This window comes from Streptomyces sp. NPDC093586 (genome assembly GCF_044764905.1).
Taxonomy (GTDB): domain Bacteria; phylum Actinomycetota; class Actinomycetes; order Streptomycetales; family Streptomycetaceae; genus Streptomyces.
On record NZ_JBIWJA010000015.1, the window covers coordinates 113118 to 169090 of the forward strand.

Sequence of the window (55973 nt, forward strand, 5' to 3'; positions counted from 1 at the left end):
CCGCCCACGACGAGACCGAGCAGATCGACGTACAGGGGCTGCGCAGCGCGGCGTCCTGACCGGCGCCGGTCGGGCGGGGCCCGGCACCGTCACCAGGTGGCGGCACCGTTCCGCGCCACGGTCCGTGTCACGCCATCCACCGGTCCGGGCGCGCGTCCCGCCGGCCCGTGCGGGACCGTTCCGCCTGGCCGCGCAGCAGCTCCGCCGCCTCGTCCGCGTCCCGCAGCCGCGCGGTCACGGTCTTGTCCGCCCCCGTGTCCACCCGTACGTCGGCGACCCGCCGGGCCCGCTGCCACGGGCCCTGGGTGAGGCGGACGCTCTGGACCTTGGCGTGCGGCACCAGCGCCAGGCTCCGCCGCAGCAGCCCGTGGCGGGCGGCGAACACCGCGTCGGTGACGGCCAGCCCGTGGCCGTGCCACCACAGCGGCAGGCACCACCGGGACCGCCGCGGCGGGCGCGCCAGCGCGGTCGCCGCCGGCACGGTCACCCCGGGCAGCACGCGCGCCACCACCGACTCGGCGATCTCGCGCGGGGCGACCGGCAGCAGCACGGAGTTCGACGACCCGGCCACGTCCAGCTCCACCCGGACCCACTGACGCCGGCGCCACAGCAGCGGCTCCACGATCCGCACCGTCTGCACCCGGCCAGGCGGCACCGTCTCGTGGGACCGGTCCAGCAGCCCGCGGTCGATGCGCAGCCCGTCCGGCGACTCGGCCACCGTCCAGTCGTACTCCCCGACGAACCGCCCCACGCTCTTCGCACCGGCCGCGCCCACCAGCGGCAGGGCGGTCGCCAGCACCGTCCACAGGCTGTGGGTGACCAGCCACAGCAGCGTCGGTACGACCACGGCGGCGGCCAGCGTGCCCCACGTCGCGCCGGTCAGCAGCAGGGACACGGCGAGGACGCCGGGCGGCACGCGCAGCAGGTGCCGGGACGGTGCCTCACCGACCTCGTGCGCCGTCTCGGGCGCGAAGCCCGCCGCGCGCGCGAGCAGCTCGGCCCGCAGCGCACGCGCCTCGGCGGCGCCCAGGAAGGCCAGCTCGTCCTTCTTGTCGGTTCCGACGACGTCGAGCTTCAGCTTGGCGACCCCGGCGACGCGGGCGAGCAGCGGCTGGGTGACGTCGACGGCCTGGATGCGTTCGAGCCGGATGTGCGCCGTGCGCCGGAACAGCAGGCCGGTACGGATGCGCAGTTCGGCGTCCGTCACCGCGAAGTGGGTGAACCACCAGGTCAGAAAGCCGTACAGGGCGGCGGCGGGGATCAGCACGGCGAGGCCGATCAGCAGCGTGGTCGTGGTCAGCCTCGTCAGCTGGCGCTGCGCCTGGTCGGGGTCGTGCACGGCCCACCCGACGATCACGGCGACCGGTGCCCAGGCCCGTCGCAGCGGGGTGACCGGGTGCAGCCGGCGCTCGATCACCTCCTTCTCGGCGCCCGTGGTGCTCACAGCCCCGCCGATCGGGCCTCGCCCAGCTCGGTGAGCCGGTCGCGCAGTCGTTCCGCCTCGGCCGGGTCCAGGCCCGGGATGGTCGCGTCGGTCGCGGCGGCGGCCGTGTGCAGCTGCACGCTGGCCAGCCCGAAGTACCGTTCGACGGGCCCGGAGGTCACCTCGACCAGTTGCATCCGGCCGTACGGCACGACGGTCTCCTCCCGCCACAGCACGCCCCGGCTGATCAGCAGGTCGTCGGCGCGCTCGGCGTACCGCCAGGAGCGCCAGTTGCGCTCCAGCACCACCCAGCCCCAGGCCAGCACGGCCAGCGGCAGCAGTGCGGACAGCGCCCAGACGGGTCCCGCGAGCAGTCCGGGCAGGAGGCCGGCGGCGAGAGCGAGCAGCCCCAGCCACACCACCAGCAACAGCCGTCGCATCCGCAGCAGTCCCGGCGGCAGGCCGGTCCACACCGGCTCGTCCGCCACCGTGCCGGCCCCGGCCCCTGCCGCCCCTGCCGTCCCCGCCGTGCCCGTGTGGTCAGGGCTCCCCGTCTCCATGGATCCAGCGTACGTAGGGGAGACTGTGGCCATGACTCCTACGACGGAGACCATGGTCGGTATCGGCGGCGCCGCGGAGAGCACCGACATGGTGCTCAACATCGGCCCCCAGCACCCGTCCACGCACGGCGTGCTGCGGCTGCGGCTCGTCCTGGACGGCGAGCGCATCACGAGCGCGGAGCCCGTGATCGGCTACATGCACCGCGGCGCGGAGAAGCTGTTCGAGGCGCGTGACTACCGGCAGATCATCGTGCTGGCCAACCGGCACGACTGGCTGTCCGCGTTCTCCAACGAACTGGGCGTCGTCCTCGCGGTGGAGCGCATGCTCGGCATGGAGGTCCCCCCGCGCGCGGTGTGGACGCGGACGCTGCTCGCGGAGCTGAACCGGGTGCTGAACCACCTGATGTTCCTGGGGTCGTACCCCCTGGAGCTGGGCGGCATCACCCCCGTCTTCTACGCCTTCCGGGAGCGGGAGGTCCTCCAGAACGTCATGGAGGAGGTCTCCGGCGGGCGCATGCACTACATGTTCAACCGCGTCGGCGGCCTCAAGGAGGACCTGCCGTCCGGCTGGGCCGCACGCGCGCGCGGTGCCGTCGCCGCGGTGCGCTCGCGCATGGACGTCTTCGACGACCTGGTGCTCGGCAACGAGATCTTCCGGGGGCGGACGCGCGGGGTGGGCGTCCTGAGCGCCGGGGCCGTGCACGCGTACGGCGTCAGCGGGCCGATCGCGCGCGCCTCCGGCGTCGACTTCGACCTGCGCCGCGACGAGCCGTACCTCGCCTACGGCGAACTCCAGGACACCCTGAGGGTCGTCACCCGGACCGAGGGCGACTGCCTCGCCCGCTTCGAGTGCCTCCTGGAGCAGACCCACAACGCCCTCGACCTCGCCGACGCCTGCCTGGACCGCCTCGCCGAGCTGGAGCCCGGGCCGGTCAACCAGCGGCTCCCGAAGGTGCTGAAGGCGCCCGAGGGCCACACGTACGCGTGGACCGAGAACCCGCTCGGCATCAACGGCTACTACCTGGTCAGCAAGGGCGAGAAGACCCCGTACCGGCTGAAGCTGCGCTCGGCCTCGTACAACAACATCCAGGCGCTCACCGAGCTGCTGCCCGGGACGCTGGTCGCGGACATGGTGGCGATCCTGGGGTCACTGTTCTTCGTCGTCGGGGACATCGACAAGTAGCCGCCCGGCGTCGACGGGTCCGACCGGCTGGAGCAGCCACAGGAAGTCGCCGAGTCCGCCGGACGCGGTCAGTTCGGCGGCCTCGGAGGCGCTCGCGAGGGCGCGCACGTACGCCGCCGGGTCGGTGGAGGCGAGCGCGAGCGGGGGGCGCGCGCCCGTGACGCCGAGGGTGCGCAGGGCGTCGCGCTGGGGGAGCAACCGCGCCCCGGGGGGCGTGCGCGCCGGTGCGCACGCTGGCCGGCCGGGCCTCCGCAGCGCTTCGACGGCCTCGGCCGCCCCGCGCCCGGTGCCGCCCGGGTGGGACACGGGGGCGCTCGTATCGCGGCCCGTGCGCACCGCGCCGGACCCGCTGCCGCCCGTGCCGGACCCGCTGCCGCCCGTGCCGGACCCGCTGCCGCCCGTGCCGGGCCCCGTACCGCCCGTGCCGGGCCCCGTACCGCGCCCGGCGCCGTTCGCGGCGCCGGCCGTCGCGCACGCGTCCAGGGCGACGTGGGCCGTGATGTCGCACGTACCGTCCGGGACCGGTGCCGTTTCCCGGCCCTCCCGGAAGCCGGTGAGCGTTCCGAAGGGCGGGCGGGTGTCCCGCGTGTGGGCGTAGTCGGCGGCGACGGCCAAGCCCCGTTCGAGCGTGGAGACGGCGGACGCCCACGCGGTGTCCCGGGGGAGCCCGATCTCCGCCCGCAGCCCCTCCTCGCCGGGCAGCGGCCACCAGCGCGCCAGCCACTCGGCGTCCGCCCCGTCCACCGGCTCCCCGAGCCGCTCCGACCCGTCACCCCGCACGAGCACCCGCCGTGCCACGCCGTCGGCGTCCACCTCCGCCACGTCCACCGGCACGTTGTCCAGCCACTCGTTGGCGAACAGCAGCCCCGTCACCCCGCGCGGCGGCTCGGCCAGCCACGCGATCCGCCGGTCGAGCCCGTCGGGGCGGCCGGCGACCTCGACGGCGTACGCGCGCGTGCGGGCGGCCACGTCCGCGGGCAGCGCGGCCAGCACACCGGTGACCAGCTCGCCCCGCCCGGCGGCCATGTCCACGAAGGCGAGCGACGCGGGCCGGCCCAGCGCCTCGTCGACCCGGCACAGCAGCCGCGCTACGGCCCCGGCGAACAGCGGCGACGCGTGCACCGACGTACGGAAGTGCCCGGCGGGCCCCTCGGGACCGCGGTAGAACCCCGCCGGCCCGTACAGGGCGTCCGCCGAGGCCTCCCGCCAGCCACGCCAGCCACATCGGTCGTCGCCCGTCCCGCCGACCCCTGCCGTTCCCGCTGCCCTCGCCGTCACAGGCCCAGGCTATGCGCACAGGAGAACGGAGCCTCCACCTTGCGGAGTACGCGCGCCGGACGCGGATCGGCCCTCCGGTTGACCCATGCACCTATTCCGCTTCCCTACGCTGGGTTACGTGCAGCGCCTCTACGATTTCCTCCGCAGACACCCGACCGGGGTCGACTGTTTCTGGGCCCTCGTCCTGCTCGGCATCTCCCTGATGTCCGTGACCACGCAGCAGGAGGCCCACGGAAGGAACGTCACGGCGCTGGTCGTTCCGTTCGTGGTGCTGCTGTGTCTGGTGATCGCGCTGCGTCGGCGGATGCCGGAGAAGATGCTGCTGCTGGCCGTTGCCCTCGGGGTGGGCCAGCTGGCGCTGGACATCCCCACGATGTCCGCCGACTTCGCCCTGCTGGTGATCGTCTACACGGTGGCCACGACCGGTGCCCGCTGGGCCTCCCGGGCCGCGCTCACCATGGGCCTGTGCGCCGCGCCCCTCGCACAGCTGCGCTGGCCCAGCGAGCACACCGGCATCGCGGGCAACATCGCCGTCACGGTCTTCCAGGCGGTGCCGTTCGCCCTCGCCTGGGTGCTCGGCGACTCCATCCGCACCCGCCGCGCCTACTTCGCGCAGCTGGAGGAACGCAACGCCCGGCTGGAGAAGGAACGCGAGGCGCAGGCCAAGGTCGCGGTCGCCGCCGAGCGGGCCCGCATCGCCCGGGAGCTGCACGACGTCGTCGCGCACAACGTCTCCGTCATGGTGGTGCAGGCCGACGGCGCCGCCTACGTCCTGGACGCGGCCCCCGACCAGGCGAAGAAGGCCCTGGAGACCATCTCCTCCACCGGCCGGCAGGCCCTCGCCGAGATGCGCCGCCTGCTCGGCGTGCTGCGCACCGGCGAGCACCAGGAGGCCGGGGAGTACGTCCCGCAGCCCGACGTCCAGCAGATCGGGGAGCTGGTCGAGCAGTGCCGCACCTCCGGACTGCCCGTCGACTTCAAGGTCGAGGGCACCCCGCGCCAACTGCCCAGCGGCGTCGAGCTGACCGCGTACCGCATCGTGCAGGAGGCGTTGACCAACACCCGCAAGCACGGCGGGCCCAACGCGGGCGCGAGCGTGCGCCTCGTCTACTTCGACGACGGGCTCGGCCTGCTCATCGAGGACGACGGCAAGGGCGCCCCCCACGAGCTGTACGAGGAGGGCGGCTACGACGGCCAGGGCCACGGACTGATCGGCATGCGGGAACGGATCGGCATGGTCGGTGGCACCCTGGACGCGGGTCCGCGGCCCGGCGGCGGATTCCGCATCAGTGCGCTGCTGCCGCTGAAACCCGCACACTGACCTCCGCGCGCCTACGCACGTACGGCGTTGACACCTGTCACAACCCCCGGCCGGCACTCCGGCGGAGAACGGAAGAGACCCCGATGACGATCCGCGTGATGCTCGTCGACGACCAGGTGCTGCTGCGCACCGGGTTCCGGATGGTGCTCGCGGCCCAGCCGGACATGGAGGTCGTCGCGGAGGCGGGCGACGGCGTCGAGGCCCTCCAGGTGCTGCGCTCGATCGCCGTGGACGTCGTCCTGATGGACGTCCGCATGCCCAAGCTCGACGGGGTGGAGACCACCAGCCGGATCTGCGTGGACCCGGCCGCGCCGAAGGTGCTGATCCTGACCACCTTCGACCTGGACGAGTACGCCTTCTCGGCGCTGAAGGCGGGTGCCTCCGGCTTCATGCTCAAGGACGTGCCGCCCGGTGAGCTGCTCGCCGCGATCCGCTCCGTGCACAGCGGGGACGCCGTGGTGGCCCCCTCGACCACCCGCCGGCTCCTCGACCGGTTCGCCCCGATGCTGCCGGCCACCGGCCAGGAGCCCCGGCACGCGGAGCTCCAGCGGCTCACCGAGCGCGAGCGCGAGGTGATGGTGCTGGTCGCGCAGGGCCTGTCCAACCGGGAGATCGCGAACCGGCTCGTGCTGTCCGAGGCGACCGTGAAGACGCACGTCGGCCGCATCCTGACCAAGCTCGGCCTGCGCGACCGGGTGCAGGTGGTGGTCCTCGCCTACGAGACCGGGCTGGTGCGGGCCGGCGGCGGACGCGGCTGAGCGGGCCCCGGCGCGGGCGGCGCCGGGCTACCGGAGGATGCCCTCCAGGAAGTCGCTGCCCAGCCGGGCCACCACCGTCACGTCCAGCTGGTGCAGGACGTACCGCCCGCGGCGGCGCGTGGTGATCAGGCCCGCCTTCTTCAGCACCCCCAGGTGCCGGGATATCTCCGGGGCCGTCATCCCGTGCGCCTGCGCCAGCTCGCTCGTGGTGTACGCGCTGCGGGCCAGGTGGCGGCAGATCCGCATCCGCACCGGGTGGGACAGCGCGGACATCCGCAGCGCGAGCTGCTCGACCGACGGCGGGGAGACCGGCTCGGCGGCGCCGACGGGGTAGTGCAGGACGGGCTGCCAGCCGTACCGGTGCAGGACCGACAGGTGCGGCCAGCCGAAGCTGGTGGGCAGGAGCAGCAGGCCGCCGTCCCCCGTGGCCGTACGGCCGTCGCCCAGCTTGTCGATCGTGATCACGCCGGCCGTCTCGTCCAGCGCCACCGCCGGGGACACCGCGGCCAGCGCCTCGGCCAGTCCCCGGCGCCGCAGCAGCTCCGTCTTGTGGCGGGCGTCGGCCGCGAGCTGGTGGCGCAGCCGGGACCAGGCGTCCGCGAAGAACGCCTCGTCGCAGTCGTGCAGGAACTGGCGCAGCCAGCCCCGGATCCGGGGCGGATCGGCCAGCAGCCGCTCACTGAACCTCAGCTGCCGCGGCCCGCGCGCGGCGGCCAGGTCCAGGGCGCGCCGGCGCACCACGGCGTCCGAGAGCGCGGAGGAGCCCTCGGTGCCGTAGGGCATGGCGCAGGTGAACTCCAGCGCCGCGTCCACGAACTGCTCGTCCGACAGCTTGTCCAGCAGGTCCAGGTCCTCGGCGAGGGTGGCGCCGGGCAGCGTGCCGCGGCCGGGGAGGCCGGCGAACGGCAGGAACAGGTCCGAGAACGTCGTCCGCCACAGGAAGTCGGCCTCGCACATCCGGTCGGCCAGGTGCGGGTCGAGCCGGGCGGTGACACCGGTCACCCAGCCCTGGAGCCCCGGATGGTGTCCCGGCTCGGACAGCGCGTGCAGCGCCATGCACAGCTCGGCCAGGGGGGAGGGCACGACGGCGACCCTCTCCGGCCGCAGCCCCGTGATGTCGATGCGCACGCTCATGCCCCCATGGTGCACGCCGCCACCGACAACGCCGTCGTCGATTGACCGGCGCCGTCAATCGGCGCGACGGCGCCGGCCCCGCCGGAGCAGCCTGGGGCCACCGGGGCAGCCGCGGAGCCCGTGTACCGAACCGTCAGTCCTCGTGCCCTGAGAGGCGATCCGCCATGAGCATCACGCAGCAGTACCTCCTCGACACCTACCGCGCCCGGCGGCTCGGCGAGCCCGCGCCGCCCGCGCCCGGCACCCACGACCGGCAGGTCCTGCGCGCGTGGCGCGACCACCGCCGGTTCCGGGCGGTCCCGGCCGGCCGCCCGGTGCACGGCCGCGTACGGCGGGCCCTGCGCCGGTGGTGGTCCCCGCGACCGGGTTCTGTGGGCTGACCGCGGGGGCGGCCGACCGGGCGGACGCCGCCGCGGACCGGCAGGCCCGGACGTGCCGCCTCGCGCCGCAGGCTGCCGTGCCCGCCGGCTGCTGGCCTGCCGGTCGCCTGGTCAGCGGCGCGGCCGGTAGTCCGGCCGGCGGGCCGGCGGGGCACCGAGACACCGGGGCACCGAGGCGGCAGGTCAGCGGGCCGGCAGCCGGCCGGCGGACGAACGCCGGGTCAGCGAGGAAGCCGGGCGGCGAAGTCCGCGACCGCGGCCTTCACGTCGTCGGCCGTCCACTCCAGGCCCGCCGCCTCCACCCCGACCTCGGTGACGGCGATGCCCGGCCCGATCCCGTCCCAGGGCCGCGAGAAGAGCATGGTGCCCGTCTCCTCGCCCTGCCGGAGCGCGGCCTCCCCGGCGGCGTCGGCGTCGTACGGCAGCCAGACCTGGAACTCGTGCGTGTGGGGCACCTCCGGGTGTACCCGTGCCCACGGCAGCCCGGCCGCCGCGAAGCCCTCGCGCAGCGCGGCGGCCACCACGCGCGCGTGCCGCACGTACTCCGGCAGCCGCGGCAGCTCCCGCTCCAGGCCGGCCAGCGCCGACAGGACCGTGGGGAACTGCTGGAACACGGCACCGCCGTACCGGTGCCGCCAGGCCCTGGCCTCCTCCACCAGCGTGCGGGGACCGGCCAGGGCGGCACCGCCGTAGCCCTTGAGGGATTTGTAGAACGAGACGTACACGCTGTCCGCGAGACCCGCGATCTCGTCCAGGGGGCGACCGAAGTGCACGGTCGACTCCCACAGCCGGGCCCCGTCGAAGTGCACCACCGCGTCGCGTTCCCGGGCCGCCCCGACCAGCTCGGTCAGCTCCTCCCAGGTGGGCAGCAGCCAGCCGGCCTCCCTGAGCGGCAGCTCCAGCATCAGCGCGCCGAACGGCTCCTCGAAGTCGCGCACCTCGTCGGCGGACGGCTGCCGGGGCTCGCTCGTCAGCCGTACCGGGTGCAGGCCGCTGACCCGGCTGAAGGCGTTCCGCTCGTGCACCTCGGGGTGGCCGAGCCCGTGCAGGGCGACGACCGGGTTGCCGGTGCGGCCCGCCCAGCAGCGCAGCGCCACCTGCTGGGCCATGGTGCCGGTCGGGAAGAAGACGGCGGCCTCGTGACCGAGCAGGGCGGCCGTCCGCTCCTCCAGCGCCGTCACGATGCCGTTGCCGTACACGTCCGACGGCTCGTCGAGGTCGTAGAGCTCCTCGGCCCCGGCCAGCAGGCCGAGCCGCTCCCGGAGGGGGGCGGTGAAGCCCGGCCGGGCGAGCAGGCGCTTCGCGCCGCGGTGCACGGCCACGCGTCGCTCGCGCGTCCGCCGCCACCGCTCCTCCCGTTGCTCCCGTTGCTCCGGACCCTCCGGCCGCTGGGCCGTGTCCGCCTGTTCCGCGGCTTCCCCTGTGTCAGTCATGCCGGGATCATGCCGTGCGGGGAACAGCCGGGGCACCAGGGTTTCGGCCCGCGTGAGGGAGGCGCCCGGTCCGGCGCGAAGGCCCGCGGAACCCCACAGCCTGTGGACGACCGGACGCCCGTGGAACCGATCGCGTTAACATGACGAGAAATCGTCCGGTACCCCGAGCGGACTGGAACGGGAAGGCCGCCGTCGCGTGAACACAACCCCACAGCCAGACCCCCAGGACCGCCCCGCGCGGCTCACCGTAGGCGTCGTCGGCGCCGGACGCGTGGGCCCCGCGCTGGCCGCGTCCCTCCAGCTCGCCGGGCACCGCCCGGTGGCCGTCTCCGGGGTCTCCGACGCCTCCAGGCGGCGTGCCGCCGCCCTGCTCCCCGACGTGCCGCTCATGACGCCCGCCGAGGTCCTCCAGCACGCCGAACTGGTGCTGCTGACCGTCCCCGACGACGCGCTGCCCGGCCTGGTGACCGGGCTCGCCGAGACCGGCGCGGTGCGCCCGGGCCAGCTGCTCGCGCACACCTCCGGGCGCTACGGCGCCAAGGTCCTGGACCCCGCCCTGCGCGCCGGCGCCCTGCCGCTCGCCCTGCACCCGGCGATGACCTTCACCGGCACCCCCGTGGACGTCCAGCGCCTGGCCGGCTGCTCCTTCGGCGTCACCGCGCCCGAGGAACTGCGGCTGGCCGCCGAGGCCCTGGTCATCGAGATGGGTGGCGAGCCGGAGTGGATCGCCGAGGACATGCGCCCGCTCTACCACGCGGCGCTCGCCCTCGGTGCCAACCACCTGGTCACCCTGGTCGCCCAGTCCCTGGAGCTGCTGCGCGCCGCCGGCGTCGGGGCCCCCGACCGGATGCTCGGCCCGCTGCTGGGCGCCGCCCTGGACAACGCCCTGCGCTCCGGCGACGCGGCGCTGACCGGCCCCGTCGCGCGCGGGGACGCGGGCACGGTCGCCGCGCACATCGCGGAACTGCGCGCCCACGCCCCGCAGGCCGTCGCCGGCTATGTGGCGATGGCCCGCGCGACCGCCGACCGCGCCCTGGACCACGGGCTGCTCAAGCCCGAACTCGCCGAGGACCTGCTCGGGGTACTCGCCGACGGGACCGGCGGGACGGACAGGGCCGGCAGGACCGGCAGGACCGGCGAGACGGATGACACCGACGGCACCGACGGCAACGACGGCACCGACGGGATCGACGGCACCGAGGGAGACGCCCGATGACCACGACCATCACCCTGCTGCGCACCGCGGACGAGCTGCACGCGCGCGTACGTCACGGTCGCCGGGCCGTCGTGATGACCATGGGCGCCCTGCACGAGGGCCACGCCACCCTGATCCGCACGGCACGGCGGACGGTCGGCCCGGACGGCGAGGTGGTCGTCACCGTCTTCGTCAACCCGCTCCAGTTCGGCGCCGGGGAGGACCTGGACCGCTACCCGCGCACCCTGGACGCCGACCTGAGGATCGCCGAGCAGGCGGGCGCGGACGCCGTCTTCGCCCCGTCCGTCGACGAGGTCTACCCGGGCGGCGAGCCCCAGGTCCGCGTCACGGCGGGACCCATGGGCGAACGCCTGGAGGGCGCCTCCCGCCCCGGCCACTTCGACGGCATGCTCACCGTCGTCGCCAAGCTGCTCCACCTCACCCGCCCCGACCTGGCCCTGTACGGCCAGAAGGACGCCCAGCAGCTCGCCCTGATCCGCCGCATGGTCCGCGACCTGAACTTCGGCGTGGAGATCGTCGGCGTGCCCACCGTGCGCGAGGACGACGGCCTGGCCCTCTCCAGCCGCAACCGCTACCTCTCGCCCGCCGAGCGCCGCACCGCCCTCGCGCTCTCCCAGGCCCTGTTCGCCGGCCTCGACCGGCACGCCGCCCAGGAGGCGCTGCGCGCGCGGGCCCGCGAAGTGCCCGCCACGCGCGCGCGTGCCGAGGCCCTCAGCGCCCTGGGCGAGTCCCGCGCGGCGGCCGACGCGCACGCCGTCGCCACGTCGGCGCCGGGCGCCGCCACGGCCGTCCGCGCCGCCGCCCGCCTGGTCCTGGACGAGGCCGCCCGCCTCGACCCGCCGCTGGAGCTGGACTACCTCGCCCTGGTCGACCCGTCCGACTTCACCGAGATCGGCGACGACCACACCGGTGAGGCCGTCCTCGCCGTCGCCGCCCGGGTCGGCGCGACCCGGCTGATCGACAACGTCCCCCTCACCTTCGGAGCCGCCTCGTGACCAGCACAGGCATACGACTGCACGCCCCCGCGCCCGGGTGGGCCGTCCCGGCGGACGTCGTGGTCGTCGGCTCCGGCGTCGCCGGCCTCACCGCCGCCCTGCGGTGCGAGGCCGCCGGCCTGAACACGGTCGTCGTCACCAAGGCCCGCCTCGACGACGGCTCCACCCGCTGGGCCCAGGGCGGCATCGCCGCGGCCCTGGGCGAGGGCGACACCCCCGAGCAGCACCTGGACGACACCCTGGTGGCCGGCGCGGGCCTGTGCGACCCGGAGGCCGTCCGCCTCCTGGTCACCGAGGGCCCCGACGCCGTACGCCGCCTCATCGCGACCGGCGCGCACTTCGACGAGTCCGCCGAGGGCGACCTGGAACTCACCCGCGAGGGCGGCCACCACCGCCGCCGCATCGCCCACGCGGGCGGTGACGCCACGGGCGCGGAGATCTCCCGCGCCCTGGTCGAGGCGGTCCGCGCGCGGGGGATCCGCACGGTCGAGAACGCCCTCGTCCTGGACCTCCTCACGGACGCCGACGGCCGCACGGCCGGTGTCACCCTGCACGTCATGGGCGAGGGCCAGCACGACGGCGTCGGCGCGGTCCACGCGCCCGCCGTGGTCCTGGCGACCGGCGGCATGGGCCAGGTCTTCTCGGCGACGACGAACCCGTCCGTCTCCACGGGCGACGGCGTGGCGCTCGCCCTGCGCGCGGGCGCCGAGGTGAGCGACCTCGAGTTCGTGCAGTTCCACCCCACGGTCCTCTTCCTCGGCCCGGACGCGGAGGGCCAGCAGCCCCTGGTCTCCGAGGCGGTGCGCGGCGAGGGCGCCCACCTGGTGGACGCCGACGGCGTGCGCTTCATGCAGGGACAGCACGAACTGGCCGAACTGGCGCCCCGGGACATCGTCGCCAAGGGCATCACGCGCCGCATGCAGGAGCGGGGCGCCGAACACATGTACCTCGACGCACGCCACTTCGGCGCCGAGATGTGGGAGCACCGCTTCCCGACGATCCTCGCCGCCTGCCGCGCCCACGGCATCGACCCGGTCACCGAGCCGATCCCGGTCGCACCGGCCGCCCACTACGCCTCCGGCGGCGTCCGCACCGACGCCGCGGGCCGCACCACGGTCCCCGGCCTGTACGCGTGCGGCGAGGTCGCCTGCACGGGCGTGCACGGCGCCAACCGCCTGGCGTCGAACTCGCTCCTGGAGGGCCTGGTCTACGCCGAGCGCATCGCCGCCGACATCGCGGCGAGCCACGCGGACGGCACGCTCCCCGCGCGCGTACCGGCACCGCTCCCGCACACGGCCCCCCCGGCGCACCCCCTCCTGCCGCCGGAAGCCCGCCTCGCGATCCAGCGGATCATGACCGAGGGCGCCGGCGTCCTGCGCTCGGCGGACTCCCTCACCCGGGCGGCCGACCGGCTGTACCGCCTCCACACCGAGGCCCGCGAGGCCCTGGACGAGAACGGCAAGACGGCCGAGCCGGGCGTCGACACCTGGGAGGCGACGAACCTCCTGTGCGTGGCCCGCGTCCTGGTGGCCGCGGCGGCACGGCGCGAGGAGACGCGGGGCTGCCACTGGCGTGAGGACCACGCGGACCGCGACGACACGACGTGGCGCCGCCACATCGTCGTACGCCTGAACTCCGACCGTTCCCTCGCCGTGCACACCACGGACACGCCAGAATTCCCCCCGACCACCCCCGGCGCCCGGCCGGCGCAGCGTCCCCAGGAGCAGTGACGACAGTGAACACCCCCGACCTTCCCCTCGCCTCCGGCGGAGGCTGCGGCGACGGCTGCGCCTGCGGCGCGGACACCGACGAAGAGACGTACCTGGAGTGCGGCCTCGACCCCGCGCTCGCCGCCCTCCTGGTCGACGCCGGCCTCGACCCCGTGGAGGTCGAGGACATCGCGAACGTGGCCCTCCAGGAGGACCTGGCCCACGGCGTGGACGTGACGACGGTCGCGACCATCCCCGAGGACGCGGTGGCCACCGCCGACTTCACCGCGCGCGAGGCGGGCGTCGTGGCCGGCCTCAGGGTCGCCGAGGCGGTCCTGTCGATCGTCGCGACGGACGAGTTCGAGGTGGAACGCCACGTGGCGGACGGCGACCGGGTGGAGCCGGGCCAGAAGCTCCTGTCGGTCACCACCCGCACCCGCGACCTCCTCACCGCCGAGCGCAGCGCGCTCAACCTCCTGTGCCGCCTGTCGGGCATCGCGACCGCCACGCGCGCGTGGGAGGACGCCCTGGAGGGCACCAGGACCCGGGTCCGGGACACCCGCAAGACGACCCCGGGCCTGCGCTCCCTGGAGAAGTTCGCGGTCCGCTGCGGCGGCGGCGTCAACCACCGCATGTCCCTCTCGGACGCGGCCCTGGTGAAGGACAACCACGTGGTCGCCGCGGGCGGCGTGGCGGCGGCCTTCCAGGCGGTCCGCGAACGCTTCCCGGACGTCCCCATCGAGGTCGAGGTCGACACCCTCCACCAGCTCCGCGAGGTCCTCGACGCGGGCGCCGACCTGATCCTGCTGGACAACTTCACGCCGGGCGAGTGCGAGGAGGCGGTCGCCCTCGTGAACGGCCGCGCCGCCCTGGAGGCGTCGGGCCGCCTCACCCTGGACAACGCCAGGGCCTACGCCGACACCGGCGTCGACTACCTGGCCGTGGGAGCCCTCACCCACAGCTCCCCGATCCTGGACATCGGCCTGGACCTGCGGGAAGCGGAGTAGAGCCATGCTGCTGACGATCGACGTAGGCAACACGCACACCGTCCTGGGCCTCTTCGACGGCGAGGACATCGTCGAGCACTGGCGCATCTCCACGGACCCGCGCCGCACGGCCGACGAGCTGGCGGTCCTCCTCCAGGGCCTGATGGGCATGCACCCGCTCCTCGGCGACGAGCTGGGCGACGGCATCGACGGCATCGCCATCTGCGCGACCGTCCCCTCGGTCCTGCACGAACTCCGCGAGGTCACCCGCCGCTACTACGGCGACGTCCCCGCGGTCCTGGTCGAACCGGGCGTCAAGACCGGCGTCCCGATCCTCACCGACCACCCCAAGGAGGTCGGCGCCGACCGCATCATCAACGCGGTCGCCGCGGTCGAGCTCTACGGCGGCCCGGCGATCGTCGTGGACTTCGGCACGGCGACGACGTTCGACGCGGTGAGCGCGCGCGGGGAGTACATCGGCGGGGTCATCGCCCCCGGCATCGAGATCTCGGTCGAGGCGCTCGGCGTCAAGGGCGCCCAGCTCCGCAAGATCGAGGTGGCGCGCCCCCGCAGCGTGATCGGCAAGAACACGGTCGAGGCGATGCAGTCCGGGATCATCTACGGCTTCGCGGGCCAGGTCGACGGGGTCGTCAACCGCATGGCCCGCGAGCTGGCCACGGACCCCGACGACGTGACGGTCATCGCGACGGGGGGACTGGCGCCGATGGTGCTGGGCGAGGCGTCGGTCATCGACGAGCACGAGCCGTGGCTGACGCTGATGGGGCTGCGGCTGGTCTACGAACGCAACGTGTCCCGCATGTAGGCGCGGGCCACATGGCCCGGCGCTGCGAAGGCACCAGGCGCGGGTGCGGGGTGGGTCGTGTGGTCCGGCGCTGCCGGGGTGCCCCCAGCGGCACGACTGCCCGCAGCCGAGTGGGTGACGGCGGTCAGTCGCGTACGGCGGGAAGGGGACGTGTCGGGGGGTGTCCGCCCGCAGCGGTTGGCGCGTCCGCGCCGGTACTTCTGTGGCCGACCGATTCCGCGCCGTTCCGAGGACGGACACCCCCCGGCGCGGCCCCGACCCACAGCCCACCGAAGGCGCTACGCGCACCCCCACCGAACCCGCACAGGCCGCCGCAGGCACCCCCCACCCACAGGCACCCACAGACACCCCGCACCCCCACCGAACCCGCACAGGCCGTCGCAGGCACGCCCGCCCACGCGCCGCAGGCCGCCGCAGGCATCCCCACCCACCCCGCACAGGCCATCGCAGGCGCGCCCACCCAACCCCGCACAGGCACCCGCAGGCGCGCCCGTTCACGCGCCGCAGGCACCCGCAGGCACCCCGCCCACGCGCCGCAGGCACCCGCAGGCGCGCCCGTTCACGCGCCGCAGGCACTCGCAGGCACCCCGCCCACGCGCCGCAGGCACCCGCAGGCACCCCGCCCACGCGCCGCAGGCACCCGCAGGCCGGCGCATACGAGTGGCCCCCCACGCCACACCCTCCCGCTATGCCAAGTTTGTCCGATTAGCGCGTATCGTCGCCCCATGCCCACGCCATACGGATCCCGAGGCGGCATGGCGTTCGGCGCTCAGGAGCTGCGTGTGCTCCGGCGCGCCCTCGCCCTCGCCCTGAACCCCAGCCCCGCCTCGGCCGAGGACGTCCAGGACTGTCTCCGCCTCGCGCGGTCGCTCGACGAGGCGATGGGGGAGAGTGCCCGGCTGCGTGACTTCCTGATGGCCGACCTCGCCCGGTACCGCGCAGCCCTCCCCGGCAGCGTCACCGGCTACCTCACCCTCCTCGACGAGGCCCTGGGCGCCGGCCACCGCCCCGGCGCGGACGACCTCGCCGCCCTCCGGGCCCTGCGCGGCAACCCCGCCGCCGCGGCGCTCCTCTCCCGCTGCGCACCCCCGACGACCACCGTCACGGTCACCGTCCCCGCCGCGCGCACCCGCCTCCACGCTCTCCCGGGCGGCCGCTGTGCGGACCAGGAACCGGCCGCCCGGCCCGGCGCGAAGCCCCCGCAGAAGCCGGCCCCCGGTCCCGCCCCGGCCACCCCGGCCGACCCGAAACGCCCCGTCCCCACCCCCGGTGAGGTCTTCCCCCGCCGCAAGCCGGTCCCGCCCCCCGCCGGTTCCCGGCACCACCTCGCCGCGGGCTGACCCGGCCTGGCTACCCTGGGTCCATGGACTACGTCTCCGCGCTTCTCCCCCCGGCCGTCATGGCGGCCTTCTTCATCGGCGTCGTCAGGGTGATCGTGAAGACCCAGGGCGGAGCCCGACAGGCCAAGGAGGACGCGGCCGTCGACGCCGCCCTCGCGCGGGCGGAGGGCGCCCGCCAGGTGGCCGTGCACCCGGAAGCCTGACCCCGCCGCCACACCACCGGCCACACCCGCACCGGTCACCCGCACCGGCCACCCACGCCGCCCACCCGAAACCGCACCCGTACCGCCGAAGGCCCCACGTACGGCTCGTCCGCGCACCAGCACGGACGAGCCGTACGCCCTTTTCGCCCTGCTCGCCCATGAAAATGGGCAAAGGCGCACGTCCGGCACGCGATCACCCTGATCCCCCACTATTGTCGGGAGAGTGCCTCGCCCCTTGGGAGAACTCGAAGACGCGGTCATGACGCGGGTGTGGAAGTGGAACCGCCCGGTGACCGTTCGGGAAGTCCTGGAAGATCTCCAACAGGAACGGTCGATCGCGTACACCACCGTCATGACCGTTCTGGACAATCTCCATCAGAAGGGCTGGGTGCGCCGCGAGGCGGAAGGCCGGGCCTATCGATATGAGGCGGTCTCCACCCGCGCCGCCTACGCCGCCGCGCTGATGAACGACGCCTGGTCGCAGAGCGACAACCCCACCGCCGCTCTGATCGCCTTCTTCGGCATGATGAGCGAGGAACAGCGCCAGGCACTCATGGACGCCATCCGCATCGTGCAGGGCCCGGAAACACCCGCGCGGGGCCCCGGCTCGGTCACGGACGCCGACGGGCGATAGCGTCCCCACATGTCAATTGCCATCACCGTCCGGCGGGCCCGCACCAGCGATGTCCCGGCCGTACGCCGGCTCCTCGACGAGTACGTCCGTGACCGCATCCTGCTCGACAAAGCGATGGTGACGCTTTACGAGAGCATCCAGGAGTTCTGGGTCGCGGAACGGGACGACAACGCCGAGGTGGTCGGCTGTGGTGCCCTGCACGTGATGTGGGAAGACCTCGCGGAAGTCCGGACTCTCGCGGTGAAGCCGGGCCTGAAGGGCGCCGGTGTCGGACATCGGCTGCTGGAGAAGTTGCTGGAGACCGCACGCCGGCTGGGTGTTCGCCGCGTTTTCTGTCTCACCTTCGAAGTGGACTTCTTCAGCAAGCACGGCTTCGTGGAGATCGGGGAGACGCCCGTGGACACGGATGTCTACGCCGAGCTGCTGCGTTCCTATGACGAGGGTGTAGCGGAGTTCCTGGGCCTCGAACGAGTGAAACCGAACACCTTGGGCAACAGCCGGATGCTTCTGCATCTGTGATCGTCCTCTCCGATCACCCGCCGCGAGTCGCCGAGAACCGACCCGCGAGGAACCACAACCGCATCCGCCCCCGCAACCGCGATCCATCGCCGGGTTTATTCCACCGGTGGACCGCAGGTGGGTGCCCTATGTCCGAAACGCGTACCTTTCCGGACCGGAGGGGGACTGCGGGTTCCCGCCGGGGGTTTGTGTTTTTCCGGCAAAAGCGGTTTGCTTTCCGGCGTACTGCAGTACTGCATATAACAAGGGACGGCGATACGGCGGATGCCGGCGGACCTCCGGCCCTCACGTTATCGATGAAAGGAAATCCGGTGGCACAGAAGGTTCAGGTCCTTCTTGTCGATGACCTCGACGGCGGCGAGGCGGACGAGACGGTGACGTTCGCGCTGGACGGCAAGACGTACGAGATCGATCTCACCACCGCCAATGCGGAGAAGCTCCGCGGTCTTCTCGAGCCCTACGTGAAGGGCGGTCGCCGGACCGGGGGCCGCGCTTCGGGCGGCCGCGGCAAGACGCGCGCTTCCTCGGGCGGCAGCCAGGACACCGCGGCGATCCGCGCCTGGGCGAAGGCGAACGGTCACGACGTCAACGACCGCGGCCGGGTCCCCGCGGCGATCCGACAGGCCTACGAAGAGGCCAACGGCTGATCGTCCGGCCGCGCCACCGACCCGGCCCGCACACACCCGGCCCGCCTGCTGACGGCCCGCATGCCCTCAGCGCGGCACCCGGGAGAGCCGGATCCGGTGGCACTGCGTCGCCAGCGTGTGCACCAGCCGCGCCAGGTCGAGGGCGGTCCCGGCGCCGCCCGGGGCCGACAGCGCCGGCAGCGAGGTCTCGACCTCGCTCCCCGTCTCGGGGGGCCGCAGCCACACGGCGGCCCCCTGCGAAGCGTCACGGCCCGTCGGTGACGGCGACCGCGAGGCCGACGACGGCAGCCCGGCCGGCCCGGACTCCGGGGGCAGGGGCGCGTCCATGAGACCACCCGCGCCGACCGCCCGCAGGTCGAGCGCCAGGGAGCCCCACTCCAGCCAGTCCAGCAGCCCGGGCAGCTCGTCCGCGCCCCCCACGGCCACGAGCAGCAGCATCCGCTCACCCCGGAGCGCCACCGGGAAGCGGTGTGCCCGGCGCCGCAGCGCCGCGTGACCGGCCGCGGCCGGGACGTCGAGGGCGTCGAAGCGAACCCCTGTACGCAGCCGTACGGGAACCCCGGGCGCCGTCGGCCAGCCGAGCCCGCTCTCGTACCAGGACCGCACCCGCTCCCACGCCCCGCCCCCCTCGGGCGGTCGTCGGGGGAGCGGCACCGTGGGGGTCGTGGACAGGTCGCGGGCCATGCCACGTGCAACCGCCGAAAAGGTGCTCGGGTTACTCTGGGTGGCCAGGCGGTCGCGTGGGGTTCCGAAGAAGGGGGCGCGCGGGGGTGTGGGGTGGCGCAAGGTTGTTCGCCCGTAGCGGAGGGAACCGGTGCGCGCGGCATGGAGTGTCAGTCCCGGCGGGTAAGACATCCCTAGTGGGAGGGGGCGACACGCAGAATGGGCCGTCTCACGTTCGCCATCGGCGTACTGGCGAGCGGGGTAAGTGCCTGGCCTGCGGGAACATCGTCTCGCACCATCGGGTTGTGGCAGATGTCGGCGTCAGGGGTCAGGAGGCCATCGACGGTGTCGGCAGTTGGAATGAGCGGTCCCCGCTTGCGGGACTAAGCTGCGGAAGGACAGGGAGGGGAAGTTCCCCTTACTGCCTGACCGCTCTGAGGAGCGATTAACGATGTTCGAGAGGTTCACCGACCGCGCGCGGCGGGTTGTCGTCCTGGCTCAGGAAGAAGCCCGGATGCTCAACCACAACTACATCGGCACCGAGCACATCCTCCTGGGCCTGATCCACGAGGGTGAGGGTGTCGCCGCCAAGGCCCTTGAGAGCCTCGGGATTTCGCTCGAGGCGGTCCGCCAGCAGGTGGAGGAGATCATCGGGCAGGGCCAGCAGGCCCCGTCGGGTCACATCCCCTTCACCCCCCGTGCCAAGAAGGTCCTGGAGCTGTCGCTCCGCGAGGCCCTTCAGCTCGGTCACAACTACATCGGCACGGAGCACATCCTGCTCGGCCTGATCCGCGAGGGCGAGGGCGTCGCCGCCCAGGTCCTGGTCAAGCTGGGCGCAGATCTGAACCGGGTGCGGCAGCAGGTCATCCAGCTGCTCTCCGGTTACCAGGGCAAGGAGACCGCCACCGCCGGCGGGCCTGCCGAGGGCACGCCCTCGACGTCCCTGGTCCTCGACCAGTTCGGCCGGAACCTCACCCAGGCCGCCCGTGAGTCCAAGCTCGACCCGGTCATCGGGCGCGAGAAGGAGATCGAGCGGGTCATGCAGGTGCTGTCCCGCCGTACCAAGAACAACCCGGTCCTGATCGGTGAGCCCGGCGTCGGCAAGACCGCCGTCGTCGAGGGCCTCGCGCAGGCCATCGTCAAGGGCGAGGTGCCCGAGACCCTCAAGGACAAGCACCTCTACACCCTGGACCTCGGCGCGCTGGTCGCCGGCTCCCGCTACCGCGGTGACTTCGAGGAGCGCCTGAAGAAGGTGCTCAAGGAGATCCGCACCCGCGGCGACATCATCCTGTTCATCGACGAGCTGCACACGCTGGTCGGTGCGGGTGCCGCCGAGGGCGCCATCGACGCCGCTTCGATCCTGAAGCCGATGCTGGCCCGCGGTGAGCTGCAGACCATCGGTGCCACCACGCTGGACGAGTACCGCAAGCACCTGGAGAAGGACGCGGCCCTCGAGCGCCGCTTCCAGCCCATCCAGGTCGCGGAGCCGTCGCTGCCGCACACGATCGAGATCCTCAAGGGTCTGCGCGACCGTTACGAGGCCCACCACCGCGTCTCCATCACGGACGAGGCCCTCGTCCAGGCGGCGACGCTCGCCGACCGCTACATCTCGGACCGCTTCCTGCCGGACAAGGCGATCGACCTGATCGACGAGGCCGGTTCCCGGATGCGCATCCGCCGGATGACCGCGCCGCCGGACCTGCGCGAGTTCGACGAGAAGATCGCCGGCGTCCGCCGCGACAAGGAGTCCGCGATCGACTCGCAGGACTTCGAGAAGGCCGCCTCCCTGCGGGACAAGGAGAAGCAGCTCCTGGCCGCCAAGGCCAAGCGGGAGAAGGAGTGGAAGGCCGGCGACATGGACGTCGTCGCCGAGGTCGACGGCGAGCTGATCGCCGAGGTCCTCGCGACCGCCACCGGCATCCCGGTCTTCAAGCTGACGGAGGAGGAGTCCTCGCGTCTGCTGCGCATGGAGGACGAGCTCCACAAGCGGGTCATCGGCCAGAAGGACGCCGTCAAGGCGCTCTCGAAGGCGATCCGCCGTACGCGTGCCGGTCTGAAGGACCCGAAGCGTCCGGGTGGCTCGTTCATCTTCGCCGGTCCGTCCGGTGTCGGTAAGACCGAGCTGTCCAAGGCGCTCGCCGAGTTCCTCTTCGGTGACGAGGACGCCCTGATCTCCCTCGACATGTCGGAGTTCAGCGAGAAGCACACGGTCTCCCGCCTCTTCGGTTCGCCCCCCGGTTACGTGGGCTACGAGGAGGGCGGTCAGCTGACGGAGAAGGTGCGCCGCAAGCCGTTCTCGGTCGTCCTCTTCGACGAGGTCGAGAAGGCCCACCCGGACATCTTCAACTCGCTGCTGCAGATCCTGGAGGACGGTCGCCTGACCGACTCCCAGGGCCGGGTCGTGGACTTCAAGAACACGGTCATCATCATGACGACCAACCTCGGCACCCGGGACATCTCCAAGGGCTTCAACCTGGGCTTCGCCGCCGCGGGCGACACGAAGACCAACTACGAGCGCATGAAGAACAAGGTGTCGGACGAGCTCAAGCAGCACTTCCGCCCCGAGTTCCTCAACCGCGTCGACGACGTGGTCGTCTTCCCGCAGCTGACCCAGGACGACATCCTGCAGATCGTCGATCTGATGATCGGCAAGGTGGACGAGCGTCTGAAGGACCGGGACATGGGCATCGAGCTCTCCCAGTCCGCCAAGGAGCTGCTGTCCAAGAAGGGCTACGACCCCGTGCTGGGCGCCCGGCCGCTGCGCCGGACCATCCAGCGCGAGATCGAGGACTCGCTGTCGGAGAAGATCCTCTTCGGCGAGCTGCGCCCCGGTCACATCGTGGTCGTGGACACCGAGGGCGAGGGCGACGCCAAGACCTTCACCTTCCGGGGTGAGGAGAAGTCGTCCCTCCCCGACGTTCCGCCGATCGAGCAGGCGGCCGGCGGTGCCGGTCCGAACCTGAGCAAGGACGCGTAGCCCTCCGGGGACGAGCGTGAGAAGGGGGCGCTCCGGGACTTCGGTCCCGGAGCGCCCCCTTCTTTTCGCCGTGTCGACGTCGGTCAGTTCAGGACCACGGTGGCATCGGGGAAGTACCGCGCGTAGACGGAAGGGTCGGCACGTCTGCCGTAGGTCTTGACGGTCACGTGGCGCAACCCGGGCAAGCCGGCCGCGAGGGCACTCAGTGAGGCCTCCCGAGTGGCCTGCGAGAAGTGCGGAAGGTGCAGTTCCGTCACGGTGGGCAGGGCGGGCATGAGGAAAAAGGCGTAGTCATGCCGCGCCGCCTGCAGGACGAGGCTGCGCAGGGCCGGAAGCGCGGCCACTTCGGCCCAGTCCGCGGCCGTCAGCCCCCGGTCCGGTGCGCCGATGGCGAGGGTGGTGAGCGTGCTCCACTGCGAAAGCCCGCGCAGCCCGGTGGAGGCCAGGGTGGCCGGACCCACGTAGAGGTACGTGAGGAGAGCGTCCGTGGGAAGGGCGCCGGTCAGGCTGTTGTGGTGGATGAAGCGCTGGTCGACGGACAACCGGACGAGTGATCCCAGCGCTCGCAGACCGCTGGGGTCGGCAACGCTGTCGAAGGCGAGGTCGGTGACGGGGAAGCGGGCGAGTTCCTCAAGGCCGGTGACCGCCGGGCAGTTACGCAACCACAGGCCCCTCAGCGAGGAGAAGGACGTCAGCTCACGCGGGCCCGTCACCTGCGGATTGGACTCCAGGCTCAGCACCTCGACGCCTTCCGGCCCGGTGACGGCATCGGCGATGTCGGCCGGGGGCTGCGGGCCGGTGAACGCCATCCGCCGCCAAGGACGCATCAGGCGCAGCGCCGCACGCTGCTCCGGGGTGTCGCAGGAAACGAAGAGCTCGTCCCGGTCCAGGTGGTCCAGCACCTCCACCGCGTACTCCGCAGCGTCGAACCGGCTCCAAGTGCCCACCAACTGGCGCCGCACGTCCAGGGCCGGGTGGTTCCGGAAGCGGCGCAGTACCCCGAGCGCGCTGCCCGGTTCCGCGGTGCCGAGGACCGAGGCGGTGACCGTGACGCCCAGTGCCTCGTCGTCCGCCAGCCCTTCCGGGCCCGGCAGCAGTTCCAGGACCAGGGGCCCCGCGTCCACCAGAGCCCGCGCGGCCTCCTTCGACCGGGGCGGGATCAACACTCCCGCCCGCGTCTCCACCTCCGCCCGTACCGCCGGGTCCAGCGCGGTCGCGTGTTCCAGGCAGGCCAGGGCCAGCAGGGTCAGCCGAGGGGTGTCCTCCGCCAGGAGCCGCCGGAGGAGAACCGCCCGCTCGCCGGGCCGGGCGTGGGCCACGGCCATGCGGATGACGTCCTCCCACTGCGTGTCGTGGGCGTGGCCGGCCAGGACGTCGAGGTGCCCCTCCGCGACGGCGTACCGGGCGCCCAGGTAGTCCTGGAAGGTGCGGTGGACGAAGTGCAGTACCCCCTCGGCCGGCTGTCGCAGCAGGCCGCTGCGCAGGAGCAGGGCCCGCAGGACCGCCGCCGCGTCGCCCTGCCCCGCCGCCGAGGCGACCGACGGCAGGCAGCGCTCCACGATCCCCTCGGCCGTCTCCACCGCCATCTCCGTGCGTCCGCTCAGCACCAGCGCGTACGCCAGCCGCTGGAGCAGTTCCAGCTGGGCCTCCTCGCCCAGCTCCATCGCCTCCATGCCGCGCTCCCGGTCCCGGCGGGCCAGGAGCATGGTGAGCGCGGCGTCGTACAACTCCTTGCGGCCGGTGGGGAGGTAGCCGCGCCGCTCGCGGTGCAGAGCGCAGATCAGGCCGCACATCAGCGGGTTGGTGGCGAGGCGGGCCAAGTCGCGCTTGGTGCGCAGGGCGTCCAGCAGTCTCGCCTCGTACTCGGGTGCCTCCGCCGCCGTGTGCCAGCGCTGGACGAACGTGGCCACGTCCGCCTGCCGCATCGGGTTCAGCGCCAGCTCCCGGAAGCCCTCGGCGGCCAGCCAGTCGGGGCGTACGGCGGTGGGGCGGGAGGTGAGCAGCCAGCGGTTGCCGGGGAAGGCGCGGACCAGGGCGAGCAGCCAGTCGCGGGCGCGGTGCCGGTCGGCGGCGGGGATCTCGTCCAGGCCGTCGACGAGGAGCAGGCCCCTTCCGGCCGTGAGGACGCGCTCCGCCCAGCCCTCGGGCGGGGTGAGCGGACAGTCCACGGCGGTCAGGAAGGCGGCGGGGGAGGGCAGGACACCCACGCGGATCAGGGTGCGCAGGGGAAGGACGTACGGCACCCGGTCGCCGGCGCGCGCGGCGGTCACCGCCAGCCACTGCACGAGCGTCGTCTTGCCGGAACCCGCGTCGCCGCGCAGCAGCACGCGGTCGTGGGCCGTGAGGGCGTCCTCGGCGGGGAGGTGCACGGCCACGGGGGCGCCGAGGTGTTCCTCCGGCAGGGCGGTGGGCCGCTCCTCGCCCGTGGTCGTCGCGTCCAGGCTCAGGTAGGCGACTTCGAGGGGCCAGCGGTCGGGGGAGTCGCGCAGGTCGAGACCGTAGATGGTGAGGTGGTTGTACTGCTCGGCCACGTACGGCAGATAGCGGCGCTCGAAGGCGGTGTCGCGGGCGTCGGGTCGCGGGGTGCGGGCGATCAACTCGTCCACCTTGGCGATCAGTTCCGTCTGCGTCCGCGTCTGCTCCACCAGTGTCCGCGCGACGAACGTCGAGCGCCGGGTGAAGAACTCCAGGATGTGCAGGCAGGCCCACTCGGTGGCGGAGTCGAGGAAGTAGCGGGCGTCTGCGGACAGGCCGTCACCGGACCCGGCGGCGTGCTGCCGCAGCCGGGCGGCCAGCTCCCGGTGCCCCAGGCGGACGGCCTGGACGTCGTCCATGTCCAGGTCGCCGAGCGCGAGGAGACGGGCCGTCAGGGCGTCGGTGACGGCGGTCTCCTCGTCGGACGGGAAGGGCGGCTCGCCGGGGGAGTCCAGGGACGCCCCGACCAGCCGCCCGGCGAGCCTTCGCACCTCCGCCTCGCCGAGGTGGCGCTGCTCGCCCCGGAAGGACACCAGGCGGGCCAGCCGGACCGGTCTGTCGACCAGCCCGGCCCCCGGTCCGCCCGTCACGAACAGCTTCTTCACCAGCGGGGCGACCAGACTGGACGCCAACTTCCCGCCGAGTACCGCCGGTTCCATGTGCCACCCCCGTGGTCGGTCGACGAGGGGAGCCTATCGGGGGTCAGGACAGCCGGCCGTCGTAGTCCGGCAGCTTGAACGCCTTCTCGGCGTGGCCGCCCGACAGGTCGGTGGGGGTGTTGCCGATGTTGGCGATGATCGTGTAGCCCTTCGACTCGATGGCGGCGCGCTGCGCGGTCTTGTACTCGGCCACGTCGCGGAACAGGTCGAGGAAGCCGCGGACGTAGAGGCCGGAGGACCGGTAACCGGCGTGCTCGAGGTTCCACTCGGTGGGCGCCTTGACGATGCCCGGGCGGGCGGTCACGAAGAAGAGCGCGACGCCGTGCCGCTGGGCGTACCGGGCGGCCTCCAGGACCGGACGGTTGGCGGGCTGCGGGTAGCTGAAGCCGAAGTCGGTCTCCAGGGAGGTGTTGTCGATGTCCAGGACGATCGCCTGCTTCTCGCCGGGGGCGGCGTCGGCGATCCGCTCCTTCAGGTACGGCAGGGCCTGGTCCATCACGGCCCGGCAGTCCCGCTGCCAGGTGGCGTGGTCGACGTCGGCGGCGGCCGCGGCGGCCGTCCGGGTGGTCGTGGCGGGGGTCGCGTCGGCCGGTGCGACGGCCGCGGTGAGCGCGGCCGCGGTGACGGCGGCTGTGCCGAGGGCGCGCCTCCAGGTGCGTCCGGCCCGTCTCGCCCGCCCTGCCTGACCCGCCTGTCCTGCCTGCCCGGTCCGTCCGTTCTGTTCGGTCATGGGGGTGGGGTCCTCTCATGCCTGCGCGGATGCCTGACGGCATAAATTGACGCGTGCATGCTCGCCCGGGCAGGTGGCGTGGCGGCGACGATCGGGTTACCGGTGAGTAGTGGCTCGTGGAAGGCCGGATCGGTGTGGCCTCGGCCACGATCGGGGGCGCCTGAACGGGCTTGAGGGAGGGGTGCCTTGACCGGAAACGGAGTAGCCCGGGTCACATTCACCGGCCCCCCGATCATGCCCGCCGGTGACATGCCGCACAGGTGATTTGCCCGGTACTACGAGGAATAGTCGACTTCGCAAGAACTGCGAAAAAGGGCATATCCCCCCAAGGGGGTGGCCTGTTTGCAGGGCTCTGAGCTGGTTATGTCCGAGATGGGATCTCTGTCAAGAGACGTGAAGTTTCATGCTTAAGTACTAGATAGGGTCGTAGATCACACCTTTGTGCGGTTACGGCCCGGCGGGTTACCAAGGTGGAGCCCGCCCGGTGAGTGCCTGTGCATCCGCCGGAGGGGCGTTCCTGTGTTCCCGTCCCCATGAGGTTCGAATGTTCTCGCGTGTCACGTCCCGCTCTTCCCGTACGACCACCGTCCGCACCCGCGCCGCCGTGATGGCCGCCGGCCTCGGAGCCTCGGTCGCACTGGGAGCAGGGGTCGCGGCCGCCAACGGCACCCCGGCGGCTTCCGGTACGTCCACCGTCGCGCATGCCGTGGAGGCCCAGGCAGCGGCGCAGGCCAAGGCGGCGAAGGCCGAGAAGGCCGCCGCGAGCGCCGAGAAGGCCGCCGTCCAGAAGAAGGCGGCCTCCTGGGTGGACCCGGTCAAGAAGTACGCGCTCAGCGCGAAGTTCGCCCAGAACGGTGGCATGTGGGCGCACAAGCACAGTGGCCAGGACTTCGCCGTGCCGCTCGGCACCAATGTCATGGCCGCCCACGGCGGTGTCGTCGTCAAGGCCGGCGGCAACGGTGCCGGTGACGGTCCCGCCTACGGCAACGCCATCGTCATCAAGCACGGCAACGGCACGTACTCCCAGTACGCCCACCTGTCGCGGATCGACGTGCGGATCGGCCAGGTCGTGACGACCGGCCAGCACATCGCCCTGTCCGGCAACACCGGCAACTCCAGCGGTCCCCACCTGCACTTCGAGATCCGCACGACCCCGAACTACGGCTCCGCCGTCGACCCGGTCGCCTTCCTGCGCGCGCACGGCGTGACCGTCTGAGCACGAAGCGTCCCGCCGGTCGGGACGATCGGCTCCTGACCGGCTGAACGCGGCCGGTCAGGAGCCCCCGGCTCCCCGGTGCGCCTGGGTCACCAGGTCGGTGGCGACCTCGAGCACGGCCTCGCGCCGCTTCTCGGCGTCGCCCTCCACGTCCTGGAGGACGAACATCCCGGCGTGCATGGTGAACAGCGCACTGACACAGCGGACCTGGTCGACCAGGTCCGCTTCCGGGTCTATGAGGATGTCCCGCAGACCCATCATGCGCTCCTTGAACATCTCCCCGATGCGCAGTTCCCGTATCGCGGCCTGGTTCTCCTGCATGAAGCGGAAGAGCGGTGCCGCGCCCATCAGCGCCTCGCTGTAGCGGCGGACGATCTCCTGCTTGGTCTCCAGGGTGTGGGGCTGGAGCCGGCCCCACTCGATCAGGTCCTCGATCGGCCGGGAGAGATCCTCGAAGATGCTGACGAGGATCTCTTCCTTGGTCTTGAAGTGGTAGTACAGCGCCGCCTTGGTGACGTCCAGGCGCTCGGCTATCTCGCGCAGCGAGGTCTTCTCGTACCCCTGCTCGGCGAAGAGTCCGAGCGCCACGTCCTGGATGCGCTGGCGGGTGTCCCCGCGGCGTCGCTGCTGCTTGGTGCTGTCCATCGTGCCGCCCATCCTCCTACGCACCTCCTGCTCCGCGCACGTTCCGGAAAACTTACTTGACGCCCGGCTAGTTACGCGTCTACCTTCCCGAGTGTAGTCAACTTGCCGGTCGGCAAGTAAGTAGCGAATGCGCAGCGGTAGCTGGGGAGTGGCAGCGATGACGGACACACCGGCGGGCGAGGCCGTCGACACCGGCGGCGGGAAACAGCCGAGGAGTGTGCGGGTGGTTCTGCTCGCGCTCATGATCGCGATGATGCTCGCGATGCTCGACAACATGATCATCGGTACGGCGATGCCGACGATCGTCGGTGAGCTGGGCGGTCTGGAACACCTGTCGTGGGTGGTGACCTCCTACACCCTCGCCACCGCCGCCTCCACCCCGCTGTGGGGCAAGATCGGTGACATGTACGGGCGCAAGGGCTCGTTCATGACCTCCATCGTGATCTTCCTGGCCGGTTCGGCGCTCAGCGGCATGGCCCAGGACATGGGCCAGCTCATCGGTTTCCGCGCCGTCCAGGGGCTCGGTGCCGGCGGTCTGATGGTCGGTGTCATGGCGATCATCGGCGACCTGATCCCGCCGCGGGAGCGCGGCAAGTACCAGGGCATGATGGCCGGCGTCATGGCGCTGGCGATGATCGGCGGGCCGCTGGTCGGCGGCACCATCACCGACCACTGGGGCTGGCGCTGGGCCTTCTACATCAACCTGCCGCTCGGCGCGGTCGCGCTGGTCGCCATCAGCGCCGTACTGCACCTGCCGAAGAGGCGCAGCGACGCGCGCATCGACTATCTGGGCGCCGTGCTGCTGACCATCGGCATCACCGCCATCGTGCTGGTGACCACCTGGGGCGGCACGGAGTACGCCTGGACCTCCGTGCGCATCATGGAGCTGATCGGCATCGGGGTCGCCGCGCTGGTCGGGTTCGTGTTCTGGCAGACCAGGGCCGCCGAGCCGGTCGTGCCGCTGCACATCTTCCGCAGCCGGAACTTCACGCTGATGTCCCTCATCGGCTTCATCACCGGCTTCGTGATGTTCGGCGCCACCCTCTTCCTGCCGCTGTACCAGCAGGCGGTGCAGGGCGCCTCGGCCACCAACTCCGGGCTGCTCCTGCTGCCGATGCTGGGCGCGATGCTCGTCACCTCGATGATCGCCGGCCGGGTGACGACCAGCACCGGCCGCTACAAGGTCTTCCCCGTGGTCGGCGGCGTGCTGATGACCGTCGGACTGTTCCTGCTGTCGCTGATGGACACCGACACCAGCCGCTTCACCTCCGGCCTGTACATGGCCGTCGTCGGTCTCGGCATGGGCTGTCTGATGCAGATCACCATGCTGGTGGCGCAGAACAGCGTGGAGATGAAGGACATGGGCGTCGCGTCCTCGTCCACCACCCTCTTCCGCACCCTCGGCTCGTCCTTCGGTGTCGCGATCATGGGCGCCCTGTTCAACCACCGCGTCCAGGACGTCATGGCCGAGAAGGCCGGCGCGCTGGGCACCGCGGTGACCGAGCGGTCGGCGCAGCTGGACGCGCCGAGCCTGGCCAAGCTGCCGGTCGCGGCGCGCGAGGCCTACCAGCACGCGGTGTCCGCCGGCACGCACGGAGCGTTCCTGCTGGGCGCGGCGGTGGCCGTGTTCGCGCTGGTCGCGGCCGTGTTCGTCAAGGAGGTCCCGCTCAAGGGGACGGGACCGAAGGCGGCGGACGGCCCGGCCGACGGCCCGGCCGACGGTGACGCCGTGACGGCGAAGACGCCGGTGACCGAGGCGGTCTGATCCTGCCGCCGAAGGCCCCCGGGGTGTTTGCCCGGGGGCCTTCGGCATGCCCGTGCCCGTGCCCGTGCCCGTCCCCGTCCCCGTGCCCGGGCGGGGGACGGGCGGTGCCGGTGCCGCGTGCCGCCGTCGGCCGCCCGGACGGGTTCCGTCAGGACACGCCCTGCGGCGACCGGTCCGGCAGCATCGGATAGCTCCCGGTGTTCGTCGGCGCGTGTTCCGGCAGCCACAGCACCGCCACCGCGCCCTCGGCCGGTATGTGCCCGGGAGCCCCGGCGGGCCGGACGTTGCGGAAGGTGAGGCGGGCGCCGAGCACCCGGGCCTGCCCGGCCGCGATGGTCAGCCCCAGCCCGTGTCCGCGGCCGGCCCGGTCCGCGCTGCCGGTGCGGAAACGGCTCGGCCCGTCGGCGAGCAGGGCCTCGGGGAAGCCGGGGCCGTGGTCGCGGACGCGGATCACCCGGCCCTCGACGCTGACCTCGATGGGCGGCCTGCCGTGCCGGGCCGCGTTGGTGAGCAGGTTGAACAGCACGCGCTCCAGGCGGCGCGGGTCGGTGGTGACCTCCGACTCGTGCACCACCAGCACCCGCACGTCCGGGTCCTTGGCCGCCACCCGCCGGGACACGAAGTCGCCCAGCATGATGTCCTGCAGCTCGGCCCGCTCCGAGGCCCCGTCCAGCCGGGCCACCTCCAGGACGTCCTCCACCAGTGTGCGCATGGCCTTCGCCCGGTCCAGCACCAGCTCCGTCGGCCGGCCCGGCGGCAGCAGCTCGGCGGCGGTCAGCAGCCCGGTCACCGGGGTGCGCAGCTCGTGCGCGATGTCCGCGGTGACCCGGCGCTCGGCCTCCAGCCGCTGCTGCAGGGCGTCCGCCATCGCGTCCACCGCGCTCGCGAGGTCGTCGGTCTCGTCCCGGACGATACCGCCGATGGCGTCCCGGACCCGGACGTCCGGCTCGCCCTTGGCGACCTGGTTCGCGGCGGTCGCGGCCTTGCGCAGCCGGCGCGACAGCTGCCCGCCGATGAGCACGCCGAGCGCGCTGCCGCCGAGGACGACCGCGATGGAGCCGATGACCAGGGCCTGGTCGAGATCCTTGAGGATGTCGGCGCTGCGGTCGGTGAACCCGGAGTGCAGGGACATGACGTGCCCGTCCTTGAGCGGCACGGCGGCCCAGATGTCCGCCACCCCGTTCGCCCGCTCGGAGACGTAGGTCGCTCTGCGCCCGTCCTCGACCTTCTTCCGCAGTCCGGCCGGCAGCTCGGGGTCGTCGATCTGCGCGTTCGGGAAGTTCAGGCGTCCGGAGAGCTCGTAGTTGCGCTGGGCGACCAGGACCCGGTCGTCCGCCAGGTCGCGCGCGTTGTCCAGCATCGACACCCGGGCCGCGTTGTGCACGACCAGGCTCAGCGCGACCGCCACCAGCGCACCGACCAGCGCGATGGCCGCGCTGAGCTTCCACCGCAGCCCCGTACGGATGCCCGTGCGCCTCAGGAGGGAGGCGGCCGGGCGTCGGATGAACCTCCGCATGTCCCCGCTCAGGCCTTCAACTTGTAGCCGAAGCCGCGGACCGTCTCGATACGGTCCTGGCCGATCTTCGTCCGCAGCCGCTGCACGTGGACGTCGACGACGCGGGTGTCACCGCCCCAGCCGTAGTCCCAGACGCGCTCCAGGAGCTTGTCGCGCGAGAGCACCGTGCCCGGAGCGGAGGAGAACTCCAGCAGCAGCCGCATCTCGGTCGGGGTGAGCGCCACCGGGTGCCCGGCCCGGCGCACCTCCATGCCGTCGGTGTCGATCACCAGCTCGCCGAAGGTGAGCACGCCCCCGGTGGCCGCGCCGGCCCCCGCGTCGGTCCGGTCGCCGCCGCCGGCGTGGCCGAAGCGGCGCAGCACCGCACGGATGCGGGCCACCAGGACGGCCCCGTCGAACGGCTTGGTGACGTAGTCGTCGGCGCCCGCCTCCAGGCCCAGCACCACGTCGATGGAGTCCGCCCGCGCCGACAGCATGATCACGGGCACGGTGGACTCGTCCCGGATCCGCCGGCACAGGCTCACGCCGTCGAGGCCGGGGAGCATGACGTCCAGCAGCGCGATGTCCGGACGGTCGGCGCGGAACGCCTCCAGGCCCGACAGTCCGTCGGGCATCGCGGTGACCGCGAAGCCGTCCCGCTCCAGGGCGAGCTGCGTGGCCTCGCGGATGACGTCGTCGTCCTCGACGAACAGGACGTGGGTCTGGTCTGCCATCCCGGTGCTCTCAGTCCTCGTTGTCATGGTCGGTTGCGGACGCGGTCGCCGGACGCCTGTGCGGTCACCGGGCAGACGCGGGGATCGCGCTCCGCGTTCATCACTCCATCGGTCCGAGCGGCCCGATCGGTTCACCCGCCGTACGCGTCAGCTGTCCGGGGCGGGGGCCGGCGTGGCCCCGACGGCGTTGCTGTAGTCGGTGTGCGTGCGGTAGGCCTCGATGAAGCGGCCCGCGGACCAGCGGTAGGTGATCACGTTCTCGCTGGACGGGCTCGACACCTGGTCACCCTTCTCGTACAGCTGCTTGCTCACCACCAGGTCGCCACGGTCGATCTCCGCGTAGACCGGGGGTTCCTCGGCCCGGAAGACATTCTCGTACCCGCCGTCCTTCTCGCGGTACACGTAACTCCCCACACCCACGGAGTCACCGCACGTCAGCACATTGACGACGATGTCCTCGGCCTCGCCCGCGGTCAGCTCCCCGTAGGACACGTCGACGGGGTACTCGTCGGCGACACACGGCTTCAGCTCGCGCTTGACCTCCGCGGAGACCTTGGGGTCGGCCTTGACGAGCCGGACCGCGTCCACCCGGTCGGGGATCTTGGAGGAGGAGGCGACGGGTGCCGGGGAGGAGGATGCGGCGCCGCCGACCGCGTCCGCGTGGGCCGGGCCCTCGTCACGGGCGCCGGTGCCGCCGGCGCCACAACCGGAGAGGGAAACGCCGATGGCGACGAACACGGCCACCGCCGTACTCGTCGCCTGCACGCTCTTCCGGATCCGCCCGGGTGTCCGACCGTCGGTCAGGCCGCGCAACGCTCCCGCTCCCCACGCTCCAGCGCCCGTGCGTCCAGATCGCGGGCGACCAGCTCCTCCCGGAGCCGGGCGAGCGCCCGGTGCAGCGTGCTCTTGACCGTACCGGCCGACATGCCGAGGGCGGCGGCCGTCTCCTCCGTTGACATCTGCTCCCAGTGTCGCAGCACGACGACGCTGCGCTGCTTCGGGGCGAGCACCTTCATGACGTCCATCAGCAGGGCGCGGTCCGCGTGCTGCTCGGTGGAGTCGTCCACGCAGGACTCCGGGAGCTGCTCGGTGGGCACCTCCTCCAGCTTCCGCGCCCGCCACCACTCGGTCCGGGTGTTGATCATCACCCGGCGCAGGTAGGCGTCCGCCAGCCGCTTGTCCTCGATGGTCTCCCAGCGGCCGTACGTCCGCGCCAGCGCGGTCTGGAGCAGGTCCTGGGCGTCGACGGGGTCGGGTACCAGGCGTCGGGCGCTGCGCAGCAGCGCGTCCTGCCGGGTGCGGACGTACTCCTCGAATTCGAGCACCTCGCCCTGCGCCATGGTCAACCGCCTTCCGATCCCCGTGTACCGGCGGCTGGTCATCCGCCGGTCTCCTGCCTGTGGTCCGTGATCCCCCGTGCCCGTCGGGCACGGATACGAAGGTAGGGAAGCGTTGTCACGGCGCTGTGCGAAGCAGCCTGCGGCTAACCCTCAGCTGTCCGTCGGTTGTGTAACGAACGTGGGAACGGAGCCTGGTGCTGGGCGATTTGAGTACGTCAAAGGGTGATTTGTCCGGCGATGCCGTCGTGACGGAAGCCCGCACGACGGTGACCGTCGTGACGTGTCCGCTGTGACCCCGCTGTGCGTCAGCTCAGCGGCAGCCGGTACATCCCGTCCGCCAGCGGCTCCACCAGGCCGTCGGCGACCAGGCCGTCCAGGGCGCGGGCCCGCTGGACCGGTTCGTGCCACACCCGGTCCAGCGCCGCCTGCGGCACCGGCCGGTGCGCCTCCCGCAGCACCGCGAGCAGCCGGCCGCGCACCTGCCGGTCGGTGCCCGCGTACGTCTGGCCACGGCGCGGCGGCCCGTCGTGCTCGGGCTTGCCGGCGAGCCGCCAGGCGCACTGCGCGGCGATCGGGCAGCGGTGGCACGACTCGTTGCGGGCCGTGCACACCAGGGCGCCCAGCTCCATGGAGGCGGCGGCCCAGCGGGCGGCCGTCGCCTCGTCGTCCGGCAGCAGTGCGCGCGCCAGCTTGCGTTCGGCGGCGGTGGTGGCGTTCGGCGGGTACTGCACGCCGGTGACCGCCCGGGCGAAGACCCGGCGGACGTTGGTGTCCAGCACGGCGTGCCGCCGGCCGTAGGCGAAGGAGGCGACCGCCGCGGCCGTGTACTCGCCGATGCCGGGCAGGGCCAGCAGCTGGGCGTGGTCCGCCGGTACGTCTCCGCCGTGCCGTTCCGTTATGGCGGCCGCGGCCCCGTGCAGGCGCAGGGCGCGGCGCGGGTAACCGAGCCGGCCCCAGGCGCGGACGGCCTCGCCGGGGGCCTCCGCGGCGAGGTCCGCGGGGCGCGGCCAGCGGGCCATCCACTGCTCGTACACGGGCAGGACCCGGTTCACCGGCGTCTGCTGGAGCATGAACTCGCTGACCATCACGCCCCACGCCCCGGCCTCCGGGCGCCGCCACGGCAGGTCGCGGGCGTGCTCGTCGAACCAGTCGATGACGGGGGAGTGCAGCGATTCGCCGGACACGGCCGGGGCGGCGGCCGGGTCGGCGGGAGCGGGCGCGGCTGTGGGGGCCGCGGGGTCGGTGGGGCCGTCGTGCGAGGGCTTCGTGGGCGCAGTCATGACCCTCCGATCCTGCCACGGGAGGAGGGCCGAACGGGCGCACCGCCACCCACGGAGACCACGGCACCTGACGATCGGCAGGGGCACCGGCCCGCCCGCCGCTTGTAGCGTCGGACGTATGGAACACCTCCGCCGGCCCCCGCGCGCCGGGCTCGACGGTCCCACCGAGCCGGACGACCGCGCCGGACACCACGGCCGTGCCGGACTCGACGACGGGGCCGCGTCCTCCGGCGGGCACGGGGAGGCGGGCGGACGCGCGGGGACGGCCGACCGGCCCGGGGAGCGGCTCGAAGGCGGCGACCGTGCCGGGACCGGCGGGCGTGTGGAGTCCGGCGGCGACGGCGCCGGACACGGGATCGGCGCGGAGCCCGGCGACCACGCCGGGGCCGGGGCCCGGCCGGATCCGGCCGTCCGGCCCGGACCCGACGGCCGGCCCGCACCCGGGAGCCGGCCCGCACCCGGCGACCACGCCGGGGCCGATGGGCAGGCGGGGCCGGGTGGTCGTACCACGTCCGGCGGTCAGGCCGGTTCCGTGAGCCGTACGGGGTCCGGCACCGGCAGCCGCACCGGCACCGGCAGCCGCACCGGCACCGGCAGCCGCACGGGCAGGCGCACGGGCACCGGCGACCGTCCGCGTGCCGACGGACGCGCCCCCTCCACCGGCCGTGTCGGCTCCGGCGCCCTCCGGCGGTCCGTGCGGGGCCGTTCGATCGGGCGAGGCGTCCTGTTCTGGGCGGCCCTCGCCGCTCCGGCGGTCACCGCGGACCGGCTCGGGCTGAACGAACCGCGGCCCCTGTGGCAGCAGTCGGCCGGTCTGGTCGTGCTCGCCGCGGCCGTCGTACTCGCCCGCCGCCGCCCCCTCACCGCGTTCGCCCTGGCCGCGGGCCTGGGCCTGGCCGCCGCGCCCGCCCTGTTCAGCGTCTCCTACGGCCCCGCGCTCGGCGTCCTCGCCCTGCTCCTCGGCCTGCGCGCGGCCCGCGCCCGCCCCGCGGTGGCCGCCTTCACCGCGGTGGGCGTCGTCGGCACGGTGCGGATCGCGCTGTACGGGGTGGACCCGGCCCCGGAGTGGCTGGTCATGACCGGCACGCTGCTCTTCGGCTGCGTCTTCCCCTGGCTCGGCGGACGCTACTGGCGGCAGAACCGCGCGCTCGCCGAGGCCGGCTGGCTCAGGGCGGCCCGGCTGGAGGACGAGCAGCGGCACGCCGAGGAGCGGGCCCGGCTGCGGGAGCGGGCCAGGATCGCCCAGGACATGCACGACTCCCTCGGCCACGAACTGAGCCTGATCGCCCTGCGCGCCGGCGCCCTCCAGGTCGCCCCCGGGCTCGCCGCCGAGCACCGCGCCGCCGCGGCCGACCTGCGCAGGGCCGCCGCCGACGCGACGGACCGGCTGCACCGCATCATCGGCGTCCTGCGCGAGGCCGACGAGCCGGCCCCGCTGACCCCGGCGGGCGAGAGCGTCGAGGACCTCGTCGCCAGGGCAGCCGAGTCGGGGCTCCCGGTGCGCTGGGAGCCGTCGGACACCGCGCCGGTCCCGGACCCCGCCGGGATCACCGGGCGGCTGCTGCACCGCGTGGTGCGCGAGGCGCTGACCAACGCGGCCCGGCACGCCCCAGGCGCCCCCGTCGTCGTCGCGGTCACCGGCCGGGCGCACGGCACGACGGTCACCGTCACCAACGGCCGGGCCACCGGGGCGGCTTCGCCCTCGTCGGGCGGTTCCGGCCTGCTCGGGCTGCGCGCCGCCGTGACCTCGGTCGGCGGCGACCTCGACGCGGGCCCGCACGGCGAGGGGTTCCGGGTCCGCGCGTACGTCCCCGCACAGGACACCACCGCCCCGCCCGCCCCGCGCGTCCCCGCCCCGCCCGCCTCCCCCTTCGCCAAGGCCCGCCGCCGCGTCGCCCTCGGTCTGGGCGCCGCCGCCGGTGCCGGGGCCGTCCTGGTCGGCGCGGCCTTCGGCTGGTACGCGTACACGGAGACGCACTCGGTGCTCAGCCCCGGCGCGTACGCCGAGCTGTCCCTGGGGACGCCGCTCGCGCAGGTCGCTAAGGTGCTGCCGGACCGAGCGGTGCACGACCCGCCCTCCGACCGGGCGCCCGCGCCGCCGGAGGGCGCCGACTGCCGTTATTACCGGGCGAGCGGCGAACTCCTGGTCTCCGTCGATCACTTCCGGCTCTGCTTCGACGACGGGGGCCGTCTGGTCGCCAAGGACGTCGTCCCCCGTGTCGGGCTGTCCGGCGAGGGACGCGAGGAATACGAGGAGTTCGTACGGTGATCCGGGTCCTGCTGGCCGACGACGAGGCGATGGTGCGGGCCGGGGTGCGCGCGATCCTGGCGAGCGGGGGCGAGAGTGAGGTCGTCGCGGAGGCCGGGGACGGGCACCAGGCGGTCGAACTCGCCCGCGCCCACCGCCCCGACGTCGCCCTGCTGGACATCCGCATGCCCCGCCTGGACGGCCTCGCGGCGGCCGAGGAGATCGTGCGCACCGTCCCCGGCACCGCCGTCGCCATGCTGACGACCTTCTCCGAACAGGCCTACGTGGCCCGCGCGCTGGCCGCCGGAGCCACCGGCTTCCTGCTCAAGTCCGGTGACCCGTACGAACTGATGGCGGGCGTGCGGGCGGTGGCGGAGGGCGCCGCGTTCCTGTCGCCGAAGGTGGCCCGGTACGTCATCGAGGACCTCGGCAGGGGCGGGGGCGGCCGGCTCGCCCGCGAGGAGCACGCACGTGCGCGCGTGGCGCGGCTGAGCCCGCGCGAACGCGAGGTGCTCGGCCTCGTGGGCGCCGGCCTGTCCAACCCGGAGATCGCCGCCCGGCTGCACCTCGTCGAGGGCACGGTGAAGGCGTACGTGAGCGCGGTCCTGGACCGGCTGGAGGTGCGCAACCGGGTGCAGGCGGCGATCGTGGCGTACGAGGCGGGGATCGTCGCGCCGGACGCCTGAGACCTCACCGCCGCCGGTGCGCGGCGACGTACGCCGCCGCAGGCGCGGTGGCCGGGCCCGGCCCGGCGAGCCACCGGGCGGCGGGCGCCGGCGAGGCGCGCAGGGCGTCGGCCAGCCGGGTCGCCGGGCGGGTGCCCAGCCGTACGGCCGCGGCGGCGACGACGGCGCCCAGCAGGAGCCCGGCGGCGACGTCGTGCGGGTAGTGGACGCCGACGAAGACCCGCGAGAAGGCCATCAGGAGGGCGAGGGGCGCCGTCAGCAGGACGAGCGCGCGCCGGACGAGGGCCAGGGCGAGGGCCGCGGCGCCCGCGATGGTGGCGTGGTTGCTGGGGAAGGACCAGTCGCCGCTCGCCGGGCACTCGGCCAGTGACGCGACCGCGCCGGTGACCGCCCGGCACGGACGTTCCTCGGTGACACCGGACTTGAGCAGTTCGCTGCACACGTACGCCACGGCCGTGGCCACGGGTGCAAGGACCGCGATCGCGAATGCCCGGGAACTGTCGCGGCGCGACCGCCACCATCCGATGACGAACAGCGCGGCGAACAGCAGCAGTCCGGCCTCCGTCCACACCTCCGCCGTGTGCTGCACCCACGCCGGGGCGTCGTGGGCGAAGCCGGTGATGTCGCGGTAGAGCTCGTCGTCCTCGAAGGTCATGGTCACTGACCGTAGGCGATCGGGCGATCCGATCACACCCTGCGATCGACACGTGCGACACCTGACGATCGGCAGGGGTGCCGGGGCCGTCTGCGGAATGATGATCCGGAAAAGTTGTGAGCCGAGCGGCGGGTAGGACAAGGGAACGCGCCGATCTCTCGTACAGTTTGCGCCGTGGGATCTCTGCGCAATCCGGTCGGGCCGCTTCCCTCCTCCATCTACTGGCGTCGGAGGGCCGTACTGCTGTCCGTGTTCGCCCTGTTGGCGCTGCTGATCACGTGGGTCGTGGTCGTCGGTGGCGGGGGCGGCGGGAAGGGCCACGAGGACGGCGCCGACGGCAAGCACCCCGCGCCGTCGATCACCCCCGGCCCCTCGGGGTCCGGGCCGGCGATCAGTCAGGCGCCGGGCGGGCGCGACGAGTCGGGCGACGGGAGCTCCAGCGGTTCGGGACCGGGCGCCGGCGAGGGCGGCGGTTCCGGCGGCGGCTCGGGGTCGGGCTCGGGGTCGGGCGGGGCCGACGGGGACGGTTCCGGCGGATCGAGCAGTTCCGGTTCCGGTTCTGGTGGCGGTGGTCCGGTGACCGCGGTCGGCGCGGGCGACGCGCTGCCGGCCGGGTCGAGCCTGCCCGACTGCACCGCGAACGCGGTGGAGTTGAGCGTGCGCAGCGTCCAGAACTCCTACTCGCCCGGTCAGACGCCCACCTTCGAACTGACCGTCCGGAACACCTCCGGCAGCGACTGCAAGTTCGACCTCGGCCCGAAGCACGTGGTGCTGGCGATCACCCCGGCGAGCGGCGACGACGCGTACTGGTCCTCCGACGACTGCCCCAAGGGCTCGGGGAGCCTCACGTACCGGGTGACCGCCGACAGCGGCATCACCTCCACCGTGAAGTGGGACCGCAAGCCGAGCGCGCCCAAGTGCGGGAAGACCCCGGCGGGTTCGGCCGGTGCGGGAACGTACCTGGTGGAGGCGAAAGCCGCGGGATTCGAGGAGTCGCGGACGTCCTTCGTGCTCAAGAACGACTGACACAGGCGGTCAGACGTAGCGCTCCAGGATCGACGACTCCGCCAGCCGCGACAGCCCCTCCCGCACACTGCGCGCCCGCGCCTCACCGACGCCGTCCACCGTCTGCAGGTCGTCCACGCTCGCGGCGAGCAGCTTCTGCAGTCCGCCGAAGTGCTCCACCAGCCGGTCGATGATCGCGCCGGGCAGCCGCGGCACCTTCGCCAGCAGCCGGAAGCCGCGCGGTGACACCGCCGAGTCCAGCGTCTCGGGAGACCCGGTGTACCCCAACGCCCGGGCCACCGTGGACAGTTCGAGCAGCTCGGCGTGGCTGAGCTTGTCCAGCTCGGCCAGCGCCTCGTCGACCGTGCGGGACCGCTTGGCGGTCGGCTCGGGCACGTAGTCCCGCACGACCAGCTCCCGCTCCGGCTCCACGCCGGCGATCAACTCGTCCAGCTGGAGCGCCAGCAGCCGCCCGTCGGTGCCCAGCTCCACCACGTACTCGGCGATCTCGGTGGCGATGCGACGCACCATCTCCAGGCGCTGCGAGACCGCCGAGACGTCCCGGACGGTGACCAGGTCCTCGATCTCCAGCGCCGACAGCGTGCCCGCGACCTCGTCGAGCCGCAGCTTGTACCGCTCCAGGGTCGCCAGGGCCTGGTTGGCCCGGGACAGGATCGCGGCGGAGTCCTCCAGGACCCGCCGTTGCCCGTCGACGTACAACGCGATCAGCCGCATCGACTGCGAAACCGACACGACGGGAAACCCGACCTGCTTGCTGACCCGGTCCGCCGTACGGTGCCGGGTACCGGTCTCCTCCGTGGGGATCGTCGGGTCCGGAAGGAGCTGCACGCCGGCCCGGAGGATCTTCGACAGGTCCGAGGACAGCACGATGCCGCCGTCGAGCTTGCACAGCTCGCGCAGCCGGGTCGCGGTGAACTCCACGTCCAGCACGAAGCCGCCGGTGCACATCGACTCGACGGTCTTGTCGGAGCCGAGCACGATCAGACCGCCGGTGTTGCCGCGAAGGACCCGCTCCAGGCCGTCACGCAGGAGCGTGCCGGGCGCCACGGCGCTCAGTGAGGCGCGCATCAGGCCATCGGCACCGGCACTCCCACCGGATTTTCCGGGAGCTGCTGCCCGGTCGTTGGCTGCCACTGCACTCCTCCGGTCGCAGGTTCTTCTGGCGCTGCCGCGTCGCACACTCGGTCGTACGGACGGGCGAGACCAGGGCAAAGTCTACCGGCGGTCCTCCTCCTCCCGTGGGGCCTCTCGCCGACGGGAGCGCGGAAGGACCCGCAGGGCGTCCCCCATGTCCGCGACTTCCAGGACCTTCATGCCGTCGGGGACCCTGCCCGGATCGGTCGGCACCAGGGCGTGCGTGAAGCCCAGCCGGTGCGCCTCGGCGAGCCTGCGCTGGACGCCCGTGACCCGTCTCACCTCGCCGGCGAGACCGACTTCGCCGATCGCGACGAGGTTCTTGGGCAGCGGGGTGTCGCTCGCGGCACTCGCCAGGGCGAGGGCGATGGCGAGGTCGGCGGCCGGCTCGGAGAGCTTCACCCCGCCGACCGTCGCGCTGTAGATGTCCCTCTTGCCCAGCGCGCTGATCCGGCCCCGCTGCTCCAGCACGGCCAGCATCATCGACACCCGGGACGTCTCCAGACCGGACGTGGTGCGCCGCGGGGACGGGATCTGCGAGTCGACGGTGAGCGCCTGCACCTCGGCCACCAGCGGCCGGCGCCCCTCCAGGGTGACGGTCAGACAGGTGCCGGGCACGGGCTCGGCACGCCGGGTGAGGAACAGCCCGCTGGGGTCGGCGAGGCCGGTGATGCCCTCGTCGTGCAGCTCGAAGCAGCCGACCTCGTCCGTCGTGCCGTACCGGTTCTTGACGCCCCGCACCAGCCTCAGCCGGGCGTGCCGGTCGCCCTCGAAGTGCAGGACGACGTCCACGAGGTGCTCCAGCAGCCGGGGCCCGGCGATGGCGCCGTCCTTGGTGACGTGGCCCACGAGCAGCGTGGCCATGCCGCGGTCCTTGGAGGCACGGATGAGAGCGCCCGCCACCTCCCGCACCTGTGCCATGCCGCCGGGGGCGCCATCGATCTCGGGGGAGGCCACCGTCTGCACGGAGTCGAGGATCAGCAGCGACGGCTTGACCGCGTCCAGGTGCCCCAGCACCGCCGCGAGGTCGGTCTCGGCGGCGAGGTACAGATGATCGTCGATCGCCTTGATCCGGTCGGCACGCAGCCGCACCTGGCTCGCCGACTCCTCACCGGTGATGTAGAGGGTCTTGTGCTCCTCGCTGGCCGACTTGGCCGCGACGTCGAGCAGCAGCGTGGACTTGCCGACGCCGGGCTCGCCCGCGACGAGCACCACGGCCCCGGGCACCAGTCCGCCGCCGAGCACCCGGTCGAGCTCGGGCACGCCGGTCGGGCGGGCGGTGGCCTGACGGCCGTCGACCTGGCCGATGGGCAGCGCGGAGGTGGTGACGCGCCCCGGCGTCGTCGTACGGACCGCGGGCGCGCCGTACTCCTCGACCGTGCCCCAGGCCTGGCACTCGGGGCAGCGGCCGAGCCACTTGGCCGTCTGCCAGCCGCACTCGGTGCAGCGGTAGGACGGCCGGTCCTTGGTGGTCTTCGTACGGGCAGCCATGCGTGAACGGTAACCGCCGCGACTGACAACGTGCCGGGCCGGGCGTTGCGGGTGCGGTGACCCGGCGCTCACGGGAGGGGCGCGAGGCGCGTGGCTCGGCGCCGCGAAGGCGCCCGGCGTGGACACGGGCGGGTGACTCGGCCCGGCGCTGCCGGGGTGCCTGCGCCCACCCGTGCCGCCCCAGCGGCACGACTGCCCGCAGCTACGCGGGACGGGGTGACGGCGGTCAGTCGCGTACGGCGGGAAGGGGACGTGTCGGGGGGTGTCCGCCCGCAGCGGTTGGCGCGTCCGCGCCGGTACTTCTGTGGCCGACCGATTCCGCGCCGTTCCGAGGACGGACACCCCCCGGCGCGGCCCCGACCCACAGCCCACCGAAGGCGCTACGCGCACCCCCACCGAACCCGCACAGGCCGCCGCAGGCACGCCCGCCCACGCGCCGCAGGCCGCCGCAGGCACCCCGCACCCACAGCGAACCACGGCCCCGTGTCCCCTTATGAGGGATCGTTTCACCCGTACGGATTAAAAGAGTCCGACGCGCCAGTTCGCGCCACCCACGGCCGCCTACGGTCACCGAGTGATGAGGAGCAGTCCGGAGACCACGACCCGCACGACCGGCACCCACCGGGCACACCGGGAGCACCGGGAGGCGCGTGACCGCGCGGCGGCGCGCACGCTGGCGCAGCGGTCGTCCACGCCCTACGAGGCGTACCTGGACGGCCTGTTCACCTACTGCCTGTCCGTCCTCTGCGACCACGACACCGCGACCGCCGCCCTCGGCGACGTCCTCGCACTGGCCGAGCGCCGCGACCACCGCGGCCCCCGGGGCCACCGCGGCCCCGAGCCCGCGGACCGCAGGGCCTGGCTGTACGCGCTGGCCCGCTGGGCCTGCCTGCGCAAGCTGGCCGAGGCCAAGCAGAAACGTCCGGTCAGCCACGCCGCGGACCGCACGGACCCCGACCGGCGGCACCCGGCGCAGCACCCCCCGTCCCCGTCCGGCGAGGAACAGGAGCGGCGCCGCCGCGAACTCGCCCTGCTGGCCTGGCCGGAGGCCGCCGGCACCACCCCGGAGCAGCGCGAGGCCCTGGAACTCGCCGTGCGCCACCGCCTCGCCGCCCACGAGGTCGCCGCCGTGCTCGGCATGGACCTCGCCGCCACCCGGGAACTGCTCGCCGCGGCCGCCTGCGAGGTCGAACGCACCCGCGCGGCCCTCGCGGTCGTCGAGACCGGCGCCTGCCAGGGCGTGGCCCGCCTCACCGGTGACAACCGCTTCGTGCTCAGCGCCGCCCTGCGCCGCGAGCTGGTCCGGCACGTCGACGACTGCCCGCGCTGCCGCCGTGCGGCCGAGCGCGCGATCCCCGGCCGCTGGCCCGGCACCAACGTCACCCCCGCCGAGCTGCCGGTCCTGGAGGCCCCGCGCGCGGCGCTGCACGTCGCCATGGCGCACGGCCCGCGCGCCCGGGGCGCGGCGCCCCGCTTCGACCGACGCGGCTTCCCGATGGACCCGAAGGACCGCGCGGCCCGCCGGGACCGCCTGCGCTCCCGCGCCGTGACGACCACCGTCGTCGCCACGGTCGTCGCGGCCCCCGTGCTGGCCCTGTGGGCGGCCTACCGCGGCACCCCGGTCGGCGAGGGCGAGGACGGCCGCTCGGCCAGCGCCAGCGAGGCGCAGGGCCCGGACGGCCTGTACGGCGAGGCGGCGGGCGGTTACGGCCGCGGTTACGAGAACGCCGGCAACGCGAGCAGCACCCCCGGCACCCGCTTCGGCAAGAACGGCAAGGCCGACGTCTCCGTCGAGGTCGTCAGTGTCCCGGGCGCGGGCACGGGCGGGAAGAGCACCGGCCGCCTCGCCGTGTCGGCGGGGAACGACGGCGACACCACGCTGGTCACCCTGTCCGCGACCGGCGACGCACCGGTGCGCTGGTCCGCCTCCGCCGGCGCCTCCTGGCTCTACCTGAGCCAGTCGTCGGGAACGCTCCGCCCCGGCGAGACGCTGACGATCAAGGTGTACGTCGACCATCTGCGCGAGCCGTCCGGCCCCTGGAGCGCCAAGGTGGCCGTCTCGCCCGCCGGTGCCGTCGTCTCGATCCACGGCTACGGCACCGCGCCGGCCCCGTCCCACCCGGGCCCGCGCCCCAGCACGCCCGACGGCTCGCCGTCCCCGTCCGACCCGGGCCCGGACCCGTCGCCGTCGACCACGGCGCCACCGGACCCCACGCCGACGGTCGATCCGACGCCCACGACACCCGGTCCGGATCCGACGCCCACCGAGTCGACCCCGACCGACGGCACGGGCGGCTCGTCACCCACGCCCGACGACGGCGGCACCCCGAGCCCCGTCACGCCGTAGCGACCCCGCCCCGAGGCCACCTCCCGGCGCCCACCACCTCAGCGGGGGCCGGGGTCCGCCGGGTGCGGCGCCAGCAGCGGCAGCTGCGACGCCAGCCGGGCCTCGCACAGCTCCACCAGCCGGTCGTAGCCCGCCTTGCCCATCAGTTCGATCAGCTCCGGCCGGTAGCTGACGTACACCGGGTCGCCCGCGCCGTGCGCCGAGGTCGCCGACGTGCACCACCAGTGCAGGTCGTGCCCGCCCGGGCCCCAGCCGCGCCGGTCGTACTCACCGATCGACACCTGCAGGACACGGGTGTCGTCGGGCCGGTCGATCCACTCGTACGTCCGCCGCACCGGCAGCTGCCAGCACACGTCCGGCTTGGTCTCCAGCGGCTCCCTGCCCTCCCGCAGCGCGAGGATGTGCAGCGAGCAGCCCGCGCCGCCGGCGAAGCCGGGCCGGTTCTGGAAGATGCAGGAGCCCTGGAACGGGCGGGTCTGCCGGGAACCCTCGTCGTCCTCGGAGACCCAGCCGTTCCGGGTGCCCTCGGCGTGGTGCTGCCAGATGTCCGGCGTGAGCCTCGCCACGTGCTCGGCGACCCGCTGCTCGTCGTCCTCGTCGGAGAAGTGGGCGCCCAGCGAGCAGCACCCGTCGTCCGCGCGGCCCGCCTGGATGCCCTGGCAGCCGCTGCCGAAGATGCAGTTCCAGCGAGAGGTCAGCCAGGTCAGGTCGCAGCGGAAGACCTGCTCGTCGTCGGCCGGATCCGGGAACTCCACCCACGCGCGCGCGAAGTCGAGACCCTTCTCGTCGTCCGGCGCGGGACCAGCGGGACCCGCACCCGCAGGACCCGACGGAAGACCCGGCGCGGAACCCGCGGAGGAAGCCTCGGCCACCCCGCTCAGCCCACCCCTCTTGTCCCTCTTGTCCTTCTTGGGTGACTTTCCGTCCTTCGCCTTTTTCGTCTTTGGCACGGCTCCAGGGTAAGTCGCCCGAACCTGCCGACGGCACCGCCGGCCGCCCCGTCGGCAGTAGCGTTCCCTCCATGAGACTCGGTGTCCTCGACGTGGGTTCGAACACGGTGCATCTGCTGGTGGTGGACGCGCACCCCGGCGCGCGCCCGCTGCCCGCGCACTCGCACAAGGCGGAGCTGCGCCTCGCCCAGCTCCTCGACGACGGCGGCGCCATCGGTCCCGAGGGCGTGGACCGGCTGATCGCGGTCGTCCACGAGGCGCTCCGGGCCGCCGAGGACAAGGGCGTCGAGGATCTCCTGCCCTTCGCCACCTCCGCCGTGCGCGAGGCACGCAACGCCGACGACGTCCTCGCGCGCGTCCGTGAGGAGACCGGCGTCGAGCTCACCGTGCTCAGCGGCGCGGAGGAGGCGCGGCTCACCTTCCTCGCCGTCCGCCGCTGGTTCGGCTGGTCGGCGGGCAAGCTGCTGGTCCTCGACATCGGAGGCGGCTCCCTGGAGATCGCCTACGGCATCGACGAGGAACCGGACGCCGCCGTGTCGCTGCCGCTCGGCGCGGGCCGGCTGACCGCCGCCTGGCTGCCCGGCGACCCGCCCGACCCGGACGACGTCCGGGCGCTGCGCCGCCACGTCCGTACGGAGATCGCCCGCACGGTCGGCGAGTTCAGCCGCTTCGGCGCACCCGACCACGTGGTGGCCACCTCCAAGACCTTCAAGCAGCTGGCCCGCCTCACCGGTGCCGCGCGTTCCGCCGAGGGCCTCTACGTGCAGCGCGAGCTGAAGCGGGCCTCCCTGGAGTCCTGGGTGCCCCGCCTGGGCGCCATGTCGACCGCCGAGCGCGCCGAGCTCCCGGGCGTCTCCGAGGGCCGCGCGGCCCAGCTGCCGGCCGGTGCCCTGGTCGCCGAGGCGGCGATGGACCTCTTCCACGTGGAGAACCTGGAGATCTGCCCCTGGGCCCTCAGGGAGGGCGTGATCCTGCGCCGCCTGGACCACATGGGCCAGGACTGACGCGCCCCGGGAGCGGCGGGGCCGTACCGGCGTGCGGCCCGGCCGCGCGGGCGCGAGCGACCGCACCGCACCCCGCGCCCGCCCTATGGCGCTCACCACAACGGCGAACAGCCACCCCGCACCCACCCGACCGCACCCCGTAACCTGGCCTCCGTGGCAGAACCAAGGGACGTAGTCCGCATCCCGGACGCGAAGGTCGCCCTGTCGACGGCTTCCGTCTACCCGGAGTCGACGGCGACGGCCTTCGAGATCGCCGCGCGCCTCGGCTACGACGGCGTCGAGGTCATGGTCTGGACCGACCCGGTCAGCCAGGACATCGAGGCCCTGCGCCGGCTCAGCGACTACCACCGGGTACCGATCCTGGCCGTCCACGCGCCCTGCCTGCTCATCACGCAGCGGGTCTGGTCCACCGACCCCTGGACCAAGCTCCGGCGCGCCCAGGCCGCCGCCGAGAAGCTGGGCGCGAGCACCGTCGTCGTGCACCCGCCGTTCCGCTGGCAGCGCCAGTACGCCCGGGACTTCGTCAGCGGCATCTGGCGGATGGCGAACGAGACGGACGTGCGGTTCGCGGTCGAGAACATGTACCCCTGGCGCTACCGGGACCGCGAGATGCTCGCCTACGCGCCGGACTGGGACGTGACGAAGGAGGACTACCGCCACTTCACGATCGATCTCAGCCACACCGCCACGGCCCGCACCGACACCCTCGGCATGATCGGCCGCATGGGCGACCGCCTCGGCCACGTCCACCTCGCCGACGGCAAGGGTTCCGCCAAGGACGAGCACCTCGTCCCCGGCCGCGGCGACCAGCCCTGCGCCGAGGTGCTGGAGAGTCTCGCGCGCACCGGTTTCGACGGCCACGTCGTCATCGAGGTCAACACCCGTCGCGCCATGTCCAGCGCCGAACGTGAGGCCGACCTCGCCGAGGCGCTGGCCTTCACGCGCCTGCACCTGGCGTCGGCCTCCTCGGCGGCGGGGCCGTCCCGGCCGTGAGCGACGCCGCCGAGGGGACCCCGGGCGCCTCCGACACCCCCGCCGCTCCCGTCCGCCGCCGAGGCCGTCCCCCGCGCGCCGAGTCGGCCGGGACCCGCGACCGCATCCTCACCGCGGCCCGCGAGGAGTTCTCCGGGCGGGACCGCGAGAGGACCTCCGTACGCGGCATCGCCAAGGCGGCGGGCGTGGACCCCGAGCGGATCGTCGCGCGGCCGGCGCCGGTCGTGCAGGGCCGTCCCACCGGTCCCTGAGCCCTCCCGGCGGCGAGACGGGCATCCCGCATTCCGGACACCTTGTCCCGATCCCTGGATGACGGGCGTACGCTCGTCGACAGTCAGAAAACTGCCGGCGCTTCCTGGCAGAACTCTCCGAAGGAGCGAGCGACGATGCCCGAGCTGAGGTCCCGCACAGTCACCCACGGCCGCAACATGGCGGGCGCCCGCGCCCTTATGCGTGCCTCCGGTGTACCCGGTGCGGACATCGGGCGGAAGCCGATCATCGCGGTCGCCAACAGCTTCACGGAGTTCGTGCCGGGCCACACGCACCTCGCCCCGGTCGGCCGGATCGTCAGCGAGGCGGTCGTCGCGGCCGGCGGCATCCCGCGCGAGTTCAACACGATCGCCGTCGACGACGGCATCGCCATGGGCCACGGCGGCATGCTCTACTCCCTGCCCTCCCGCGACCTGATCGCGGACAGCGTGGAGTACATGGTCGAGGCCCACTGCGCCGACGCCCTGATCTGCATCTCCAACTGCGACAAGATCACCCCGGGCATGCTCAACGCCGCGCTGCGGCTGAACATCCCGACGGTGTTCGTCTCCGGCGGCCCGATGGAGTCCGGTCGCGCCACCCTGGTCGACGGTACGGTCCGCACGCTCGACCTGGTCGACGCGATGTCCGAGGCCGTGAACGAGAAGATCTCGGACGAGGACATGCTCCGCATCGAGGAGAGCGCCTGTCCGACCTGCGGCTCCTGTTCCGGCATGTTCACCGCCAACTCGATGAACTGCCTGACCGAGGCCATCGGCCTGTCCCTGCCGGGCAACGGCTCGGTCCTCGCCACCCACACCGCGCGCAAGCAGCTCTACGTCGACGCCGCGAACACGGTGATGGACCTGGTCCACCGCTACTACGAGCAGGACGACGACTCCGTCCTGCCGCGCAGCATCGCCACCTTCCAGGCGTTCGAGAACGCCATGGCGCTCGACATCGCGATGGGCGGCTCCACCAACACGATCCTGCACCTGCTGGCCGCCGCCCAGGAGGCGGGCGTGCCGTTCGGCCTGGAGCAGATCGACGCCGTCTCCCGCCGGGTGCCGTGCCTGGCGAAGGTCGCCCCGAACGTCGCCAAGGGCCGCACGTACTACATGGAGGACGTGCACCGCGCCGGCGGCATCCCCGCCCTCCTCGGCGAGCTGCACCGCGCGGGCCTGCTCAACGAGGACGTGCACGCCGTCCACAGCCCCTCCCTCGCGGACTGGCTGAAGACCTGGGACGTGCGCGGCGGCTCCCCGTCCCCCGAGGCCGTCGAACTGTGGCACGCGGCGCCCGGCTGCGTCCGCTCCGCCGAGGCCTTCTCCCAGTCCGAGCGCTGGGAGGCGCTGGACACCGACGCCGAGGGCGGCTGCATCCACTCGGCCGAGCACGCCTACTCCGAGGACGGCGGCCTCGCGGTCCTCAAGGGCAACCTGGCCGTCGACGGCTGCGTCGTGAAGACCGCCGGCGTCGACGAGTCCATCTGGACCTTCGAGGGCCCCGCGGTGGTCTGCGAGTCGCAGGAGGAGGCCGTCCAGAAGATCCTCACCCAGCAGGTGAAGGAGGGCGACGTCGTCGTCATCCGCTACGAGGGCCCCAAGGGCGGCCCCGGCATGCAGGAGATGCTCTACCCGACCTCGTACCTGAAGGGCCGGGGCCTGGGCAAGGCGTGCGCCCTGGTCACCGACGGCCGGTTCTCCGGCGGCACCTCGGGCCTGTCCATCGGCCACGCCTCCCCCGAGGCGGCCTCCGGCGGCACCATCGCCCTCGTCGAGGACGGCGACCGCATCCGCATCGACATCCCGAACCGCTCCATCGAGCTGCTGGTCGACGACGCCGAACTGGCCCGCCGCGAGCAGGCCCTGAACGGCGTGTACGCCCCGAAGAACCGCGAGCGCAAGGTCTCCGCGGCGCTGAGGGCGTACGCCGCGATGGCGACGAGCGCCGACAAGGGCGCCGTCCGGGACGTGAGCAAGCTGGGCTGACCGCCCGCGCGGACCCCGGCCGCTACCAGGCGGCCGGGTCCCGCCCGTCGACGCCGAACACGGTCCCGTCCGGCGCACCGGCGTAGACGTGCCCGTCCACGATCACCGGCACGTGCAGCGTGGCGGGCACCCGGTCGGACTCGGCGCCGAACCGCGTCGGCGTCTGCCCCAGGAGCCTGCCCGTGCGGGCGTCTGCCCCGAGGAGCCGCCCGTCGGGGGTGGTCACGTACACGTGCCGTCCGTCGGAGGCGGGCGCCGAGCCCCGGCTCACCCCGGTCTCCAGCCGCCACCGCTGCGTGCCGGACGCCGTGTCGACGGCCACCAGCGAGCCGCCCGCGCCCATGAGGTACACGGTGTCCCCGTGCACCCCGGCCTGTGCCTCGGGGACCGGGATCTCCAGATCCACCCTGCGCACCGACCGGGTCTTCGGCGTGTAGCGCAGGACGGCGGACGCGTCGCCGTAGGACGCGCCGCCGGTCAGGAAGTACACGGAGCCGTCCGCCGCGCCCACCGGCGTCAGCGTCCCCTCCAGTTCGGCGTCCCACCGCACATCGCCCGTCGCCGGGTCCACCGCGGTCACGCGGGTGCGGGACCCGTCGTCGGACACGGTCGCCGCGTACGCCGTCGGCTCCCCGGCGAACGAGGTGAAGTACGGCACGGCCTGCCCGGGGATCCGGCGGGACCAGACGATCTCGCCCGAGGCGCCGTCCACGCCGGTGACCCGCCCGTCGGCGGCGGTGAGCAGGAGCATGTCGCCCGCGCACCGCAGCCCGTTGTAGTCGGGCATGCCCTTGTGCCACCTCACCTCGCCGGTGGCGGGGTCGAGCGCCTCCAGGTCGCCGATCAGGCCGATGTCGGGCTGCACGAGGCCGCCCGCCATGACCGGCGGTTCGCTCCGCGTCGCCTCCGTGACGTCGTGGCGCCACAGCGTGCGTCCGTCGTCCGGGTCGAGGGCGAAGACCAGCCCGGGCCGCCCGCACAGCAGCTTGCCCGCGCCGTACGAGCACTGCGGCACACCGCTCTGCGGGGCCGCCTCCGTCTCCCACGCGGCGAAGCCCGGCGCATTGCGTGCGACGGCGGCCTGCCGCGCCGGTTCGGAGCGGCCGGACCACTGGAGCGAGGCGAGCCCGCCGAGCACGGCGAGGCACAGCACCCCGGCGACCAGCACCGTCCGCCGCCCGATCCGGCGCACGGGACGCGCGGCGGGCCCGTCCGACGGGGCCTCCTCCGGGCGGGCCTCCTCGGCAGGGGCCTCCTCCGGGGCCTTCTCGGCCGGGGACCGCGGCGGTTCGTCCGCCCCGGACCGCGCCGTCGGCATGAACGACTGCGTGTCGTACAACGCCGCCACCGACCGCAGTTCCCGCATCAGCTCGTCCGGCGTGGGCCGGTCGTCCGGCTCCTTGGCCAGACACCGCAGCACCAGCGGCGCGAGCGTCTCCGGCACGCCCGTCAGATCGGGCTCGTCGTGCACGACCTGGTAGGCGACGACGTACGGGCTGTCCGAGTCGAAGGGCCCGCGCCCGGTCGCCGCGTGCACCATCAGCGACCCGAGGGCGAAGACGTCGGCCGCGGGCCCCACCTCCCGGGGCCGCCGGAACTGCTCGGGCGCCATGAAAGGCGGCGTCCCGATCAACTTCCCGGTCTCGGTCCGCAGTTCGCTGTCCTTCGGCCGGGAGATGCCGAAGTCGATGACCTTCGGACCGTCCTCGGCGAGCAGCACGTTGCTCGGTTTCAGGTCACGGTGCACGACCCCGACCCGGTGGATGTCCCGCAGCGCCTCCGCGAGTCCGGCCATCAGCCGACGCAACTGGGCCGGGTCCATGGGCCCGTTCCGCTTCACCTGCTCCGAGAGGGTCGGACCGGGGATGAACAGGGTCGCCATCCAGGGCCGTCCGGCCTCCGGGTCGGCGTCGACGACCGGCGCGGTGAAGGCACCGCTCACCCGCCGCGCGGCGGCCACCTCCTGCCGGAACCTCCCCCTGAACTCGGGGTCTTCGGCGTAGCGGGCGTGGACGACCTTCACCGCCAGCTTCATCCCGGAGGTGCTGCGGGCCACGTGCACGACGCCCATGCCGCCCGAGCCGAGGCACGACTCCAGACGGTAGTGACCGGCATATTCCGGAAGTTCCGCTTCCGCGCCCGCTCCGTCGTTCTCCTGTGGCGCCATGGGACCACCCCCGTGCTGTTCCGTGCGCGCGCGACGTTCGGAGCCTAGTCGATGAGACGTACGGGACCGAGGCGGCTTGCTAACCTCCGCGTGCGCGTCGCGAACACACGTGCGACGGCGTGTTTCCGGACAACCTGTTTCCACGCAATTGACAGCACCCCACCGGGACGTGGGATGCGACGGGGGAGGACATCATGACTATCGGCCATGTCGACCAGGCCGGCCGTCCGGACGGGACCGACGGGGGCACGGAAGCGGTGACGACGGCCGCGGCGGCCGTCACGTACTACCCGGTCGCCCCGGGCGTCCGTCTCCACGTCCGCAGCGGCCCCGGCACCGGCTACGGCATCGTGCGGACCCTCCCGGAGGGAGCCCGCGTCCCGATCCGCTGCCAGACACCGGGGACCACGGTGACGGGCCCGTACGGCACCAGCGCCATCTGGGACAACATCGGTGACGGATACGTCTCCGACGCGTACGTGCGCACCGGCAGCGACGGCTACGTCGCTTCCCGCTGCTCCTGAGCCCGCCCGGGGCCCGCGGCACGCCCGGCGCCATAATCGTCCCGTGAGCGCAGAGAACGGCACGAACGGCATCCCGGACACCTCCGCGGGCTCCACGCCCCCCGCCGGTCCCCGCCCCGAACCCCTCCGGTTCTTCGGCACGACCTGGGTGGACCACGGCAACGGCTACGCCGCCCGCCGGGCCGGCCTGGCCGTCGGCTCCCTCGCCGTGGCGGCCGCCGCCTGCTTCGTCCTCCGCGTCGCCTACGAGGGCCTCCGGATCGCCGCCGTCGGCGGTTTCGTCTCGCTGCTGATGATCGTGATGTTCGCGGTCTGCAGCGCACTCGCCTTCCGGCACACCTGGTCCGGCTTCACCAGCCGCCCCGACCCCGACCGCCAGGCCTCCCTGCGCGGCCTGTTGACCATCGGCTTCGTCGGCACGCTCCTCGCCTACTTCTTCCGCACCTTCACCGAGGCCCCGGGCGAGACGCTCCACCGCGCCGAGTACGACAGGGCCCGCGAGGAGTACGAGAAGCGCACCACCCGCCGCTCCCGCAACCCCTCGAAGAAGCGCCGCCGCTCCTGACCGTCCCGGCGAGCCCGTTCACGCGCGGAATGGCGAGCCCGTTCACGCGCGGGACAAGGGCCCGCGCAGAAGGACCCTGCGGAAAAGTCCCCTGCGGAAAAGTCCCCTGCGCCCCACGGTCATCCGACGCCACCATGGCCGCATGACGACATCAAGGGTCGACCCGCCGGCCGGCCACGCCGCCCGCGCCCACTCCTTCAACGCCGCCGCGGCCCGGTACGCCGCCAACCGCCCCTCCTACCCGCCCGCCCTCTTCGATGCGATCGAGGAGTTGTCCGGCCGCCCCCTGGCCGGCTCCCGCGTCGCGGACGTCGGCGCCGGCACGGGCATCGCCACCGCCCGCCTGCGCGAGCGCGGCGCCTACGTGATCGCCGTCGAACCCGGCGCGGGCATGGCGGCCGAATTCCGCCGCGGCCTCCCCGACGTGCCCATACTCCGCGGCGACGGCAACACCCTCCCCCTCGCCGACCACAGCGTCGACCTTCTCACCTACGCCCAGGCCTGGCACTGGACCGACCCCGCCCGAGCGGTCCCGGAGGCGTTGCGCGTGCTGCGTCCGGGCGGGGCGCTCGCGCTGTGGTGGAACACCGACGCCCTCGACGTGCCGTGGATCGCCGAGGCGGCCGAGCGCACGGGGCGGCACTTCGGCCTGAACGTCTCCGCCGAGAAGCGGAACGTCGACGCCCGCGTCGCCGATCCCTCCGGCCGCCTGGCCTTCGCCCACCGCGAGCTCCGCTGGAGCCGCCGCGTCCCGCTGGACACGCACCTGGCCAACCTCGCCAGCCACTCGGTCTTCCTGACCGACGACGAGGAACGCGGCGCGGCCTTCCTGGCCGAGGAGCGGGAACACCTCCTGGCCGTCTTCCCCGACGGCGTCGTCGAGGAGACGTACGACGTCGTCCTGCTGCTCGCGCTCACCCCGCCGTCCCGCCCACTGGACGCCCCGCCCCCACCCACCCCCGGAGTGCGAGGATGACACAGGACGACGCGCACCCCCGGAGGGCACCGAAACCCATGACCCAGAAAGTCGCAGTCCTCGGCACCGGCAAGATCGGCGAAGCCCTGCTCAGCGGAATGATCGGAGCAGGCTGGGCACCCGCCGACCTCCTGGTCACCGCCCGCCGCCCGGAACGGGCCGACGAACTCCGCGCCCGCTACGGAGTCAGCCCGGTCACCAACGCCGAGGCCGCCAAGACCGCCGACACCCTGATCCTCACGGTCAAGCCGCAGGACATGGGCACCCTCCTCGACGAACTGGCCCCGCACATCCCCGCCGACCGCCTGGTCATCAGCGGCGCCGCGGGCATCCCGACCTCCTTCTTCGAGGACCGCCTAGCCGCCGGCACCCCGGTGGTCCGCGTCATGACGAACACCCCCGCCCTCGTGGACGAGGCCATGTCCGTCATCTCCGCCGGCACCCACGCCACCGCCGCCCACCTCGCCCACGCCGAGGAGATCTTCGGTGCCGTCGGCAAGACCCTCCGTGTCCCCGAGAACCAGCAGGACGCCTGCACCGCCCTCTCCGGCTCGGGCCCGGCGTACTTCTTCTACCTGGTCGAAGCCATGACCGACGCCGGCATCCTCCTGGGCCTGCCCCGCGACAAGGCCCACGACCTGATCGTCCAGTCCGCGATCGGCGCCGCGAAGATGCTCCGCGACAGCGGCGAACACCCGGTCAAGCTCCGCGAGAACGTCACGTCCCCGGCCGGCACCACCATCAACGCCATCCGCGAACTCGAGAACCACGGCGTCCGCGCCGCCCTCATCGCCGCCCTGGAAGCCGCCCGCGACCGCAGCCGCGAACTCGCCTCCGGCACCAAGGACTGACGGACGCCGAGGGCCGACGACCCGGTGAGCCCCCCCCACGCGGGGGCTCACTCCGCCGCGGCCACCACGCCCCCGGTCGTCACCACCCGCGCGAACCCGCCCCCGTGCAACGACACCGCCGACGCCCGCGCCAGCTCGTCCGCGCTCTGCCGCCAGCCGAAGGGCCCCTCCAGGTCGAAGGTGTACGTCGCGTCGAACGCGACCAGCACGTCGAACCCGAGGTTCCCGCCCATCCGCGCCGTCGTCTCCACGCACATGTTCGTCTGGATCCCGGCCAGCACCACCTGGCCGATCCCCCGCTCCCGCAGCCACGCCGCCAGATCCGGTGTCCCGAGGAACGCCGAGTTCACGGTCTTCGTCACCAGCAGCTCGCCTCCGCCCCCCTTCCCGCGCCGCCGCTCCACGTACTCCTTGAAACCGTTGCCCTCGTACCCGGCCCGCAACGGCGACCCCGGCTCGACCGAGTCGTGCCGCACGAGGACGACCGGCCGCCCGGTCGACTGCCACACGTCGATGAGGGCGGCGATGTTGTCGTCCGCCGCCGGATGATTGCGCGTCCCCCAGAAATCGAGCTCCTCGAAGCCCTTCTGCACGTCCACGACCACCAGCGCTGCGTTCTCTGCGATGTCCATGCCCACGATCGTGCCGCCGGACGACCGCGCTCCCCAGAGGCACAGAAGTCAGCGATCGATGGTTTACTGCCACCCATGGCAGTGCAGGCCACCGTCCAGGCCCCCTACCGCGTCGCCCTCGTCGCCTTCCCCGGCATCCGGGCCTTCGACGTCTCCGTCATCACCGAGGTCTGGGGCACCGACCGCACCGACCGCGGCGCCCCCGCCTTCGACCTGCGCCGCGTCGCCGTCGACGGCACCACCGCCGTCCCGATGCGCGGCGGCCTCGCCCTCCACCCCGACCGCCCCCTCGCCTGGCTGGACCACGCCGACCTCGTCGTGGTCCCCGGCCTCGACGACCACCTCACCCCGGCCCCCGCCCCGGTCCTCGACGCCCTCCGCCGCGCCCACGCCCGCGGCACCACCGTCGCCGCCCTGTGCGGCGGCGCGTTCACCCTCGCCCAGGCGGGCCTGCTCGACGGCCGCCGCGCCATCACCCACTGGCGGCTGATCGACCTCCTGCGCGCCCACCACCCCCGCGTCACCGTCGTCCCCGACGCCCTCTTCATCGAGGACGGCAACCTCTGGACGGCGGCCGGCACCGCGGCCGGCATCGACCTCTGCCTCCACCTGGTCCGCCTGGCCCACGGCGCCGAGGCCGCCGCCACCATCGCCCGCTCGATGGTCACCGCCCCCTTTCGCACCGGCACCCAGGCCCAGTTCATCGAGCACCCCACCCCGCGCACCGACCGCGACGCCGACGCCCTCGCCGCCGTCCGCGAGCACGCCCTGCGCCACCTCCACGAGCCCCTGACCGTCGCCGACCTGGCCTCCCTCGCCGGCATGTCCCCCCGCTCCTTCGCCCGCCACTTCACGGCGGTCACCGGCACCACCCCCCTGCGCTGGCTCCTCGACCAGCGCATCGCCGCCGCCCAGAAACTCCTGGAGCGCACCGACCTCCCCATGCCCGAGGTCGCCCGCCGG

The 55973-nt window shown here is 73.4% G+C and carries 50 protein-coding genes and 1 pseudogene (2 of these 51 cut by a window edge); 31 read left to right on the forward strand and 20 right to left on the reverse strand.

Annotation, left to right across the window (positions count from 1 at the left end):
- Positions 1-59: the 3' end of a hypothetical protein gene (locus ACIRFH_RS18025; protein WP_403521601.1), read on the forward strand. 1093 nt of this gene lie to the left of the window's left edge; only the last 59 of its 1152 coding nucleotides appear in the window; its start codon lies beyond the left edge, outside the window; it ends in the stop codon at positions 57-59.
- Positions 60-127: 68 nt separating this feature from the next.
- Here ACIRFH_RS18025 and ACIRFH_RS18030 read toward each other — a convergent pair whose 3' ends face one another.
- Entirely contained in the window at positions 128-1456 is a 1329-nt protein-coding gene (locus ACIRFH_RS18030; RefSeq protein ID WP_403521706.1) for a PH domain-containing protein, read from the reverse strand.
- Complete coding sequence (locus ACIRFH_RS18035) at positions 1441-1983, reverse strand: PH domain-containing protein (protein WP_403521603.1); 543 nt, start codon at positions 1981-1983, stop codon at positions 1441-1443. The genes ACIRFH_RS18030 and ACIRFH_RS18035 overlap by 16 nt, the downstream gene beginning before the upstream one ends.
- A 31-nt stretch (positions 1984-2014) precedes the next feature.
- Here ACIRFH_RS18035 and ACIRFH_RS18040 point away from each other — a divergent pair, with 31 nt between their 5' ends.
- Positions 2015-3166 (forward strand): NADH-quinone oxidoreductase subunit D, encoded by a 1152-nt coding sequence (locus tag ACIRFH_RS18040; RefSeq protein WP_403521605.1) that lies wholly within the window; start codon positions 2015-2017, stop codon positions 3164-3166.
- Here the strand turns inward: ACIRFH_RS18040 and ACIRFH_RS18045 are convergent.
- Positions 3131-4444, reverse strand: a complete 1314-nt coding sequence (locus ACIRFH_RS18045) for an SAM-dependent methyltransferase (RefSeq protein WP_403521607.1) — start codon at positions 4442-4444, stop codon at positions 3131-3133. The genes ACIRFH_RS18040 and ACIRFH_RS18045 overlap by 36 nt on opposite strands.
- 118 nt (positions 4445-4562) lie before the next feature.
- Here ACIRFH_RS18045 and ACIRFH_RS18050 point away from each other — a divergent pair, with 118 nt between their 5' ends.
- Entirely contained in the window at positions 4563-5765 is a 1203-nt protein-coding gene (locus ACIRFH_RS18050; RefSeq protein ID WP_403521609.1) for a sensor histidine kinase, read from the forward strand.
- A gap of 83 nt (positions 5766-5848) precedes the next feature.
- Entirely contained in the window at positions 5849-6523 is a 675-nt protein-coding gene (locus ACIRFH_RS18055) for a response regulator (RefSeq protein WP_403521611.1), read from the forward strand.
- 27 nt (positions 6524-6550) lie between these two features.
- Here the strand turns inward: ACIRFH_RS18055 and ACIRFH_RS18060 are convergent, their stop codons facing one another.
- Complete coding sequence (locus ACIRFH_RS18060; protein WP_403521613.1) at positions 6551-7657, reverse strand: DUF5937 family protein; 1107 nt, start codon at positions 7655-7657, stop codon at positions 6551-6553.
- Between the two features lie 164 nt (positions 7658-7821).
- On the opposite strand from ACIRFH_RS18060, the gene ACIRFH_RS18065 reads away from it, so the two are divergent.
- On the forward strand, positions 7822-8037 hold the full coding sequence (locus tag ACIRFH_RS18065; RefSeq protein ID WP_403521615.1) for a hypothetical protein: 216 nt from the start codon (positions 7822-7824) through the stop codon (positions 8035-8037).
- A gap of 221 nt (positions 8038-8258) precedes the next feature.
- On the opposite strand, the gene ACIRFH_RS18070 is transcribed toward ACIRFH_RS18065, so the two are convergent.
- Positions 8259-9470 carry a threonine aldolase family protein gene (locus ACIRFH_RS18070; RefSeq protein ID WP_403521617.1) on the reverse strand — a complete coding sequence of 404 codons (1212 nt, stop codon included), beginning with the start codon at positions 9468-9470 and terminating at the stop codon, positions 8259-8261.
- 196 nt (positions 9471-9666) lie between these two features.
- Here ACIRFH_RS18070 and ACIRFH_RS18075 point away from each other — a divergent pair, with 196 nt between their 5' ends.
- The 10 genes from ACIRFH_RS18075 to ACIRFH_RS18120 all read left to right on the forward strand — a co-directional run bounded on the left by ACIRFH_RS18075 (position 9667) and on the right by ACIRFH_RS18120 (position 18542).
- Entirely contained in the window at positions 9667-10686 is a 1020-nt protein-coding gene (locus ACIRFH_RS18075; RefSeq protein WP_403521619.1) for a Rossmann-like and DUF2520 domain-containing protein, read from the forward strand.
- A complete protein-coding gene (panC, locus tag ACIRFH_RS18080; protein ID WP_403521621.1) occupies positions 10683-11681 on the forward strand; it encodes a pantoate--beta-alanine ligase in 999 nt (332 codons plus the stop codon). The genes ACIRFH_RS18075 and panC overlap by 4 nt, the downstream gene beginning before the upstream one ends.
- Complete coding sequence (locus ACIRFH_RS18085) at positions 11678-13411, forward strand: L-aspartate oxidase (RefSeq protein WP_403521623.1); 1734 nt, start codon at positions 11678-11680, stop codon at positions 13409-13411. The genes panC and ACIRFH_RS18085 overlap by 4 nt, the downstream gene beginning before the upstream one ends.
- 5 nt (positions 13412-13416) lie before the next feature.
- Entirely contained in the window at positions 13417-14397 is a 981-nt protein-coding gene (gene nadC / locus ACIRFH_RS18090; RefSeq protein WP_403521708.1) for a carboxylating nicotinate-nucleotide diphosphorylase, read from the forward strand.
- Positions 14398-14401: 4 nt separating this feature from the next.
- On the forward strand, positions 14402-15199 hold the full coding sequence (locus tag ACIRFH_RS18095; protein ID WP_403521625.1) for a type III pantothenate kinase: 798 nt from the start codon (positions 14402-14404) through the stop codon (positions 15197-15199).
- Positions 15200-15924: 725 nt separating this feature from the next.
- Positions 15925-16539, forward strand: coding sequence for a hypothetical protein (locus tag ACIRFH_RS18100; protein WP_403521627.1), 615 nt, complete (start codon positions 15925-15927; stop codon positions 16537-16539).
- A 23-nt stretch (positions 16540-16562) separates the two neighbouring features.
- Positions 16563-16742, forward strand: a complete 180-nt coding sequence (locus ACIRFH_RS18105) for a hypothetical protein (RefSeq protein WP_403521629.1) — start codon at positions 16563-16565, stop codon at positions 16740-16742.
- 235 nt (positions 16743-16977) lie between these two features.
- Positions 16978-17376 carry a BlaI/MecI/CopY family transcriptional regulator gene (locus ACIRFH_RS18110; protein WP_403521631.1) on the forward strand — a complete coding sequence of 133 codons (399 nt, stop codon included), beginning with the start codon at positions 16978-16980 and terminating at the stop codon, positions 17374-17376.
- Positions 17377-17385: 9 nt separating this feature from the next.
- The gene (locus ACIRFH_RS18115; RefSeq protein WP_403521633.1) at positions 17386-17895 is read left to right on the forward strand and encodes an amino-acid N-acetyltransferase; all 510 of its coding nucleotides are present in this window, start codon (positions 17386-17388) and stop codon (positions 17893-17895) included.
- A gap of 311 nt (positions 17896-18206) precedes the next feature.
- Positions 18207-18542, forward strand: a complete 336-nt coding sequence (locus tag ACIRFH_RS18120) for an Lsr2 family protein (protein ID WP_403521635.1) — start codon at positions 18207-18209, stop codon at positions 18540-18542.
- Between the two features lie 66 nt (positions 18543-18608).
- Here the strand turns inward: ACIRFH_RS18120 and ACIRFH_RS18125 are convergent, their stop codons facing one another.
- Positions 18609-19226, reverse strand: coding sequence for an SCO3374 family protein (locus ACIRFH_RS18125; RefSeq protein ID WP_403521637.1), 618 nt, complete (start codon positions 19224-19226; stop codon positions 18609-18611).
- 430 nt (positions 19227-19656) lie between these two features.
- On the opposite strand from ACIRFH_RS18125, the gene ACIRFH_RS18130 reads away from it, so the two are divergent.
- The gene (locus tag ACIRFH_RS18130; RefSeq protein WP_403521639.1) at positions 19657-22182 is read left to right on the forward strand and encodes an ATP-dependent Clp protease ATP-binding subunit; all 2526 of its coding nucleotides are present in this window, start codon (positions 19657-19659) and stop codon (positions 22180-22182) included.
- Between the two features lie 83 nt (positions 22183-22265).
- Here ACIRFH_RS18130 and ACIRFH_RS18135 read toward each other — a convergent pair whose 3' ends face one another.
- Both ACIRFH_RS18135 and ACIRFH_RS18140 read right to left on the reverse strand, forming a co-directional pair.
- Positions 22266-25316 carry an NACHT domain-containing protein gene (locus tag ACIRFH_RS18135; RefSeq protein WP_403521641.1) on the reverse strand — a complete coding sequence of 1017 codons (3051 nt, stop codon included), beginning with the start codon at positions 25314-25316 and terminating at the stop codon, positions 22266-22268.
- Positions 25317-25359: 43 nt separating this feature from the next.
- The gene (locus ACIRFH_RS18140) at positions 25360-26046 is read right to left on the reverse strand and encodes an HAD family acid phosphatase (RefSeq protein ID WP_403521643.1); all 687 of its coding nucleotides are present in this window, start codon (positions 26044-26046) and stop codon (positions 25360-25362) included.
- A gap of 544 nt (positions 26047-26590) precedes the next feature.
- On the opposite strand from ACIRFH_RS18140, the gene ACIRFH_RS18145 reads away from it, so the two are divergent.
- The gene (locus tag ACIRFH_RS18145; RefSeq protein ID WP_403521645.1) at positions 26591-27262 is read left to right on the forward strand and encodes a M23 family metallopeptidase; all 672 of its coding nucleotides are present in this window, start codon (positions 26591-26593) and stop codon (positions 27260-27262) included.
- 57 nt (positions 27263-27319) lie between these two features.
- Here the strand turns inward: ACIRFH_RS18145 and ACIRFH_RS18150 are convergent, their stop codons facing one another.
- The gene (locus ACIRFH_RS18150; RefSeq protein ID WP_403521647.1) at positions 27320-27919 is read right to left on the reverse strand and encodes a TetR/AcrR family transcriptional regulator; all 600 of its coding nucleotides are present in this window, start codon (positions 27917-27919) and stop codon (positions 27320-27322) included.
- Positions 27920-28064: 145 nt separating this feature from the next.
- Between ACIRFH_RS18150 and ACIRFH_RS18155 the strand changes: the two genes are divergently transcribed.
- Positions 28065-29672 carry an MDR family MFS transporter gene (locus ACIRFH_RS18155; protein ID WP_403521649.1) on the forward strand — a complete coding sequence of 536 codons (1608 nt, stop codon included), beginning with the start codon at positions 28065-28067 and terminating at the stop codon, positions 29670-29672.
- Positions 29673-29820: 148 nt separating this feature from the next.
- Here the strand turns inward: ACIRFH_RS18155 and cseC are convergent, their stop codons facing one another.
- The 5 genes from cseC to ACIRFH_RS18180 form a co-directional block, all read right to left on the reverse strand.
- Positions 29821-31188 (reverse strand): two-component system sensor histidine kinase CseC, encoded by a 1368-nt coding sequence (cseC, locus tag ACIRFH_RS18160; RefSeq protein WP_403521651.1) that lies wholly within the window; start codon positions 31186-31188, stop codon positions 29821-29823.
- A gap of 8 nt (positions 31189-31196) precedes the next feature.
- Positions 31197-31901, reverse strand: coding sequence for a two-component system response regulator CseB (gene cseB / locus ACIRFH_RS18165; protein ID WP_403521653.1), 705 nt, complete (start codon positions 31899-31901; stop codon positions 31197-31199).
- A gap of 147 nt (positions 31902-32048) precedes the next feature.
- Complete coding sequence (locus ACIRFH_RS18170) at positions 32049-32714, reverse strand: hypothetical protein (protein WP_403521655.1); 666 nt, start codon at positions 32712-32714, stop codon at positions 32049-32051.
- Positions 32702-33241: a SigE family RNA polymerase sigma factor gene (locus ACIRFH_RS18175; RefSeq protein ID WP_403521710.1), complete on the reverse strand. Its 540-nt coding sequence runs from the start codon at positions 33239-33241 to the stop codon at positions 32702-32704. Before ACIRFH_RS18175 ends, ACIRFH_RS18170 begins: the two co-directional genes overlap by 13 nt.
- Before the next feature lie 305 nt (positions 33242-33546).
- Positions 33547-34521, reverse strand: coding sequence for an A/G-specific adenine glycosylase (locus ACIRFH_RS18180; RefSeq protein ID WP_403521657.1), 975 nt, complete (start codon positions 34519-34521; stop codon positions 33547-33549).
- Positions 34522-34639: 118 nt separating this feature from the next.
- Between ACIRFH_RS18180 and ACIRFH_RS18185 the strand changes: the two genes are divergently transcribed.
- Positions 34640-36790, forward strand: coding sequence for a histidine kinase (locus tag ACIRFH_RS18185; protein ID WP_403521659.1), 2151 nt, complete (start codon positions 34640-34642; stop codon positions 36788-36790).
- Complete coding sequence (locus tag ACIRFH_RS18190) at positions 36787-37455, forward strand: response regulator (protein ID WP_403521661.1); 669 nt, start codon at positions 36787-36789, stop codon at positions 37453-37455. The genes ACIRFH_RS18185 and ACIRFH_RS18190 overlap by 4 nt, the downstream gene beginning before the upstream one ends.
- A gap of 4 nt (positions 37456-37459) precedes the next feature.
- On the opposite strand, the gene ACIRFH_RS18195 is transcribed toward ACIRFH_RS18190, so the two are convergent.
- Positions 37460-38110 carry a phosphatase PAP2 family protein gene (locus ACIRFH_RS18195; protein ID WP_403521663.1) on the reverse strand — a complete coding sequence of 217 codons (651 nt, stop codon included), beginning with the start codon at positions 38108-38110 and terminating at the stop codon, positions 37460-37462.
- Positions 38111-38284: 174 nt separating this feature from the next.
- Here ACIRFH_RS18195 and ACIRFH_RS18200 point away from each other — a divergent pair, with 174 nt between their 5' ends.
- Positions 38285-39136 carry a hypothetical protein gene (locus ACIRFH_RS18200; protein ID WP_403521665.1) on the forward strand — a complete coding sequence of 284 codons (852 nt, stop codon included), beginning with the start codon at positions 38285-38287 and terminating at the stop codon, positions 39134-39136.
- A 9-nt stretch (positions 39137-39145) separates the two neighbouring features.
- Here ACIRFH_RS18200 and disA read toward each other — a convergent pair whose 3' ends face one another.
- Positions 39146-40270, reverse strand: coding sequence for a DNA integrity scanning diadenylate cyclase DisA (disA, locus tag ACIRFH_RS18205; protein WP_077799043.1), 1125 nt, complete (start codon positions 40268-40270; stop codon positions 39146-39148).
- Positions 40271-40351: 81 nt separating this feature from the next.
- Entirely contained in the window at positions 40352-41761 is a 1410-nt protein-coding gene (gene radA / locus ACIRFH_RS18210; RefSeq protein ID WP_403521667.1) for a DNA repair protein RadA, read from the reverse strand.
- A 577-nt stretch (positions 41762-42338) separates the two neighbouring features.
- On the opposite strand from radA, the gene ACIRFH_RS18215 reads away from it, so the two are divergent.
- Positions 42339-44108 (forward strand): hypothetical protein, encoded by a 1770-nt coding sequence (locus tag ACIRFH_RS18215; RefSeq protein ID WP_403521712.1) that lies wholly within the window; start codon positions 42339-42341, stop codon positions 44106-44108.
- A 38-nt stretch (positions 44109-44146) separates the two neighbouring features.
- Here the strand turns inward: ACIRFH_RS18215 and ACIRFH_RS18220 are convergent, their stop codons facing one another.
- Positions 44147-45058: a hypothetical protein gene (locus tag ACIRFH_RS18220; protein WP_403521669.1), complete on the reverse strand. Its 912-nt coding sequence runs from the start codon at positions 45056-45058 to the stop codon at positions 44147-44149.
- Between the two features lie 71 nt (positions 45059-45129).
- Here ACIRFH_RS18220 and ACIRFH_RS18225 point away from each other — a divergent pair, with 71 nt between their 5' ends.
- From ACIRFH_RS18225 to ilvD, 4 genes and pseudogenes are all read left to right on the forward strand, one after another.
- Positions 45130-46062 carry a Ppx/GppA family phosphatase gene (locus ACIRFH_RS18225; RefSeq protein ID WP_403521671.1) on the forward strand — a complete coding sequence of 311 codons (933 nt, stop codon included), beginning with the start codon at positions 45130-45132 and terminating at the stop codon, positions 46060-46062.
- A 153-nt stretch (positions 46063-46215) separates the two neighbouring features.
- Entirely contained in the window at positions 46216-47055 is an 840-nt protein-coding gene (locus tag ACIRFH_RS18230; RefSeq protein ID WP_403521673.1) for a sugar phosphate isomerase/epimerase family protein, read from the forward strand.
- Positions 47052-47246 (forward strand): annotated as a pseudogene (locus ACIRFH_RS18235) (TetR family transcriptional regulator); the annotation flags it as partial. The gene ACIRFH_RS18230 and the pseudogene ACIRFH_RS18235, both read left to right, overlap by 4 nt.
- Before the next feature lie 195 nt (positions 47247-47441).
- The gene (gene ilvD, locus ACIRFH_RS18240; RefSeq protein WP_403521675.1) at positions 47442-49295 is read left to right on the forward strand and encodes a dihydroxy-acid dehydratase; all 1854 of its coding nucleotides are present in this window, start codon (positions 47442-47444) and stop codon (positions 49293-49295) included.
- Positions 49296-49317: 22 nt separating this feature from the next.
- Here ilvD and ACIRFH_RS18245 read toward each other — a convergent pair whose 3' ends face one another.
- The gene (locus ACIRFH_RS18245; RefSeq protein ID WP_403521677.1) at positions 49318-51462 is read right to left on the reverse strand and encodes a serine/threonine-protein kinase; all 2145 of its coding nucleotides are present in this window, start codon (positions 51460-51462) and stop codon (positions 49318-49320) included.
- A gap of 194 nt (positions 51463-51656) precedes the next feature.
- Between ACIRFH_RS18245 and ACIRFH_RS18250 the strand changes: the two genes are divergently transcribed.
- The 4 genes from ACIRFH_RS18250 (at position 51657) to proC (ending at position 54378) form a co-directional block, all read left to right on the forward strand.
- Complete coding sequence (locus tag ACIRFH_RS18250) at positions 51657-51986, forward strand: SH3 domain-containing protein (RefSeq protein ID WP_403521679.1); 330 nt, start codon at positions 51657-51659, stop codon at positions 51984-51986.
- 43 nt (positions 51987-52029) lie between these two features.
- Positions 52030-52551 carry an EamA/RhaT family transporter gene (locus ACIRFH_RS18255; RefSeq protein ID WP_403521681.1) on the forward strand — a complete coding sequence of 174 codons (522 nt, stop codon included), beginning with the start codon at positions 52030-52032 and terminating at the stop codon, positions 52549-52551.
- Positions 52552-52693: 142 nt separating this feature from the next.
- Positions 52694-53527 (forward strand): class I SAM-dependent methyltransferase, encoded by an 834-nt coding sequence (locus tag ACIRFH_RS18260; RefSeq protein ID WP_403521682.1) that lies wholly within the window; start codon positions 52694-52696, stop codon positions 53525-53527.
- A gap of 38 nt (positions 53528-53565) precedes the next feature.
- Positions 53566-54378 (forward strand): pyrroline-5-carboxylate reductase, encoded by an 813-nt coding sequence (gene proC / locus ACIRFH_RS18265; RefSeq protein WP_403521684.1) that lies wholly within the window; start codon positions 53566-53568, stop codon positions 54376-54378.
- 47 nt (positions 54379-54425) lie between these two features.
- Here the strand turns inward: proC and ACIRFH_RS18270 are convergent, their stop codons facing one another.
- Positions 54426-55010 (reverse strand): cysteine hydrolase family protein, encoded by a 585-nt coding sequence (locus ACIRFH_RS18270; RefSeq protein WP_403521686.1) that lies wholly within the window; start codon positions 55008-55010, stop codon positions 54426-54428.
- A gap of 75 nt (positions 55011-55085) precedes the next feature.
- On the opposite strand from ACIRFH_RS18270, the gene ACIRFH_RS18275 reads away from it, so the two are divergent.
- Positions 55086-55973, forward strand: partial view of a GlxA family transcriptional regulator gene (locus ACIRFH_RS18275; RefSeq protein WP_403521688.1) — the 5' portion only. The gene runs 114 nt beyond the window's last position; 888 of the gene's 1002 nt are visible here — the first part of the coding sequence; it begins with the start codon at positions 55086-55088; its stop codon lies off the right edge, out of view.

What these genes read in the sequence shown, in the direction of transcription:
- ACIRFH_RS18035 (WP_403521603.1), bottom strand. Translation starts at nt 1,983, where the DNA reads ATGGAGACGGGGAGCCCTGACCACACGGGCACGGCGGGGACGGCAGGG.
- ACIRFH_RS18040 (WP_403521605.1), top strand. Translation starts at nt 2,015, where the DNA reads ATGACTCCTACGACGGAGACCATGGTCGGTATCGGCGGCGCCGCGGAG.
- ACIRFH_RS18055 (WP_403521611.1), top strand. Translation starts at nt 5,849, where the DNA reads ATGACGATCCGCGTGATGCTCGTCGACGACCAGGTGCTGCTGCGCACC.
- ACIRFH_RS18060 (WP_403521613.1), bottom strand. Translation starts at nt 7,657, where the DNA reads ATGAGCGTGCGCATCGACATCACGGGGCTGCGGCCGGAGAGGGTCGCC.
- ACIRFH_RS18065 (WP_403521615.1), top strand. Translation starts at nt 7,822, where the DNA reads ATGAGCATCACGCAGCAGTACCTCCTCGACACCTACCGCGCCCGGCGG.
- ACIRFH_RS18070 (WP_403521617.1), bottom strand. Translation starts at nt 9,470, where the DNA reads ATGACTGACACAGGGGAAGCCGCGGAACAGGCGGACACGGCCCAGCGG.
- panC (WP_403521621.1), top strand. Translation starts at nt 10,683, where the DNA reads ATGACCACGACCATCACCCTGCTGCGCACCGCGGACGAGCTGCACGCG.
- ACIRFH_RS18095 (WP_403521625.1), top strand. Translation starts at nt 14,402, where the DNA reads ATGCTGCTGACGATCGACGTAGGCAACACGCACACCGTCCTGGGCCTC.
- ACIRFH_RS18100 (WP_403521627.1), top strand. Translation starts at nt 15,925, where the DNA reads ATGCCCACGCCATACGGATCCCGAGGCGGCATGGCGTTCGGCGCTCAG.
- ACIRFH_RS18105 (WP_403521629.1), top strand. Translation starts at nt 16,563, where the DNA reads ATGGACTACGTCTCCGCGCTTCTCCCCCCGGCCGTCATGGCGGCCTTC.
- ACIRFH_RS18115 (WP_403521633.1), top strand. Translation starts at nt 17,386, where the DNA reads ATGTCAATTGCCATCACCGTCCGGCGGGCCCGCACCAGCGATGTCCCG.
- ACIRFH_RS18125 (WP_403521637.1), bottom strand. Translation starts at nt 19,226, where the DNA reads ATGGCCCGCGACCTGTCCACGACCCCCACGGTGCCGCTCCCCCGACGA.
- ACIRFH_RS18130 (WP_403521639.1), top strand. Translation starts at nt 19,657, where the DNA reads ATGTTCGAGAGGTTCACCGACCGCGCGCGGCGGGTTGTCGTCCTGGCT.
- ACIRFH_RS18135 (WP_403521641.1), bottom strand. Translation starts at nt 25,316, where the DNA reads ATGGAACCGGCGGTACTCGGCGGGAAGTTGGCGTCCAGTCTGGTCGCC.
- ACIRFH_RS18140 (WP_403521643.1), bottom strand. Translation starts at nt 26,046, where the DNA reads ATGACCGAACAGAACGGACGGACCGGGCAGGCAGGACAGGCGGGTCAG.
- ACIRFH_RS18145 (WP_403521645.1), top strand. Translation starts at nt 26,591, where the DNA reads ATGTTCTCGCGTGTCACGTCCCGCTCTTCCCGTACGACCACCGTCCGC.
- ACIRFH_RS18150 (WP_403521647.1), bottom strand. Translation starts at nt 27,919, where the DNA reads ATGGGCGGCACGATGGACAGCACCAAGCAGCAGCGACGCCGCGGGGAC.
- ACIRFH_RS18155 (WP_403521649.1), top strand. Translation starts at nt 28,065, where the DNA reads ATGACGGACACACCGGCGGGCGAGGCCGTCGACACCGGCGGCGGGAAA.
- cseC (WP_403521651.1), bottom strand. Translation starts at nt 31,188, where the DNA reads ATGCGGAGGTTCATCCGACGCCCGGCCGCCTCCCTCCTGAGGCGCACG.
- cseB (WP_403521653.1), bottom strand. Translation starts at nt 31,901, where the DNA reads ATGGCAGACCAGACCCACGTCCTGTTCGTCGAGGACGACGACGTCATC.
- ACIRFH_RS18175 (WP_403521710.1), bottom strand. Translation starts at nt 33,241, where the DNA reads ATGGCGCAGGGCGAGGTGCTCGAATTCGAGGAGTACGTCCGCACCCGG.
- ACIRFH_RS18180 (WP_403521657.1), bottom strand. Translation starts at nt 34,521, where the DNA reads ATGACTGCGCCCACGAAGCCCTCGCACGACGGCCCCACCGACCCCGCG.
- ACIRFH_RS18185 (WP_403521659.1), top strand. Translation starts at nt 34,640, where the DNA reads ATGGAACACCTCCGCCGGCCCCCGCGCGCCGGGCTCGACGGTCCCACC.
- ACIRFH_RS18195 (WP_403521663.1), bottom strand. Translation starts at nt 38,110, where the DNA reads ATGACCTTCGAGGACGACGAGCTCTACCGCGACATCACCGGCTTCGCC.
- radA (WP_403521667.1), bottom strand. Translation starts at nt 41,761, where the DNA reads ATGGCTGCCCGTACGAAGACCACCAAGGACCGGCCGTCCTACCGCTGC.
- ACIRFH_RS18215 (WP_403521712.1), top strand. Translation starts at nt 42,339, where the DNA reads ATGAGGAGCAGTCCGGAGACCACGACCCGCACGACCGGCACCCACCGG.
- ACIRFH_RS18225 (WP_403521671.1), top strand. Translation starts at nt 45,130, where the DNA reads ATGAGACTCGGTGTCCTCGACGTGGGTTCGAACACGGTGCATCTGCTG.
- ilvD (WP_403521675.1), top strand. Translation starts at nt 47,442, where the DNA reads ATGCCCGAGCTGAGGTCCCGCACAGTCACCCACGGCCGCAACATGGCG.
- ACIRFH_RS18245 (WP_403521677.1), bottom strand. Translation starts at nt 51,462, where the DNA reads ATGGCGCCACAGGAGAACGACGGAGCGGGCGCGGAAGCGGAACTTCCG.
- ACIRFH_RS18250 (WP_403521679.1), top strand. Translation starts at nt 51,657, where the DNA reads ATGACTATCGGCCATGTCGACCAGGCCGGCCGTCCGGACGGGACCGAC.
- ACIRFH_RS18260 (WP_403521682.1), top strand. Translation starts at nt 52,694, where the DNA reads ATGACGACATCAAGGGTCGACCCGCCGGCCGGCCACGCCGCCCGCGCC.
- proC (WP_403521684.1), top strand. Translation starts at nt 53,566, where the DNA reads ATGACCCAGAAAGTCGCAGTCCTCGGCACCGGCAAGATCGGCGAAGCC.
- ACIRFH_RS18270 (WP_403521686.1), bottom strand. Translation starts at nt 55,010, where the DNA reads ATGGACATCGCAGAGAACGCAGCGCTGGTGGTCGTGGACGTGCAGAAG.